Source organism: Campylobacter sp. RM16189 (genome assembly GCF_012978815.1).
In the GTDB taxonomy this organism is placed as follows: domain Bacteria; phylum Campylobacterota; class Campylobacteria; order Campylobacterales; family Campylobacteraceae; genus Campylobacter_A.
In genome coordinates this window covers 172814-230484 of the sequence record NZ_LIWR01000002.1, presented here as the reverse complement: position 1 = coordinate 230484, position 57671 = coordinate 172814, and the positions used below count along the sequence as shown (strand labels likewise).

At 36.9% G+C, this 57671-nt stretch carries 60 protein-coding genes, 1 other RNA gene and 1 pseudogene (2 of these 62 running past the window's edge); 17 read left to right on the top strand and 45 right to left on the bottom strand.

Translation table 11 applies throughout. The annotated features are described in order from the left end of the window. The 3 genes from CDOM16189_RS02065 to CDOM16189_RS02055 all read left to right on the top strand — a co-directional run. Positions 1-482, top strand: partial view of a hypothetical protein gene (locus tag CDOM16189_RS02065; protein ID WP_169973978.1) — the 3' portion only. 34 nt of this gene lie to the left of the window's left edge; only the last 482 of its 516 coding nucleotides appear in the window; the start codon falls outside the window, past its left edge; its stop codon occupies positions 480-482. A gap of 145 nt (positions 483-627) precedes the next feature. Beyond that, complete coding sequence (locus tag CDOM16189_RS02060; protein WP_169973976.1) at positions 628-1557, top strand: aspartate carbamoyltransferase catalytic subunit; 930 nt, start codon at positions 628-630, stop codon at positions 1555-1557. Positions 1558-1559: 2 nt separating this feature from the next. Continuing rightward, positions 1560-2840, top strand: a complete 1281-nt coding sequence (locus CDOM16189_RS02055) for a dihydroorotase (protein WP_169973974.1) — start codon at positions 1560-1562, stop codon at positions 2838-2840. A gap of 284 nt (positions 2841-3124) precedes the next feature. On the opposite strand, the gene CDOM16189_RS02050 is transcribed toward CDOM16189_RS02055, so the two are convergent. From CDOM16189_RS02050 to CDOM16189_RS01980, 15 genes and pseudogenes are all read right to left on the bottom strand, one after another. Further along, a complete protein-coding gene (locus tag CDOM16189_RS02050) occupies positions 3125-4438 on the bottom strand; it encodes an amidohydrolase (RefSeq protein ID WP_169973972.1) in 1314 nt (437 codons plus the stop codon). Between the two features lie 137 nt (positions 4439-4575). After that, positions 4576-5637 (bottom strand): glycoside hydrolase family 3 N-terminal domain-containing protein, encoded by a 1062-nt coding sequence (locus CDOM16189_RS02045; protein ID WP_249321466.1) that lies wholly within the window; start codon positions 5635-5637, stop codon positions 4576-4578. A 39-nt stretch (positions 5638-5676) separates the two neighbouring features. Next, positions 5677-6585 carry an NAD(P)H-dependent glycerol-3-phosphate dehydrogenase gene (locus CDOM16189_RS02040; RefSeq protein ID WP_169973969.1) on the bottom strand — a complete coding sequence of 303 codons (909 nt, stop codon included), beginning with the start codon at positions 6583-6585 and terminating at the stop codon, positions 5677-5679. Between the two features lies 1 nt (position 6586). Continuing rightward, a complete protein-coding gene (gene gatB, locus CDOM16189_RS02035) occupies positions 6587-8005 on the bottom strand; it encodes an Asp-tRNA(Asn)/Glu-tRNA(Gln) amidotransferase subunit GatB (protein ID WP_169973967.1) in 1419 nt (472 codons plus the stop codon). A 164-nt stretch (positions 8006-8169) separates the two neighbouring features. Next, positions 8170-8874 carry a F0F1 ATP synthase subunit A gene (locus CDOM16189_RS02030; RefSeq protein WP_169973965.1) on the bottom strand — a complete coding sequence of 235 codons (705 nt, stop codon included), beginning with the start codon at positions 8872-8874 and terminating at the stop codon, positions 8170-8172. 116 nt (positions 8875-8990) lie between these two features. After that, a complete protein-coding gene (locus CDOM16189_RS02025) occupies positions 8991-9752 on the bottom strand; it encodes a TSUP family transporter (RefSeq protein ID WP_169973963.1) in 762 nt (253 codons plus the stop codon). Between the two features lie 149 nt (positions 9753-9901). Continuing rightward, positions 9902-10438: a superoxide dismutase family protein gene (locus tag CDOM16189_RS02020; protein WP_169973961.1), complete on the bottom strand. Its 537-nt coding sequence runs from the start codon at positions 10436-10438 to the stop codon at positions 9902-9904. Between the two features lie 105 nt (positions 10439-10543). Beyond that, positions 10544-11302 carry a TIGR02757 family protein gene (locus CDOM16189_RS02015; protein ID WP_169973959.1) on the bottom strand — a complete coding sequence of 253 codons (759 nt, stop codon included), beginning with the start codon at positions 11300-11302 and terminating at the stop codon, positions 10544-10546. Continuing rightward, the gene (gene flgK / locus CDOM16189_RS02010; RefSeq protein ID WP_169973957.1) at positions 11302-13161 is read right to left on the bottom strand and encodes a flagellar hook-associated protein FlgK; all 1860 of its coding nucleotides are present in this window, start codon (positions 13159-13161) and stop codon (positions 11302-11304) included. Before flgK ends, CDOM16189_RS02015 begins: the two co-directional genes overlap by 1 nt. Positions 13162-13164: 3 nt before the next feature. Beyond that, positions 13165-13599, bottom strand: a complete 435-nt coding sequence (gene flgN, locus CDOM16189_RS02005; RefSeq protein WP_169973954.1) for a flagellar export chaperone FlgN — start codon at positions 13597-13599, stop codon at positions 13165-13167. A 34-nt stretch (positions 13600-13633) separates the two neighbouring features. Beyond that, positions 13634-13837 carry a flagellar biosynthesis anti-sigma factor FlgM gene (locus CDOM16189_RS02000; protein ID WP_169973952.1) on the bottom strand — a complete coding sequence of 68 codons (204 nt, stop codon included), beginning with the start codon at positions 13835-13837 and terminating at the stop codon, positions 13634-13636. Between the two features lie 51 nt (positions 13838-13888). Beyond that, positions 13889-14107 (bottom strand): annotated as a pseudogene (locus CDOM16189_RS01995) (rod-binding protein); the annotation flags it as partial. Positions 14108-14184: 77 nt separating this feature from the next. Then, on the bottom strand, positions 14185-15237 hold the full coding sequence (locus tag CDOM16189_RS01990) for a flagellar basal body P-ring protein FlgI (protein WP_169973947.1): 1053 nt from the start codon (positions 15235-15237) through the stop codon (positions 14185-14187). A gap of 51 nt (positions 15238-15288) precedes the next feature. Then, the gene (gene rsmD / locus CDOM16189_RS01985) at positions 15289-15861 is read right to left on the bottom strand and encodes a 16S rRNA (guanine(966)-N(2))-methyltransferase RsmD (RefSeq protein ID WP_169973945.1); all 573 of its coding nucleotides are present in this window, start codon (positions 15859-15861) and stop codon (positions 15289-15291) included. Then, a complete protein-coding gene (locus tag CDOM16189_RS01980) occupies positions 15858-16202 on the bottom strand; it encodes an ornithine carbamoyltransferase (protein WP_169973943.1) in 345 nt (114 codons plus the stop codon). Before CDOM16189_RS01980 ends, rsmD begins: the two co-directional genes overlap by 4 nt. A gap of 125 nt (positions 16203-16327) precedes the next feature. Between CDOM16189_RS01980 and flaG the strand changes: the two genes are divergently transcribed. The 4 genes from flaG to CDOM16189_RS01960 are packed head-to-tail and all read left to right on the top strand — an operon-like array spanning position 16328 to position 19093. Then, on the top strand, positions 16328-16699 hold the full coding sequence (flaG, locus tag CDOM16189_RS01975) for a flagella length regulator FlaG (RefSeq protein WP_169973941.1): 372 nt from the start codon (positions 16328-16330) through the stop codon (positions 16697-16699). 1 nt (position 16700) lies between these two features. Continuing rightward, entirely contained in the window at positions 16701-18488 is a 1788-nt protein-coding gene (gene fliD / locus CDOM16189_RS01970; protein WP_169973939.1) for a flagellar filament capping protein FliD, read from the top strand. A 13-nt stretch (positions 18489-18501) separates the two neighbouring features. Continuing rightward, positions 18502-18870: a flagellar export chaperone FliS gene (gene fliS, locus CDOM16189_RS01965; RefSeq protein WP_169973937.1), complete on the top strand. Its 369-nt coding sequence runs from the start codon at positions 18502-18504 to the stop codon at positions 18868-18870. Continuing rightward, positions 18863-19093, top strand: a complete 231-nt coding sequence (locus CDOM16189_RS01960) for a hypothetical protein (protein WP_169973935.1) — start codon at positions 18863-18865, stop codon at positions 19091-19093. The genes fliS and CDOM16189_RS01960 overlap by 8 nt, the downstream gene beginning before the upstream one ends. 38 nt (positions 19094-19131) lie before the next feature. On the opposite strand, the gene CDOM16189_RS01955 is transcribed toward CDOM16189_RS01960, so the two are convergent. From CDOM16189_RS01955 to CDOM16189_RS01930, 6 genes are all read right to left on the bottom strand, one after another. Beyond that, positions 19132-19647, bottom strand: a complete 516-nt coding sequence (locus tag CDOM16189_RS01955; RefSeq protein ID WP_169973933.1) for an HXXEE domain-containing protein — start codon at positions 19645-19647, stop codon at positions 19132-19134. 65 nt (positions 19648-19712) lie between these two features. Beyond that, an RNA gene (gene rnpB, locus CDOM16189_RS01950) (RNase P RNA component class A) lies at positions 19713-20041 on the bottom strand. A gap of 5 nt (positions 20042-20046) precedes the next feature. After that, a complete protein-coding gene (locus CDOM16189_RS01945; RefSeq protein WP_169973931.1) occupies positions 20047-20661 on the bottom strand; it encodes a Type 1 glutamine amidotransferase-like domain-containing protein in 615 nt (204 codons plus the stop codon). Further along, positions 20658-21008: a hypothetical protein gene (locus CDOM16189_RS01940; protein WP_169973928.1), complete on the bottom strand. Its 351-nt coding sequence runs from the start codon at positions 21006-21008 to the stop codon at positions 20658-20660. Before CDOM16189_RS01940 ends, CDOM16189_RS01945 begins: the two co-directional genes overlap by 4 nt. Positions 21009-21017: 9 nt before the next feature. Next, the gene (gene truD / locus CDOM16189_RS01935; RefSeq protein WP_169973927.1) at positions 21018-22142 is read right to left on the bottom strand and encodes a tRNA pseudouridine(13) synthase TruD; all 1125 of its coding nucleotides are present in this window, start codon (positions 22140-22142) and stop codon (positions 21018-21020) included. After that, positions 22120-22941: a thiamine-phosphate kinase gene (locus CDOM16189_RS01930; protein WP_169973925.1), complete on the bottom strand. Its 822-nt coding sequence runs from the start codon at positions 22939-22941 to the stop codon at positions 22120-22122. The genes truD and CDOM16189_RS01930 overlap by 23 nt, the downstream gene beginning before the upstream one ends. Before the next feature lie 93 nt (positions 22942-23034). Here CDOM16189_RS01930 and CDOM16189_RS01925 point away from each other — a divergent pair, with 93 nt between their 5' ends. The 3 genes from CDOM16189_RS01925 to CDOM16189_RS01915 all read left to right on the top strand — a co-directional run bounded on the left by CDOM16189_RS01925 (position 23035) and on the right by CDOM16189_RS01915 (position 25762). Beyond that, positions 23035-24075 (top strand): HdrB C-terminal domain-containing protein, encoded by a 1041-nt coding sequence (locus CDOM16189_RS01925; RefSeq protein WP_169973923.1) that lies wholly within the window; start codon positions 23035-23037, stop codon positions 24073-24075. A gap of 71 nt (positions 24076-24146) precedes the next feature. Further along, positions 24147-25088 carry a 4Fe-4S dicluster domain-containing protein gene (locus CDOM16189_RS01920; RefSeq protein WP_169973921.1) on the top strand — a complete coding sequence of 314 codons (942 nt, stop codon included), beginning with the start codon at positions 24147-24149 and terminating at the stop codon, positions 25086-25088. Then, a complete protein-coding gene (locus CDOM16189_RS01915; protein ID WP_169973919.1) occupies positions 25085-25762 on the top strand; it encodes a cytochrome b/b6 domain-containing protein in 678 nt (225 codons plus the stop codon). Before CDOM16189_RS01920 ends, CDOM16189_RS01915 begins: the two co-directional genes overlap by 4 nt. On the opposite strand, the gene CDOM16189_RS01910 is transcribed toward CDOM16189_RS01915, so the two are convergent. The 17 genes from CDOM16189_RS01910 to CDOM16189_RS01830 form a co-directional block, all read right to left on the bottom strand. Then, positions 25759-26214, bottom strand: coding sequence for a helicase IV (locus tag CDOM16189_RS01910; protein WP_249321461.1), 456 nt, complete (start codon positions 26212-26214; stop codon positions 25759-25761). The two genes, CDOM16189_RS01915 and CDOM16189_RS01910, sit on opposite strands and share 4 nt — an antisense overlap. A gap of 27 nt (positions 26215-26241) precedes the next feature. Then, on the bottom strand, positions 26242-26937 hold the full coding sequence (locus tag CDOM16189_RS01905; protein ID WP_169941504.1) for an ABC transporter ATP-binding protein: 696 nt from the start codon (positions 26935-26937) through the stop codon (positions 26242-26244). Next, on the bottom strand, positions 26934-27698 hold the full coding sequence (locus CDOM16189_RS01900; protein WP_169973917.1) for an ABC transporter ATP-binding protein: 765 nt from the start codon (positions 27696-27698) through the stop codon (positions 26934-26936). The genes CDOM16189_RS01905 and CDOM16189_RS01900 overlap by 4 nt, the downstream gene beginning before the upstream one ends. Further along, positions 27698-28726, bottom strand: a complete 1029-nt coding sequence (locus CDOM16189_RS01895) for a branched-chain amino acid ABC transporter permease (RefSeq protein ID WP_169973915.1) — start codon at positions 28724-28726, stop codon at positions 27698-27700. The genes CDOM16189_RS01900 and CDOM16189_RS01895 overlap by 1 nt, the downstream gene beginning before the upstream one ends. Continuing rightward, entirely contained in the window at positions 28727-29623 is an 897-nt protein-coding gene (locus tag CDOM16189_RS01890; protein ID WP_169973913.1) for a branched-chain amino acid ABC transporter permease, read from the bottom strand. A gap of 29 nt (positions 29624-29652) precedes the next feature. Further along, complete coding sequence (locus CDOM16189_RS01885; protein ID WP_170000707.1) at positions 29653-30771, bottom strand: ABC transporter substrate-binding protein; 1119 nt, start codon at positions 30769-30771, stop codon at positions 29653-29655. A gap of 253 nt (positions 30772-31024) precedes the next feature. Then, positions 31025-32836 (bottom strand): menaquinone biosynthesis decarboxylase, encoded by a 1812-nt coding sequence (locus CDOM16189_RS01880; protein WP_170000706.1) that lies wholly within the window; start codon positions 32834-32836, stop codon positions 31025-31027. A 19-nt stretch (positions 32837-32855) separates the two neighbouring features. Beyond that, positions 32856-33536 (bottom strand): hypothetical protein, encoded by a 681-nt coding sequence (locus CDOM16189_RS01875; RefSeq protein WP_170000705.1) that lies wholly within the window; start codon positions 33534-33536, stop codon positions 32856-32858. Between the two features lie 15 nt (positions 33537-33551). Beyond that, positions 33552-34490, bottom strand: a complete 939-nt coding sequence (gene hemC, locus CDOM16189_RS01870; RefSeq protein ID WP_169973905.1) for a hydroxymethylbilane synthase — start codon at positions 34488-34490, stop codon at positions 33552-33554. A 9-nt stretch (positions 34491-34499) separates the two neighbouring features. Further along, entirely contained in the window at positions 34500-34922 is a 423-nt protein-coding gene (locus tag CDOM16189_RS01865) for an FxsA family protein (protein WP_169973902.1), read from the bottom strand. Then, positions 34916-36619: a proline--tRNA ligase gene (locus tag CDOM16189_RS01860; RefSeq protein ID WP_169973900.1), complete on the bottom strand. Its 1704-nt coding sequence runs from the start codon at positions 36617-36619 to the stop codon at positions 34916-34918. The genes CDOM16189_RS01865 and CDOM16189_RS01860 overlap by 7 nt, the downstream gene beginning before the upstream one ends. Next, complete coding sequence (gene hemA / locus CDOM16189_RS01855; protein ID WP_169973898.1) at positions 36619-37911, bottom strand: glutamyl-tRNA reductase; 1293 nt, start codon at positions 37909-37911, stop codon at positions 36619-36621. The genes CDOM16189_RS01860 and hemA overlap by 1 nt, the downstream gene beginning before the upstream one ends. After that, on the bottom strand, positions 37911-38804 hold the full coding sequence (locus CDOM16189_RS01850) for a polyprenyl synthetase family protein (protein WP_169973896.1): 894 nt from the start codon (positions 38802-38804) through the stop codon (positions 37911-37913). Before CDOM16189_RS01850 ends, hemA begins: the two co-directional genes overlap by 1 nt. A gap of 5 nt (positions 38805-38809) precedes the next feature. Further along, entirely contained in the window at positions 38810-39235 is a 426-nt protein-coding gene (locus CDOM16189_RS01845) for a hypothetical protein (protein ID WP_169973894.1), read from the bottom strand. Further along, entirely contained in the window at positions 39228-39485 is a 258-nt protein-coding gene (locus CDOM16189_RS01840; RefSeq protein ID WP_169973892.1) for a DUF2018 family protein, read from the bottom strand. The genes CDOM16189_RS01845 and CDOM16189_RS01840 overlap by 8 nt, the downstream gene beginning before the upstream one ends. 387 nt (positions 39486-39872) lie before the next feature. Further along, positions 39873-40496 carry an HAD family hydrolase gene (locus CDOM16189_RS01835; protein ID WP_169973891.1) on the bottom strand — a complete coding sequence of 208 codons (624 nt, stop codon included), beginning with the start codon at positions 40494-40496 and terminating at the stop codon, positions 39873-39875. After that, complete coding sequence (locus CDOM16189_RS01830) at positions 40493-40828, bottom strand: hypothetical protein (protein ID WP_169974049.1); 336 nt, start codon at positions 40826-40828, stop codon at positions 40493-40495. Before CDOM16189_RS01830 ends, CDOM16189_RS01835 begins: the two co-directional genes overlap by 4 nt. Before the next feature lie 148 nt (positions 40829-40976). On the opposite strand from CDOM16189_RS01830, the gene CDOM16189_RS01825 reads away from it, so the two are divergent. Together CDOM16189_RS01825 and CDOM16189_RS01820 are read left to right on the top strand one after the other, a co-directional pair. Beyond that, positions 40977-42251, top strand: coding sequence for an O-acetylhomoserine aminocarboxypropyltransferase/cysteine synthase family protein (locus CDOM16189_RS01825; protein ID WP_169973889.1), 1275 nt, complete (start codon positions 40977-40979; stop codon positions 42249-42251). Between the two features lie 171 nt (positions 42252-42422). Further along, positions 42423-43016, top strand: coding sequence for a hypothetical protein (locus tag CDOM16189_RS01820; protein ID WP_169973887.1), 594 nt, complete (start codon positions 42423-42425; stop codon positions 43014-43016). Between the two features lie 85 nt (positions 43017-43101). Here CDOM16189_RS01820 and CDOM16189_RS01815 read toward each other — a convergent pair whose 3' ends face one another. From CDOM16189_RS01815 to CDOM16189_RS01805, 3 genes are all read right to left on the bottom strand, one after another. After that, the gene (locus CDOM16189_RS01815; protein ID WP_249321458.1) at positions 43102-44553 is read right to left on the bottom strand and encodes a potassium/proton antiporter; all 1452 of its coding nucleotides are present in this window, start codon (positions 44551-44553) and stop codon (positions 43102-43104) included. 91 nt (positions 44554-44644) lie between these two features. Beyond that, positions 44645-45031, bottom strand: a complete 387-nt coding sequence (locus tag CDOM16189_RS01810) for a heat shock protein transcriptional repressor HspR (protein WP_169973883.1) — start codon at positions 45029-45031, stop codon at positions 44645-44647. A gap of 1 nt (position 45032) precedes the next feature. After that, on the bottom strand, positions 45033-45917 hold the full coding sequence (locus CDOM16189_RS01805) for a DnaJ C-terminal domain-containing protein (protein ID WP_169973881.1): 885 nt from the start codon (positions 45915-45917) through the stop codon (positions 45033-45035). A gap of 175 nt (positions 45918-46092) precedes the next feature. Between CDOM16189_RS01805 and CDOM16189_RS01800 the strand changes: the two genes are divergently transcribed. From CDOM16189_RS01800 to CDOM16189_RS01790, 3 genes are all read left to right on the top strand, one after another. After that, entirely contained in the window at positions 46093-47499 is a 1407-nt protein-coding gene (locus tag CDOM16189_RS01800; RefSeq protein WP_169973879.1) for a Do family serine endopeptidase, read from the top strand. Positions 47500-47600: 101 nt separating this feature from the next. After that, positions 47601-48278: a response regulator transcription factor gene (locus CDOM16189_RS01795; RefSeq protein ID WP_169973877.1), complete on the top strand. Its 678-nt coding sequence runs from the start codon at positions 47601-47603 to the stop codon at positions 48276-48278. A gap of 12 nt (positions 48279-48290) precedes the next feature. Continuing rightward, positions 48291-49535, top strand: coding sequence for an ArsS family sensor histidine kinase (locus CDOM16189_RS01790; RefSeq protein WP_169973875.1), 1245 nt, complete (start codon positions 48291-48293; stop codon positions 49533-49535). 9 nt (positions 49536-49544) lie between these two features. Here CDOM16189_RS01790 and CDOM16189_RS01785 read toward each other — a convergent pair whose 3' ends face one another. Then, complete coding sequence (locus CDOM16189_RS01785) at positions 49545-50741, bottom strand: ABC transporter permease (RefSeq protein ID WP_169973873.1); 1197 nt, start codon at positions 50739-50741, stop codon at positions 49545-49547. Continuing rightward, entirely contained in the window at positions 50742-53342 is a 2601-nt protein-coding gene (secA, locus tag CDOM16189_RS01780; RefSeq protein WP_169973871.1) for a preprotein translocase subunit SecA, read from the bottom strand. Between the two features lie 92 nt (positions 53343-53434). Between secA and lolA the strand changes: the two genes are divergently transcribed. Next, complete coding sequence (lolA, locus tag CDOM16189_RS01775; protein ID WP_169973869.1) at positions 53435-53947, top strand: LolA-like outer membrane lipoprotein chaperone; 513 nt, start codon at positions 53435-53437, stop codon at positions 53945-53947. Between the two features lie 2 nt (positions 53948-53949). Here the strand turns inward: lolA and CDOM16189_RS01770 are convergent, their stop codons facing one another. Both CDOM16189_RS01770 and CDOM16189_RS01765 read right to left on the bottom strand, forming a co-directional pair. Next, positions 53950-54462, bottom strand: a complete 513-nt coding sequence (locus CDOM16189_RS01770) for a hypothetical protein (protein ID WP_169973867.1) — start codon at positions 54460-54462, stop codon at positions 53950-53952. After that, the gene (locus tag CDOM16189_RS01765) at positions 54459-55781 is read right to left on the bottom strand and encodes an ATP-dependent DNA helicase (RefSeq protein WP_169973865.1); all 1323 of its coding nucleotides are present in this window, start codon (positions 55779-55781) and stop codon (positions 54459-54461) included. Before CDOM16189_RS01765 ends, CDOM16189_RS01770 begins: the two co-directional genes overlap by 4 nt. A 51-nt stretch (positions 55782-55832) precedes the next feature. On the opposite strand from CDOM16189_RS01765, the gene CDOM16189_RS01760 reads away from it, so the two are divergent. Next, positions 55833-57671: the 5' portion of a bifunctional C40 family peptidase/M15 family metallopeptidase gene (locus tag CDOM16189_RS01760; RefSeq protein WP_211436547.1), read on the top strand. It continues 162 nt past the right edge of the window; the window shows 1839 of its 2001 coding nt (coding positions 1-1839); its start codon is at positions 55833-55835; its stop codon lies beyond the right edge, outside the window.

Genomic DNA, 57671 nt, shown 5'->3' with positions numbered 1-57671 from the left:
TAACTTCTAAAATGTACACCAAAGATCAGATGGGTCTAATATATACCGAGGTTTATGGAGGATGGATAGATATGCTTCATAGCCTTTGGGTATTTAGACTATTTTACAGACTTAAAGATCATAGTGAAATTACAGATGATGAGTTTAGAGAGATATATCTAACTGCCCTTCAAAGAATTCTCGAGGATGAAAAAGCCATACTAGAACCTCCTTCTTATTTGTGGGACAATAAAAAGAAAAAACACAATACTCCTACAAGAGTAGTAAAGATGAAATTCGGAGATGAGATAGCTTGGGATATTCCTATGGAAGAGATGATAGATTATCTTAGACAAGAGATGATGAAAGAAGACTTTGATAAGGATAACTTGTTTTGGTACGATAAATACGCTCCTAGCTTGATCTGGGATCCTGAGTATGATGAAGAATACGCAAAATACGACGAAGCAAAAATTCTTGTTGTGGAAGGGCAAGGGTTTTAATACATAAGCACGAACTAGGATTTTAAAATAATAAACTTTCCTGCACTCAAGGCTAGTGTTGAAAAATATATAAGAAGTTAAGTAAAAAAATAATATTATAGCGTTTTTGGATTGACTCCTATCCTAATAAACTCAAGGAAATTTGATGAGCTACACCAAAAAAGACCTCATAACAACTTCAAATTTAACCAAAGATGAGATTTACCACTTCTTAAATTTAGCCAAAGAGTTTAAAGCTGTAAACAATTCAGACGTGAAAAAAGCAAAATCTCTTTACGGCAAAACGACGGTAAATGCGTTTTTTGAAAACTCCACTCGCACAAGAACGAGCTTTGAAATCGCAGCCAAACGCCTTGGAGCGGACGCCATAAATTTTAGCTCTTCGCAAAGCAGCACGAAAAAAGGCGAAACGCTAATTGACACCATAAACAACATAGTCGCGATGAAAACCGATATCGTGGTAGTTAGGCACTATAGCTCAGGCGCTGCGAAATTTGTCGCGGCAAACACAGACGCTCACGTGGTAAACGCAGGCGACGGACTAAACGAACATCCAAGCCAAGCATTGCTTGATCTTTTTACCATACTTGAACACAGAGGAAATTTAGAAAATTTAACCGTAGCCATAATAGGCGATATATTTCACAGCCGCGTAGCTCGCTCAAACATCTACGCCATGCAAACTCTTGGTATCAAGGTTAAGCTATTTGGACCGCCTATGATGCTAACAGGCATGGAGGCTTTTGGCTGCAGGATTTGTAAAACCATGCAAGAAGCCCTTGAAGATACCGACGTAATCATCATGCTTAGGATACAGCTTGAGCGCCAAGATGACGAGATCGCCTTCCCGTCCGTGCGCGAATACTCAAATTTCTTTGGTCTTACTAGGGCTAAGATGAAATTTGCCAAAGATGACGTGATGATACTTCACCCAGGTCCCATAAACCGCGGAGTAGAGATAAACTCCGACGTAGCCGATGATCCGCGCTACACTCACATACTAAATCAAGTCGAAAACGGAGTTGCCGTAAGAATGGCGATCCTTCACACTCTAATCTCAAACAAACAAGGCTAAAGATGACAACGCTTATAAAAAACGCAACCATAGTAAATTTTAACGAAACAAAAAAAGCAAATATCCTAATAGATGGCGAAACGATCGCTGATATCACCACCGATGAGCCAAAGGCAGACACCGTAATAGACGCAAACGGCAAGCTTGTGATGCCTGGACTCATCGACATGCACGTGCATTTTCGCGACCCGGGTCTTGAGTATAAAGACGATATAAACTCAGGCAGCGAAAGCGCGGTCGCCGGAGGCGTCACAACCTGCCTTCCTATGGCAAACACAAACCCTATCAACGATAACGCCGTAATCACTCGCGATATGATCGCCAAAGCAAAGGCAAGAGGGCTTATCGACCTGCTTCCCATAGGCGCCATCACAAAGAGCATGGGCGGAAACAAAGTCGTAGAAATGGGCGATATGATAAACGCAGGTGCAGTTGCCTTTAGCGATGACGGCTTACCCGTAGCAAGCAGCGACGTGATGAGATATGCGCTTGAATACTCCAAGCACTTTGGCTCGTTTGTGATAAACCACTCGCAAGACTGCTCGCTGTGCCGCGGCGGACATATGAACGAGGGGCGAGTCTCGGCGATTTTAGGTATAAAAGGCATGCCAAGAGAGCAAGAGGAGATCATGGTATCGCGCGACCTGCTTCTTGCAAAGCTAACAGGCGGACATATCCACATAGCCCACGTCAGCTCAGAGTGGTCGCTAAAGCTCATTAAACAAGCTCGCGATGAGGGCATAAACGTCACTTGCGAGGTTACGCCGCACCACTTTACATACACCGAAGATGAGCTTATGAACTACGATACAAATTTCAAGATGTCACCACCGCTTCGAACCAAAAGCGACGTAAAAGCCGTAAGAGAGGCTATCGCAGACGGGCTAGTTGATGTCATAGTAACCGACCACGCACCGCACCATGACGATGAGAAATTTATAGAATTTGATAAGGCTCCGTTTGGGATTCTAGGGCTTCAGACTTTGATACCGCTAACATTAAATTTGGTAAGAGATGGGCTCATAAGCTATGAAAAAATGGTCGAGCTAACCTCTACAAACGCAGCTAAAATGCTAAATTTAAAAGATAAAGGCGTGATAGCCAAAGGAATGCTTGCTGATCTTGTCATAGTAGATCCTGATATAGAGTATATCTACGATAAAAATTTAAACAAATCCAAATCAAGCAACTCTCCACTCATAGGCAAAACCCTCAAAGGTGCTGCCGTAAAAACGATAAAAAGCGGAAAAGTAGTGTTTGATTTCCCTAATGTAGTCGCGTGAAACTAAAAACTAGACTAAATTTACAAGCTAGGCAAATTTGATACTTGGCTTGTAAATTCTGTTCCACTACTATAAAATTTCACGCAATAAAACAAAATTTTCTCAGTCAAAGTTGCAGATTAGATAGTTAGTATTTTGAGCTATAAAGTAATATTAAAAAAATAAAACTCAAATTTTTATATTAGGCTCGCAAGACAATCTAACTACTAATATACTCAAAAATTTAAACCAAAATTTCAGTAAAAATTTGCAAGTCCAAATTCATCAGGCTTGCAAATCAAATTTCATTTGCCGTTAAGCATATAAACCGAGCGTAAAAATACATCCACGCCGGCTAATAAGGCATTTTCATCAAAGTCAAAGCAGCAGTTATGATGACCTGCAGCCAAGTTTGTACCTATCATCAGATAGCCGCTCTTGCCGCCTGCTTTTTGCACTGCTTGCATGAAGTGCGCGAAGTCCTCACAAGCTCCAAAGTCAAATTCTTTCACGATAAGCTCATTTTTGATATACGGCGACTCTAGCGCAGCCTTTTCATAAAGTTCGGTTACCTCTTTGCTACTATCTCCGCCGCTGGTACCGCCCGTAAGCTTTACCTCGTAATCCACGCCGTGAATCATGCTTACACCCTTAATAATATCCATACATTTGTTAAACATAAATTCATTAAGCTCTGTAGTCTCTCCGCGAGTTTCGCAGGCGATAAATCCGTTTGGCGCGATCACGTTTCTACCCTCTCCCGCCTTTAAAACTCCCACGTTTATACGAGTTACTCCATCGGCGTGACGCGTGATAGCATGCATATTTATAGCAGCCTCGGCAGCTGCAAGTAGTGCATTAGCTCCTTCTTGCGGAGCTCCTGCGGCGTGGGCTGAGCGACCCGTGAAAATAACATCAAATTTAGATGTCGCCAGAAGCTTGTTGGTGCCGCAAATTATGCCTGCATTTACTTTAGCTTGAAACCCGATATGTCCACCAAGCAGATAATCCACATCATCAACCACGCCCATAGGCTCCATGCCTACTGCACCGCGTGTGCCCTCTTCTGCTGTTTGGAATATAAATCTGAATTTGCCGTTAAAATCATCTAAATTTTCAGCTATGATCTTTGCGAGTGCAAGTCCTATCGTGATGTGTCCATCATGTCCGCAGGAGTGCGTAATACCGTCTATATCGGCTCTAAAGCCCTCTTTTACAGGTCTATGGCTCTCATCTTTGCTCTCGGTAACATCCACGCCGTCGATATCAAATCTAAACGCCGTCATCTTGCCTGCCCTACCCGTATCGATATCCGCAACTACGCCTGTAAGCCCGTCCTCCATAAGAGGCAAGAATTCCTGCTCCTCTTTGCTTAGCAAGCTTTTGGCTCTTTCTATAGCCCTTTGCGCGGCCTCAGGAGTGCCAAGCCCTTGTCTGGCATCTGGCTTTACTATCTCGCGCCCCATTTTTAGGCTATATCCGTAACCTTTCATTATCGAAGCGATCTTTGCGGTAGTAAAAAACGTAAACCAACCGGTCTCCGGATGAGAGTGGAAAAATCGCCTATTTGCGATCATCTCTTCTTTTAAATTTTCGACTTTAGTTTGAATATGATCCATATTTTTGCTCCTTATATTAAATTAGAAATCTTAATTGAATATTATAACTCAAATTTAATTCTAAAAACTTAAAAATTAAATTAAATTTAATAAATCGTATTTAAAAATAACTATTTTTTAATCAAATATTTAAAAGTTTATTTAAGTTCAGATTTTAGCTTAATTATGCGATCATAAGACTCTTCTATGCGCTCTTTTTTGATCTTTTTGGAATTTACGGCATCGACGATCACTTGAGTAATATACTCGCTAGTTCTGCGCTCTCCTATCATAAATTCGCTAAATAGCAGTATGTCTCCACCGGCATTTATGAAATTTACAACTTTTTGCGTCATGCTAAATCCCTTGAGTCCGCCCATCAACATATCATCGCTTATGACTACACCATCAAATTTCAAATCTTTTCTAAGTAAACTACCTATGATATCATTCGACATAGAGGCAGGAAACTGCGTATCTCTATCTAACAAATAGATATGAGATATCATTATTAGCTTGGACTTATCCCTTTTAATCGCATCATAATAAGGTTTAAGCTCGCTATAATCAAAATTTTCTATCACTGTCTTTTCTATATGTGAATCTGTTTTTGCCGAACCATGACCAGGAAAATGCTTAAGAGTCGTTAAAACCCCAACCTCACTAAAGGCATCTAAAAATTCATTAGCGTATAAAGAAACCTCATCTATATTTTTACTAAAAGCTCTATTTTTTGAGGCAATTATCGGAGAATTTGTATTTAGCAGATCAACAACGGGAGCAAAATTTAAATTTACACCAAGATCTTTTAGCTGCTTTGCCATCTTTTTATATAGCTCGTTGGCACCGTTTAAATCAAGAGTCTTGGCAACCTCGCTGGCAGAGATAAAGGTATTAAATCCTTTTTTATCATTAAATCTAGTGACATTCCCACCCTCTTCATCAATTGCAATAAAAATTCCACTTTGAGCTGATTTTAATGCAGAAGTTATCTTTTTTAAATTGTCTTTTGTGCTTATATTTTTTCCGAATACAATAACTCCGCCAAAACGTTGATATTTTGCATCTGATACTACGGACATGGTATCATTCAAGCTTGAGCCGTTAAAACCAACCATTATCATCTGGGCTATCATTTTGCGAAGTGTAGGTCTCTCTTCTGCAAAGGAAATACAACTAAAAAATGTAAAACAAAGAAATAAATTTAAAATTTTTTTCAAATTTTATCCTTTCATAGGAGGCTTTAAGCCAAATTTGAATTAGAAGTTAGTGAAATTATGCCTTCTATTTAGAAGATCGTTTAAGCTTTTTTGAATCTCTTTTCCATTTAGCATTGCAGCTACTTCATTTACAATAGGAGTATAAATTCCCTCTTTTTTAGCAATTTTTTCTATGGCGTAAGATGTATCTATACCTTCAGCCACTTCTCCTAAATCGTTTAGTATCTTATTTAGGCTCTCATTTTTGGCAAGTCCTAAACCCACTCTATAATTGCGAGAAAGAACGCTTGAAGCTGTTAAAAACAGATCTCCCGCTCCACTCAGCCCTAAAAATGTCTCATCTTTGGCTCCAAAATGCTTGCCAAATCTAGCCATTTCCACAAGCCCTCTTGATATAAGGCTGGCTCTGGCATTATTTCCAAGCCCAAGCCCATCACAAACTCCACCGGCTATAGCTATGACATTTTTATAAGCTCCGCAAATTTCAGCTCCTATAACGTCATCTGAAACATAAGCTTTCATATATTTTGGAAATAGTTTTGAAATCTCACTTGCAAGCTCTAAATTTGTAGAATTTACAACAAGAGCGCAAGGCATTTCATTTTGAACCTCTTTTGAGAAAGTTGGTCCTGAAAGAAAAGCTAAGTTTTCTTTTTTTGTATGTTCTTCATAGATTTCGTTTAGAAATTTTGAACTTTTAGTCTCTATTCCCTTAGATGCTACTAAAATTTTTTGATTGTAATTTTTAAAATTTGCTTTTAGCCAATCACTTGTAGCTTGAGTGGGGATAGTTATAACCAATAATTCGGCTTTCATAGCCTCATCAACACTCACAAAATGTGAAATTTCACGAGCAGTACGAGAGCTTATTACGCACTCATTATTTCTAGAAAGCGCATGAAATAGTGCGCTTCCCCATTTCCCAGCTCCAATGACAGCTATTTTCATCTTAAAGCTTTGTTTTTAAGAGCTCGTTTACTTTTGCCGGATTAAATGCACCCTTGCCCTCTTTCATAATCTGTCCTACGAAGAAGCCAAAGAGCTTATCCTTGCCACTTTTATACTCGGCAACCTTATCAGCATTTGCATTTAAAACAGAGTCTATTATAGCTAATATAGCTCCGTCATCACTTACTTGTTTAAGCCCTAATTTTTCTATAGTATCATCTACGCTTATATCGTTTTCCATAAGAAAATCAAGAACATCTTTAGCGGCCTTTCCGCTTATGGTGCCGTCCTCTATTCTATTTAAAAGAGTTGCCATCTTAGCGCTATTAACCGGGGAATTTTCAATAGTAACTCCGTTTTTAAGTCTACCAAGAAGTTCAACTAATACCCATGTGACACATAATTTAGGAGAGATTTTAGTATCTATTAGATCCTCAAAATATCTAGCGGTCTCAACGGTGCTTACAAGATTATTGGCATCATCTTCTTTGATTCCATAATCCTTAATATATCTAGCTACTTTTTGCTCGGCAAGCTCAGGAATCTTAATCGCTTCATCATACATATCATCAGGAATTTCTACAGGAAGCAGGTCAGGATCCGGAAAATATCTGTATTCGGCACTATCTTCTTTACCTCTCATAGATTTGGTTACTAAATTTACAGTATCAAAAAGGCGTGTTTCTTGACAAACTTCCTTGCTGTAAGTGCCGTCTTCCCACGCTATACTTTGACGCTCCACCTCATAATCAATGGCTTTTTGAATAAATCTAAAAGAATTTAAGTTTTTAATCTCGACTCTTGTATAAAGCTTAGTATCGCCTTTTGGTCTAATACTTACGTTAGCATCGCAACGAAAGCTTCCTTCTTGCATGTTTGCATCACTGATATTTAAAAATCTTAAAATAGAGTGAAGCTTTTTAAGGTATGCTACGGCTTCGTCACTGCTTCTCATATCAGGCTCACTTACTATCTCAAGCAAAGGAGTTCCAGCGCGGTTTAAATCCACAAAGCTCACACTTCCTTCGTGAACGTTTTTACCAGCATCTTCTTCAAGATGTGCGCGGTTTATGCCTATTCTTTTTTTCTTTCCATCTACATCTATATATAGTTCGCCTTTTTCTACGATAGGAACTTCAAATTGAGAAATTTGATAAGCCTTTGGAAGATCCGGATAAAAATAGTTCTTTCTATTAAAAATAGATCTTTTATTAATAGTTGCATTTATAGCGGTTCCGAAACTAATGGCCTTTTTTACAACCTCTTTATTTAGTACTGGTAAAGCTCCAGGAAGAGCTAAGCATATAGGACAAACATGAGTATTTGGCTCATCTCCAAAACTTGTAGAGCAAGAACAGAAAATTTTAGTCTTCGTATTGAGCTGGGTATGAACCTCAAGACCAATTACAACTTCAAACATAATTAACCTTTGTATTTCTTAAATTTTGGAAAATATTTTATCAATTATTTCTTTTAACTTATCTAAAATTCGTTATTTTGAGTTGATTTTATAAGTTGCAATAGAGATAGTAGTGTTTAAAAAAGAAAAAATACCGCCTAAATTTAGGCGGTATAAGTTTAAAATCAGTGTTCTTCTGTTGCCAATGCGCCAGCAAGATACACAAAGGTAAGCATCATAAAAATAAATGTTTGAAGAATTGCCATAAGTGTCAAAAGTGCGTATGCAGGAAGTGGCGCTATAAAAGGTGCCAAAGCAAGCATAACAAGCAAGAATAAATCGTCTCCTTTAATATTTCCAAAAAGACGGAAAGATAAAGATACTATACGTGATAGATGCGATATGATCTCAACAAAGAACATAAGAGGAGCAAGTGCTTTACTAGGTCCCATAAAATGAGCAAAATACTTAATAACTCCGTTTTTCTTAATACCCTCAAAATGATAAAACACAAATACAATCAAAGCCAAAGTAAGAGTCATATTTAAACTAGCAGTTGGCGACTCAAAACCAGGAATTATACCCATTACGTTGCTTGTAAAGATTATTAATCCTATAGTAGCAACAAGAGGAAGATATTTTCTAGCTAAACTCTCGCTTCCTAATACATCCTTGCCCATAGATATAACGGCCTCTAAATATGCCTCGAAAACATTTTGAGTACCGCGCGGAACAAGTTGCATGTTTTTAACCGCAAGTTTAGAAAAAGCTATAACTATAACAGCAGCCAACAAAAAGTGCATTGCATAAGTAAACATGTGCATAACGTGCTTATCGCTTGTAAATTGAGAAGCGATTACATTAGAGAATAAAAATAAATTTTCTTCCATGTGCTAACCTTAAATTTATAAATTTTCAGGTGATTTTAGCAAAATTATTGTTAAAAGTTTTTTAAGATTTTTAAGTTTTGTCTCTATGTTTAGGCGATTTCGTTAAATTATAAATTTCACTCTAAAAAGTAAGAGTAAAAAAGCTTCAAAATAGTAGCCCCTACCACAATCAAAAACATGGTTTTAATAAATTTAACTTCTTTTTTAATAACTAAATTTGATCCTATAAATGCTCCAAAAATTTGCCCTACTCCCATTAAGATTCCAACCATCCAGAGCATATTTCCAGAAATGATAAATACGCCCAAAGAAACTACGTTGCTAATAAAATTTAAAAGCTTAGTATGGGCAACAGCCTTTTTCATATTAAGACCTATTAAAGCAACCATTGCAAATGTCCAAAACGATCCTGCTCCTGGTCCGAAAAAGCCATCATAAAATCCCAAAATAAGTCCAAAGGCAACATAAAAAACCTTATAGTTCATTCTAGAAGCCTTATCGCTCTCTCCTATTTTGGGCATAAAAATAGTATATATAAAGATCGCTATCAATAAAAATGGTATCACGATTTGTAAAAATTTTGGATTCAAAAACAATATCAAAGTAGCACCAGTAGCCGCTCCAATAAAAGTAAAAATAATACCCAAAAAGGCTTCTTTATAATTAATCATTCCCTTTCTAGTAAAATTTAAAGTCGCAGTAAAGCTTCCAAATGTGCCTTGAAGCTTATTTGTGGCAAGCGCCATATGAGGAGGAACTCCCATAGCCATAATAGCAGGAAGAGTGATAAGCCCACCACCTCCTGCAATAGCATCTATAAAACCACCTAAAAATGCCGCTCCGAAAAAAATGCAGTAAGCCAAGAAATCAAATTCCATAAATTTCCTATTAAAAATTAATGGCAAATAGTATTACAAATTTTTAAAATTTTTAATTAAATTTGTTTTTAAGAAAGAAAAAATAAGAGCTACAGATAAAAACAGAAGATATCGATCAAAACGATCGATATCTTTAAAATTTATAAAAATTAGTTAATAACACCGCAAACTAATCTAGGACCGCCACCGCCTAATGGCTTTGGATGATCGTGGTGATTGTCTCCACCAACGTGAATCATTAAAGAGTGTCCCTTAAGCTCGTCAAGTTTTTTTATCTTAGGAGCTAACACAGGATAAACCGCATTGCCGTCGTGGTCAGCAAAAAGTGCAGGCAAATCACCCTTGTGTCCTTTGTCATCCCATGGGAATGAATGTTTTTTAGCGTCTGTTGGATCCCAGTGTCCGCCAGCTTTCATGCCTAGACCTTTTTCTGTGGCTCCACAATCAGGATTAACGTGGATATGGAATCCGTGCATTCCAGCCTCAATACCTTTTAGGTTTGGAAAAAAAGCTACACCATAATTTGTCTCTATAGCAACCACCTCTCCTACTTTCATATTACCCTTTTCGCTTAGTTGTTCCATAGGGATAACTAGGTGTTGTTGAGACTTTGGATCGAACTGATGACCCTCATGTGCAAAAAGCATACCGCTTAAAACGGCGCTTACCAATAAAATTTTTTTCATTTACTCTCCTTTTAAAAAGTTAACGTAACTATATCACAACATTGTAAACAAATCTTAAGAAAAATCATCAAATTTGAATTTTTTTATATATTTTTTGATTTATATTCATTTTTTTAGAAATATTTTATCTATCTCTCCGCTCTGTCCGATTCTATACAGAGCAAAATCATATTTAATAGGGTCAAGATAGTCAAATTCTCGAAGTTTGTTTGTCAGCTCTAAAACGGCATTAAAATCGTAACTCTTTCTATCTATAAGTCCAAGTCTTAAAGATACTCTGTGAGTATGAACATCAAGCGGTATCAAAAGCTCGCTCTTAGGTAAATTTTTAAAAATTCCAAGATCAATATCGGTATCTCTTACCATCCAGCGCATGAACATATTGTAACGTTTATAAGGAGAAATCGGCTTACTGTCAAAGGCTCTGCCAAAGAAAAATTCATATCCGTCCGAACGGTAAGAATTTAAAGAATATATAAATTTTATAAGTTCATTTATCCCATCTATCATGAGTCCGCTCTTACCAAAGCCGCTTTTAACGATAGCCTCTATATCACCATCTTTTTTAAGCCTGCAAAAAGTTATAAAAATTTGCCTCACATCCTCTGTGTTTTGGAAGCGATATTTAAAATTTTGCAAATTTTCACAGATGTTTTTTTCACTCTCATCAAGAAGGCTAAAATTTAAAGACTTTAAAAATTTAACTATCTGTTTAGCACTGCCGTATCCAAACAATGCACAAATCAATGCAATATTCGGCTCTTTGTAAATAGTTGCCACCTGAAGCGGATCATCCGCATTATAAAGCCCGTCCTTGGTGTTTTTACTAAGAACGTGGCTATCAAGAAGCTCTTTTAAATCCATTATTGTTTAAGAGTAAGTAGAGTATCCAGCATCTTCTCTACCGTAGTTATTATTTTGGCTGCAGCACCATAGCTTGACTGAAATCGGATCAAATTCGTAAGCTCTTCATTTAAATTTACTCCGCTAATAGACTGATGTTCGCTCATGGCAATCTTATTTATAGCCGTATTTGCATCATTTAGTTCATTTGTGGCTTGAGTTTCACTTGCAATATCTGTTGTAACAAATCTATAAAATCCTTCTATAGTTTCGATTTTATCGGCATGCTTGTTAGAATAGAAATGTATCCTATTATACTGGAGCTGAACCATCTCATTTGCTATATCATTATTACCAGGAGTTGGGTTTGAATAGGCTTTAAGCTTATGAGGGTTACTGGCAAGCTCACTTTTTACGCTCATATCCCTTGCGTCTGTGCCCTCAAAAAATCTATTTATGCCTATAATTCCAGGGAAATTCGTTCCCTTATCAATAAACGCGATACTATACTCACCCGAATGTCTAATAGGAGAAACTCCAAACATTCCTTTATTAGACACTGGATCATATTGATAATAAGCTTTAAAATAATCATTAACGTCGTTTAATATGTTATTGTCGTTGTTATCGTCGGTATCCGCATTAAACTCTTTTACTATAGAAGTTCCTCTCGTAGGATCGTTCATAGTAGTAGAAGCATCTATTTTTATACTCTTTCTAGCAACCTCTTGCCCTTGATTGTTATAAACCACTACATCAAAGCTTCCGTGTTTTATATCGTCATTAAAGTTCATTAGAGTTCTGGATGGATCTAAAAACGATAATTCATCGGTATTGATGCCCTCTATAGCAGATTTTGAATAGATATTATTGGTTTCGTTTATTATGCCTTTGGCAAGAGTATTTAGATTATCGATATACTTTTGTATAATTCCATCCTGAAATTCGCCACTATCATCGATATATCTTCCTCTTAGATCCAAGGCTGCACCAAGTTTACCTCCGGTTAGCTTACCGGCCATATCAACGCGCTTGCCATCTTCTCTTTCGTAATAGATATTGTTAAAGTCAAATTTATTAGCCGAGCTATCTAGAGCAAGAGGATGAAATGTCACACCATCTACTATAGTAAATCCAGAAATATTTAGATTATATTTTGCGCCTGTATCGGTAACAGTAGGATCTATATCTGCTCTGCCTTGAAGCTCGCCTTTAAATGCAGTCGCGTTTACAAGCCTTGAGATTGCAAGCTCTAACTGATCCCTTTTATCTCTAAGGTCATTGGCTCTAGTTGTGCCTATCGATTCCACGCGCATTATCTGCTTATTTATCTCAGATATCTCTTTTGCGTATTTATTTATCTCATTTACAGTAACTTCTATTTGAGAATTCACGTCTTGTTGTATTTTATATAGCATCTTTACGCTATCTTGAATACTCTTTGATAGAGTTGAGGCTGAATTTAATAGATGTATCTTTTGAGAAGCTTCAGTAGGATTTGAAGCAAATTTATTCCATGCATCAAAATAATTTTGTATATCGCGACCTATTCCTACGCTTTGCAAATCGGGAAATCTCTTTGAAATTTCCTCAAGCATTCTCTTTTTGTATTCGGAAAATTCAAGATTACTTCCGGCACTTCTTAGCCTAGTAAATGTAAATTCGTCATGAACTCTTATTATAGTATCTACCTGAGTTCCTCTACCGACATCTCCTGGTATGCTATGTTCTGGCTCTCTAGCTGACTGAACCACACGCTGTCTTGTATAGTGCTCGTTATCTGCATTTGTTATATTGTGACCTGTTGTTGTTATCTGCATTTGAGCAGCATCAAGCCCACTTATACCTATATGTAAAGATGAAAAAATACTACCGGCCATCTTTTAAACCCTTGCTTTAAATAGACTTTCAGGAGTCGGCTGACTCTTAAAATATCCATTGCTATCGTTTTTATTTTGAAACATATTAGAAACCAAGCTATCAAAAAACTCTTTAACAACCACAACATATTTTGCGTATTCTTTGTTTTTTTCGTGAAGCTCTTCAAGCTTGCCACGCATTTTTACCAAATTTGACTTTATGTCATCATCTAAAATACTTGCCAAATCGGTGCTATTATGCTCTTTTGAAACTCTAACAAGCTCCTTATCAAGCATTGATTTTGTAGCTTCAAATTTCTTTACGAGTTGATTTTTTTTATTTACACTCTCTTCGACTGTCGAGTGCTTAGCTTCTTTTATGTTATTTATATCTTGCGTAGTTACGGCTATAAGCTCATCAAGCACGCTTATAGCCTCTTGTAAATATTTTTTAAGCATTTTTGTCCTTTTTTACATCAAGGACAAAAGCTTATTAGATAATCTCATCTGCAATAGCGCGTGCGGTCTTTGACAGATCTATCTTATAAGTTCCATTAGCGATAGACTCAGCTATTTTAGCTACCTTGTTCTCGCTTTTATCCTGGATGTTCTCTTTATTTTCATTCTTTTTAACTTCACTGTTAGGTGAAAGTTGGCTCGGGCTAACCCCAGCTTTTACGCCGATTGAACCTAGCATTTTCATACCTTTAAATATATTTATTGCTAAATCGGCATATTTTTTAAATACTTAAGCCCTCTCCTTTAAAAAATTAAATAGCAATTCACTAAATCCTAAATTTCCGCTCAAAGCCTTACTCATAGTATCGTTATACATAGACGAGTAAATTTTATCTCCGGCATCTTTTGGAAATAGAGGATTTTCGTCCTTTAAGGCAATATCTAACACGCTTTTAACTAAAAACGCTTCAAAGGCATCGGTTTGCTCTTTTAAAAGCTTATCGTTTTCGCTTTTACTTCTATTTGTGATCGAATTTGTAGCTATATTATTATATGCGCTTATAGCCAATTGGTTGTCTATATTCATTATATTATCTCCAAATCAACGTGTATTGCGCCAACTCTTTTTAAATTTTCTATTATTGCTATTATGTCGCTCGGACTAGCTCCTAGCTTGCTTAGAGCCCTTGCTATGCTTGCTATAGTTGTGCGTTCGCCACTAACCTTTAGCATATTTGCATTTGCATCCAACGCCATTCCGTCTTGCAGGTCAATCGCTGCATTTCCGGCATCATAATAAGAATTTGGCTCAATTTTTATAGTAATTTCTTTATGTGTTATCACAACAGGATCAACTGTAACATTTACTCCGCTTACTATAGTGCCTGTTTTTTCGTCTATTATGACTTTATCAAGCGCCTTATATTCGACGTCAATATTTAAAACTTGAGCCAAAAATTCAACCATGCTAACGCCATTTGGTCTATTTATCTTAACAGTTCTTGGATCAATTGCTATTGCAGTTTCACCGCCTACTTTTAAATTTATAGCGTTTTGTATATTTGAAGCGGTACTAAAATTTGACTCTTTAAGGCTTAAAAATATAGCCTCTTGATTATATATATCATAGGTTATCTCACGCTCCACAAAAGCTCCACCAAAGATAGTTCCAGCCGTTGCGTGATTTCCTGAATTTCTACCCTGACTTTTGCCACCTATGGTAAGAGAGCCTTGAGCCAAAGCATATATATCTCCATCAACGCCCTTTAGCGGGGTCATAAGAAGTGTTCCGCCTTGCAAACTTTTAGCATCGCCAATGGATGATATGGTTACATCAAGCTTATCACCCTGTCTTGCAAAAGCCGGAAGCTTTGCCGTAACTATAACGGCAGCCGTATTTTTGGATTTGATATCATCCGGACTTATCTTTACGTTTACTGTTTGAAGCATATTTGAAAGCGATTGAATCGTAAATTCCGAGCTTGAACCATCCCCTGAACCATTAAGCCCTACTACTAATCCATAGCCTATGAGTTGGTTCTCTCTTACTCCTACGACATTTGCTATGTCTTTAATCTGTGCGGCATTTGCAAAAGCACCGAGAGATAAAGCAAGCAACATCGATGAAATTAGCTTCATTGCAATCCTTTTTTATTTTAAAAGGATAAAAGCAATAAATATTCCAAAAATTTATGAATAATATGTAAGAGTTGTATTTCCGAATTTCTTTGATTTTTGAAGAGTAAATTTTCCAATGTCTTCAGGAAATTGATAGCTGCTAATATGCTCTATTACGACCATATAAATTCGTTTTTTGTCTAAATTTCTTATCAAATTTATACACTTTTCATAAATTTGACCAAATCCCTCCCTAATATCAAATGGTGGGTCAAGATATAAGATAACATCTTTTAAATCTCGTCTATTTAAAATTTCAAGAGTAAGCTCAAAGGTGTCTCCATTAAGAATCTCCAAATTTGACTCATCTATATTTTTTGCATTTTCTCGCGCTATCTTAAAAGCATTTTTATCAAGTTCTATTGCGATTGCGCTTTTGGCATCATTACTAAGCGCTTCAGCCGCCATAAGAGCGCTTCCACCAAATGCCTCTATGAAAATTTTATTCCTTAAATCATACCTAATGCTATCAAAAAATGAGCCCTTGACTATACTTTTAGTGCTTCTTGTAGTATCAAGAGATGGCAAAAGAAGCTTTTTGCCTTTAAATTTACCGCTTGAAATTGTACTAAAAAGTTTTTTCATCTATAAAGCTTTATAAGATTCATAAGATCTTTTTTAAATTTATCTATAAGGATGCTAATTTCATGCTCAATATCTAAATTTTGAGCCATTTGCTTAGTGCCGACATTTGGGATTTGAATGGCTGAGTAAAATTCCTCAAGTGTATTTAAAAGCATCTCTTTAGTAAATGGGATTTTTAAATGAGCAGAATTCGAAGATATAATAAATACGGGTTTTTTGCTCTCGATCTTTCTATCAGATATTATAAAATCACAATCTTTTTTATGCACTACATAATCTTTCAAAAATAATTTAAGCGAATTTTCAAGCAAAATACAATCACAGTCAAATGAAATTTTCATATACATTCCTTATAAATTAAGCAAAATCTTAACAAATTTAAGCGTAAATTTTAATTAACTATATAGTATAAAGAAATTTTAGATATAGCCGATATAACAAAGTAGTATATTTATAAGGAGAAAATATGGAAATTTTCAAAGTTGCAAGTCAGCCGATAAATACGGCTCTATCAACAGGCAACACACATTCACAGCCTCAAACAAGGGAAGTTGAGCAAACACAAATTCAACCAAATATTGTCGAAAATCAAACAGAGCAAAACAATGAAGATCTAGTCAAAAAGCTAAACGAAGCCACGGAAAAACTAAATAGACAGATGGAAGCGCTGGATACAAATATACGTTTTGCTTACAATGACAAGATAAATTTTCTTTACGTTAACGTAATGGAGATGAAAACAGGCGAAATAATAAGAAAAATTCCAAGCGAGCAAGTAATGAAACTTAGTGAATATTTTAGAGAGGCAGTCGGAGTACTATTCGATAAGGAGAGCTAAGATGGGGTTTGGAAAAATTTCTTCTCTTGGACTTGGAAGTAACGTTTTAACTCAAGATGTTATAGACAAATTAAAATCGGCGGATAAAGCCGGTATAATCAATCCTATAACACACAAGATGGAAAAAAACGTAACAAAGCAAAAAGATCTATCCGCTATTAAAACACTAATAAGTTCGTTTAAATCATCTGTTTCTGCACTTAGCGATGAGGCTATGTTCTTAAAAAGAAGCGTAAATACAAATGGTAAAAGTGCGGATCTAAGCGTAAGCGCAGGTGTTGGCTTGCAAGATATGGATATAGATGTGAAACAACTTGCGGCAAGAGATATATATCAAAGTAAAAAATTTATAAGCCCTGAATCGTTTGCGGCTAGAGAGGGCTCTTTTGTAATCAAATTTAACAATGTAGATTATAAAATAGATCTTAAGCAATCTACATCCTACGAAGAGTTGGCAGCAAAAATAACAGATGCCACTGGTGGCTATGTTCAAGCTAAAATTCTAAAAGTCGGAGGAGATAAGCCGTATCAGCTAATTTTGCAATCAAAAGATACCGGAGCTAGCAATAAGATAGAATTTTCTACCCAAGATTCAAGCGGAAACGAGCTAGATAATGCAAATTATATATTAGAAGCTCTGGGTTGGGATAGTGCAAATGTAAATAGCAACAAAATATCTACAGCGCAAGACTCCGAATTTACATATAATGGTATAACGGTAAAAAGAGATTCTAACAACATTAAAGATCTATCAATAGGCTTGCATTTGACACTAAAAGAAGTGGGAAAAACAACTTTTAGTGTCAAAGAAGATACTTCTGACATAAAAAAAGAGATAGAAAATTTAGTAAAAACATATAATAGTCTAGTGAACAATCTTGATATAGCAACTGACTACAACAGCGATACAAATAATGCAGGAACTTTTCAGGGAATTAACGAGATAACAAGCATAAAATCTACTATAAATAGGCTTTTATTCACTACAAAAACGATAGGAGAGCAAGACAATATATCTATGCGTTCTATGCATGATTCAGGATCTTTTTCTGTAGCTATAAAATCAAAAAGCAGCAACCTCAATATAACTGATTTTGGCATAACATTAACCAAAGATGGACTGCTGGAACTTAATAGCCTAAAATTAAGCTCAAAGCTATCCGAAAATTTAGACGATGCCAAAAAGTTATTCGCAAAATCTAGTATGTATAGCACCATACAAACAGCGAGCAGTAAAGCCATAAATAGCGGCGCAATAAGTGTATCAAACGATGATTTTATAATTAACGGAAACAAAATAACCTTAACCACTCCTAGTACAAATACATCAAAAGAAAACGCCTTAGCACTTTTGAAGGCTATAAACGAAGCTAGTATTGTAGGTGTCCAAGCCACTTTGAATAAAGCTGAAGACAGAATCGTTTTAAAAAGCACAGACGGAACAGCTATAAATATTCAAGGCAAAGCTGATGTGCTTGAGGGCTTTGGTTTAAGCGCTATGAATTTAACATCAAAAGAGACAAGGACTGATGGGGTATTCTCATCTTTGAATTCAAAACTAGATAATATAGTGGGTAAAAATGGAACATTGACTATATATAATCAAAATTTAATAGAAGAAAAAAAGAAGCTTGAAAAAGATAGGTTAAAAGCGACACAAGATCTTGATACTAAATACGACATGATGGCTCAAAGATTTTTAGCCTATGACAATATGATCAATAAGCTTCAAAATCAGTTTTCTACATTGCAATCAATGATAGATGCCGAGCTAAAATCTAAAAAATAAGAATGGAAAAATAATGATGAATAGCGCAGCTTACGCAGCATACTCTCAAAACGCAGTCGGAGGCATAGAGTCTCCACAAAAACTGATAGAGATGCTATATGAAGGAATTTTAAGATTTATTTTTAGAGCTAGACAATCTATGCAAAATAAAGATGTCGAGAAAAAAGTATACTTTATAAACAGAGCAAATGCGATTTTTGTCGAGCTTTTAAATTCGCTTGACTACTCTCAAGGAAACGTTGCTCATTATCTTAGCGGAATTTACACTAGACAAATTCAGCTACTTTCACAGGCAAATATAACAAACGATGAAAAAAATCTGGATGAGGTAGTAAGTGTAGTAAAGCAACTTCTTGAGGCTTGGAAAGAAAGCAATGCCTGAGACTATATGGCTAAACGAGTTTAAAATAGCGGTCTTAAACGAAGATGAGGAGTCTATAGAAAGACTTATCCAAAACGCTCCATTGATTTTTGATAGCATAGAAGAGCTAGAAGAAGTTGCGACACTAACTAAAGACGCAGAAGAAATCATACAAAAAAGATTGGAAAAACTGAGTCTGGAACTAAAAAAATTAAAAGACGCTAGAAACTACATATGGCAGTAAATCGATTTCAATCAATTTATGGCTTATTTGCTTTTTGTCTATTTGGTGTCAAGAAATTTTTGAAATTTACTTATCAAAAATAGCGCAAATTTCAAGTTTATAAAAACTATAATAACCCCAATAATAGTAAAAGTAGCAAATTCCTTCGGTGTTACCGCAATCTCGTTATAAGATTTAGCAATAATCCAGATGCTGACAGGAAGGGTTATTACACTAGTTACTATGGCAGGAATATATCTTTTAATAATAACCGCTTGAAATATATGCACGATAAAATGAATAGCGCAAGCGCTGAAGCAACCAAGCCATATCAGCCAAACAAATTTATTATCCGCCCATACAGCCAATATGCAAATTATTATGCACAAAACAAACTCTTCAAACACTCCAAAAGCAAAGGCTTCGGAGCTAATGCTCTCATATCTTTTTAATACAAACGGATAATTTTTCTCTAAAAAATCCTTATTTTTATCAAGCCAAAATCTAAGAAAAATAATCTCTTCAAAATCATGAAATACAAAAATGATCGGAAACAACCAGACATATTCTTGCATAACCTATCCTTTGTATAATCTGCTTTATAAACACAAGAAGGCTTAAATTCGTAAGATTAAACACATAAAAAGGCACGGCGATAAGCCGAGTTCTGTCGTGAGTGATTATTTATCTAATCCAAATTTCGCAATTTGGCTCTAGCGAAGGGTTTAACATAAGACTAAAACCATCCCTTCTTGCTGCAAGTCGGGTTTATATAGCCGCCATGCTTTCGCGTGGCGCTGGTGGGCTCTTACCCCGCCGTTTCACCATCACCGCCGAAGCGGCAGTCTGCTTTCTGTTACACTATCCCTTAGGTTTCCCTAGCCATCCGTTAGATGGGACTTTGTCTTATAGCAGCTCGGACTTTCCTCTTTTAAACCGAAATTTAAAAGCAATCACTTGCCGTGCCGATGAGATTATAGCGACTTTGCGCTTAAAATAACCGTTTCTTCATCCCGAATTAAAATCGCCTCAAAGTTATTTATCGCTTTTAGATCTATTTTCTCGCCAAATTTTGCGATTATATTCTTGCATGCTTCTTCAAAAGGAAATTCGCCCAAATGAGGCAAGGTATAAAAACTCACTAAATTTAAGCCGCTAAGATCCTTTAACTCCACTAAATTTTCATCCATTAGCCCTATATACTCGATATCAGGCGATGTTATTATGCCGCCTGCCGATTCGCCGATATAAATTTTGCCGCTGTTTACGAGACTCTTTAGCTCGCTTATAACTCCTGATTTTTTAAGCTCGCTTAAGAGATAAAAGGTATTTCCGCCACATACGTAGATGAAGTCGTTTTGGCTAAATTTCTTCAAAATTTCCGTCTTGTCGCTTACCGAGATATCAAGCTCATCAATTCTCACGCCCGCATTTTTAAAGCACTCTTTTGCCTCATCTACGTAGAAATTCACCTCTTCAAATTTGCCAGCCGTTGATATGAAGCAAACACTCTTTCCCTCGCAGTCAAATTTATCCGCAAAGAGCTCAAAGACTCCTGCAAAATAAGAGCACAAAAAGATATTTTTCACGATTTTCCTTTTTGGTTGCTTTTTGATTTTTTAAAGTTTTCTTGCTCTTCCTTGATCTCGCAAGGATCTTTTATGTATTCGATATTGCCCTCAAGCTCGCTTTCCCACTCAAGCTTACCGTCTTTGTTTTTATCAAATTTTTTAAACTCCGCTTTGCTAAAATCTCCAAATTTAACTCTAAAATTCTCCATACTCTTTACATTTTTCCACTCGCTCATATCAAGTACGCCGTCTAAATCCATATCATTTTCATAGACGAAAGCTTCCGCAGCAGGAGGCGACTCACAAGCCTTTGCAAATCCCAAAAAACAGGCTAGGCACCCTAAAACAATCACAAAATATCGCATATTCTCTCCTTATTCGAAAATATCCTTATGCAAAATTTCTTCCAAAACCACAGTCGCATATGAGCCCTTTTGCAAAGTAAAATTTATGCCAAAATGCGCTTTTTCAGGATTGTATTTATATTGAACATTTTCAAGATAGCTCCAAGCAAAACGCCTGCTTCCGCTCATTTTTGCTTCAAATTCACTTGCCTCGCTAAAGATATCATCCTCTATCTTTTTAGCAAGCCCCTCGCTTTTATACGCCCTACTTCCTACGATAAGCCCGCAGCTGGTTCTATCTTTGAGATTAAATTTCTCAACCTCGCTTTGCAAATCCTCACACAAAAAGTACTTGCCAAAAGGATAATGACCCAAAACTTCGCCACGAATTAGCTTAAAAAACTGCTTTTGACTCTTTAACTCTCTTATCTCGTCCGCACTCATAAATTTATAAATTGCACCCAACTCTTTTGCGCTAAATTCATCTGCAAATCGCGAAATTTCGATACGCTTACTAAGCCAGCGGTTAAAAAGATCGCTTTGATAAGCGGAGATTAAAAACTCGCTCATTTTTGGATTTTTAAGCTTTTTGCCATTTAGAGTTCCGTGCTTTAAAATTTCAAATCCACTAGCTGCATTATCGCCAAATTTGCCAAACCTCTGATAGCCAAAATAGTTCGGATATCCGATCTCATCTAGCTTCCTAATAGCCTGCTCAAGCTTAAGAGCATCGGTTGCAAGGACCTTTTTAAGACGGATAAAAAAACTATTGCCCTTTAAATGACCTATTCTTAGCTTATTGTTATGAGCGTTCATGTTTAGAATTTTCATTTTATCGTGGCTAAAATTTGCCAAATTCGCCTCAAATTTACGCGGCATAGAGATAAATTGAGTAGTCATTCCCTGCTTATCCTTAAGCCCCGCATAGCCAAATTCTCTTATCTTAACGCCCGTAAAGTCGCTTAAAGCCTTTAAGGCTTCTTGTGTCGTCATATCTTTTTTAGAAATTTCAACGATAAGATGCTCGCCGTCTCCGCTAAATTCGTAAAGCGGTATTTCACGCACTACAAAATCATCCGAATTCTTGCTGAAATAAGCATTTATAGGAGTGTGAGCGAGTGCGTATAAGGGCTTAAAAGTGGTGTTGTTTTGCATGGGTTTTGTGTCTTCCTTTTGTGATTTTTCCAAAAATATTTATTTTTACGCGAGCTTTTTTGGCTTCATTTTCTATCCTGCTCAGGTTTTTTGCGCTAAAGGTAAATAGCATTTCATACTCTTCCCCGCTTTTTAGCTCGTTTTTAGTGGGCTTTTTGCTAAATTTTACCCCTTTTTTGCTGGCTTTTGCGAGCCTTGCAAGATCGGTTTCAAGACCGTCGGAGATATCCATGGCTGAGCTTATAAATTTAGATGCCGAATAGAAAAATTTAGCCCTTAACTTAGGCTTTTTAAAGCGCGAATTTTTACCTATCTGAGCTCCTCTCATCAAGCTTTTTAGCCCCTTTAAACTCTCTCCAAGCTTACCGGTATAAGCTATAAGATCGCCTGTTTTTGCGCTGTTTCGATAAACCGCCTTACCTGATAAATGCGAGATAATCGTAACGCTTATAAAAATTTTATCCGAGCTTATCGTATCGCCGCCTATTATCGTTATGCCAAACTCATCGCAGGCGCGCTTAAAGCCTTTGTGCAAAAGCGAAATTTCAGCCTCGCTCATCTTTTTTGGCAAGCCAAGTCCTAAAAGAGCGTATTTAGGCACGGCATTCATCGCGATAGCATCGGATATATTTACGATCATCGCCTTATAAGCGATCTCATCGAGGCTAAGCCAACCAAGCTTGAAGTGGCTGTCCTGTGCAAACAGATCCTTGCTATAGACCCATTTGCCAACAACCGCGCCGTCATCTCCTATAAAAGAATTGCTAAATTTATCGATTATTCGCTGCTCTTTATCCATGCCACATTTTATAAAATTTGACGTTAAAATCTACTTCAAACGTTAGTTAAGCTAGAATTTTATAAACTACAAAAAAGCATTTTAAGGACTAGCATGCTTGAGGTTAAAATTTTTAGATTTAACGCCAAAAACGATGTTTTAAGATACTATAAGCCATATTTTTTCGATAGCTGCCACTTTATGGGTGTCGCCGAGCTACTTTACGAGATCAAAAAAAATGATCCTTATTTTGACTACGAGGGATGTGAATTTGTAAAGATAAACGGCGTAGTAACGCCACTTACTGCAAGGATGGATAGAGTTTTGGCTCGCTTTGGAGCAAATTTAGCCATAGAGCCGCTTAGCACAAAAAGAGCGACGAAAGATCTGCTTATAGATGATAGCGATTTTTGGGCGAAATTTGAGCCGTTTAGCAAATTTGCCTCAAAGGATGATAAAGCTTACTACGCGAGTTTAAAGCCATATTTTTATGCGGGATTTATGAGTGAATTTGAGCCAAATTTCATAGGTTCAAGTGCCATTATCTTTGCTAAATTTTTATGCGAAAAGTATCCAGATAAAAAAGATCAAATTTTAGCCCTTGTAGATAACTCGAAATTTGGAGTTTGGATCGCTTGCGGCTTAGAAAATTTTATCTTTGAAGGAGCTGACGAGCTTGCAGATGCCATTAGCTACGTAAAATCAAATTTAAAAGAGCCATTGCAAAAACTGCCCGAGATAAAAGACAAAAGCGAGCTAACTAAACTAAATGCCAAACATGATTTTAAAGAGTTTGCTATCGCCACCTACGGAGAAATTTTGCCTGAAATAAAATCCTTAAAAGCGAAATTTATCACGCTTGAAAGCGCAAATTTGCCTTGCGGGTTTGATCTGCTTAGACTAAATGACGAGCTTGCCTTTAAACTTGCTAGCGAAATTTTATTTGAAGCCTTTGATGGCGGAGCTGATTTTTTACTGGTTGGTCACGAAAAAGCTTTTTATATGTTTGATACATTATCAAAAGAAATTGAAAAGTTTAAAGGTAGAAAATTAAATAATTTTTATATATTAAGAGAGAGCGAGCTAATCGCTATTGCAAACAAAGAGACCACGAATAGTCTAAAAGATCACAAGCTAAAAGTTCATCTAATTTAGCCTTTGTTTGTAATATTGTTACTGAAAAATCGTAGCGATGATAGTAGCATAAACAGAAAAAAGGATAAGCGATGGATAGACGAAATTTCTTTAAATTTAGCGCTGTTTCTGCGCTTGGAGCAACCGCTGTAGAGGCTAAAGCCTTACCTGATAAACAAATAGCCAGCATAATAGACGTAGATCTTTGCGACGGTTGTGCAAACGAGACTATGCCTCTATGCGTAAAAGCCTGTAAAATCAAAAATGAGCCTATATTTCCGGTTCCAAAAGAGCCAATCATGGACTATTGGCCTCAAACTAAGCATGAGGACTACTCAAAACAAAAGAATAATATCTCAAGGCTTACTCCATATAACTTCACATATATAGAAAAGCTCGAAGTGGACGGCAAAACGCTTCATATCCCTAGACGCTGCATGCACTGCGATCATCCTCCCTGTCAAAAAATCTGCCCTTTTGGCGTTATAAGCAAAAGTGAAGAGGGTGCAGTAGATATAAATAAAGATTTTTGCGTGGGCGGCGCGAAATGTAGAGATGCTTGTCCGTGGGGAGTGCCTCAAAGACAAGCGGGAGTGGGAATATATCTAAAGGTAATGCCAAAACTTGCAGGTGGCGGTGTGATGTTTAAATGCGATATGTGTAAGGATCTGCTAGAACAGAACAAAAAACCGGCATGCGAGGTCGCCTGTCCTAAAAACGCTATAAAATTTGGAAAGCGAGATGAAATTTTCGCCATTGCAAATGAGATGAAGAAAACTCGCTTTATATACGGCATGGACGAAAATGGTGGTACATCAACCATCTATGTAAGCTCTATTGATTTTAATAAAATTGATAGGGCAATATCCAAAAAATATGAGAACAAGCCAAAAATGGGAATAATGGATATGAAAAATCATCCAAATCCTATGGAAAAATCCGAATTTTTAGCTACTGCGACTCTAGTAACTCCTCTTGCCGCAATAGGTGCCGCAAGTATAGCTGTCATCAAGAGTATAAAGGATAAAAAATGATATCAAATACCAATGAAACAAAACAAAAAATAAAAAGACAAAGCCTGCAAAACCGCGTTATCCATTGGGGCATAGCTATAAGTATATTTGGACTGATAGTGACTGGAATTTTGCAAATGCCGGTTGCAAAAAGATACAATATAACCAAAATTTTTGAGTGGAGCGGGGAGTATTATTTCACACTAAGCCTACACTATATATTCTCAATGGCGCTTATATTTTTTGCTTTTTATCACGTTATATATCATGCGATGAAGCGCGAATTTGATATATTTCCGAGAAGAGGAGATATCAAAAACAGCTTTCTTGTGATTAAAGCGATGATTATGGGTTCAGATGAGCCTGCAAGCGATAAGTATCTACCTGAACAGCGCATAGCATATCTTGGCGGAGTGCTTATAATAGCGCTTTTAATAGTTACGGGTATGATAAAATCGTATAAAAATATACTTGGATTTGATATCTCAAACAATCTTTACCTATGGGCAGCACTGCTTCACAATTTAGGGCTAATTTTAATAATTCTATTTATAATAGCTCATCTATTGGCTTTCGTTCCAAAAGCAAATCGCCCACTTTTAAGCGGTATGTTTAGCGGTAAAATAGATGCAAAATACGCCAAACACAGACATAGCTTGTGGAAAGACATCAAAGACGAGTCTAAATTTTCTTAGATGCCCGACTTTTGCTTTGCCAAATTCGCATACCTAATGCCAATTTTAGCAAATTCCTTTGCAAAAAATTGATTAAGATCCCTTAGGCTATCGTCGTTCATCTCGATTAGCTTAAGGCGGTTTTTCCTGTAAATTTTAATCTTCTTTTTCTTACGCTTAAGATAAGCGGGCGTTTCAAGCCCCCAAAATTCGATATAAACATCATAATCAACCAGATAAAAATCGCTAATCACTCGCTGATTTGCGTTGGCCTTTTTCTCGTAGATAAATTTTACTCCGCGACAAAAGAGCCAGTTTGCGATAACCAGCTCCGCGCGACTCTTTACCATATCGCCGCTATCGCTTTTATAGCGAGTTTGCTTGATCTTGGTTTTCTTTGAAAGCTTTATCAAAAGAGCTATCAGCACCAAAACAAGCAGCGAGATAACCGCTAAATCAAGGTCTATTTGCAAGAAATTTCTTTAAATTTACAGATGTTTTTAAGCGCCAAGATACTTTCGCCTGATCTCGTCGTTGCCTATCATATCTTTTGCAACGCCTTGCATAGCGATTTTTCCGTTTTCAAGCACGTATGCATAGTCGCTTATCTTAAGTGCTGCAAAGGCGTTTTGCTCGACTAAAAGTATGGTTATACCCTCCTCTTTTAGCCTAACTATGGTATTAAAGACCTCTCCTACTATCTTTGGCGCTAGCCCCAGGCTAGGTTCATCAAGCATAAGTAGTTTAGGCTCGCTCATTAGCGCACGTGAGATGGCTAGCATCTGCGCCTCTCCGCCACTTAAAGTGCCTGCAAGTTGCTGCTTTTTATCCGCCAAGCGAGGAAATAGTCTATACATTTGAGAGCGTAAGTGCTCGTAGTTTTCGTCGTTATTAAAAGCGCCCATACGTAAATTTTCATCAACCGTCAAATTTATAAACACTCTCCTACCTTCAGGAACCAGTGCTATGCCGTGCCTAACAAGAGTATGAGTCTTGTGCCTTCTTGTATCATAGCCCAAGAAATTTATCTCGCCTGTCTTTTTAACGCTGTTTAAAAGAGCGTTTAAGGTCGAGGTTTTACCGGCACCGTTTGAACCGATAAGAGAGACGATATCGCCTGTTTTAACTTCAAAGTCTATCCCCTTAACAGCTTCTATAAGTCCGTAATAAACGTGCAAATCTTTAACGCTAATCATTGAATAAAATCTCCCAAATAAGCAGATACGACCTTTTCGTTACGCACGGCATCACTTGGCTTACCCTCAAAAATTACCTTACCGTAATCAAGCACCAAAACGCGCTCGCAAAGGCGGTTTACAAATTTCATATCATGCTCTATAAGCAAAATACTAAGCTTGTATTTTTCCCTAAGCATAAAGATAAGCTCAGCAAGATCTTCGGTCTCTATAGGATTCATGCCTGCCGCAGGCTCATCTAGCAGCAAGAGCTTTGGATTTGTCGCCATAGCTCTTGCTATCTCGACCTTCCTTTGAACGCCGTAGCTTAGGCTGGTAGCAGGCTCGTTTGCATACCGGCTTAAATTTAGCTCATCAAGTATGCGCATAGCTTTTTCGCGTGCAATTCGCTCCTCTTTATGAAAGCGTCCCATGTGCAAAACGCTCTCGATAAAGCTATATTTTATATGTCCGTCAAGTCCGATTAAGACGTTTTCAAGCACGCTCATAGAGCTAAAAAGGCGGATATTTTGAAATGTCCTTGCGATGCCGTGCTTGACGATGACGTTTGGCTTTTTGCCGTTTAGCGTAACACCTCTAAATTTTATCTCGCCGCCGCTTGGCTCGTAGTTGCCCGTGATAATGTTAAAGATAGTCGTCTTTCCGGCACCGTTTGGTCCGATAAGTCCAAAAATTTCACTCTCGTTTACATGAAAACTAGTATCGTTTATCGCGGTTACGCCACCAAATTTCTTGCTGATATTTCTTAGCTCTAAAATCATCACTTAAGCCTTTTGATAGCCGATCTAGCCACATCGGTTAGCTCTCTTTTGCCAAAAATTCCTTCTCTTGCAAAGAGCATGACAAGTATTAAAATAACCGAAAATACTATCATTCTAAGCCCTGGCATCGCATCAAATGTATGCCCAAACAGGCTTAGCGGCTCATCTAAAAATCTTAGCCACTCTCCGCCTCCTATCACCAAGATAGTGCCTAAAATAGCTCCCGTCATAGAGCCAAGTCCGCCAAGAACGATGATAATAAGCAGCTGGAAAGTTAGATAAAAGTCAAACTCATTAGGCACGATAGAGGCAAATGAGCACGCCCAAAGCCCTCCGCCGACACCTTCTAAAAACGCCGACGTGCTAAAAGCTGTAGTCTTAACGGCAAATGTATTTACACCCATAGCAAGTGCCGCATCCTCGTCATCTCTTACGGCTTTCATCGCGCGACCGAATTTCGAATAAACTATATTTAGCACCATAATAACGCTAATAATAGCAATCCCGCCCGTATAATAAAGCGTAGCGTGCTGAGGTATGGAGCTAAGTCCAAGTGATCCGTTTGTGATGGACGGATAGTTGATGGCTAAAATTTTAATAATAAAACCAAAGCCAAGCGTAACGATAGCAAGATAATCGCCCCTTACGCGAAACACAGGAAAGGAAAGAACCAAAGCAAGTATAGTAGCGCAAACTCCTGCGGCAAGAAGAGCTAGCAAGAAATTTGACGAGTGAAGCCAAAGCACAAATACTGCAGGACTTTCAAGATCAAACTGATAGTTTTTAGCGTCCGCATCAAGCAAGATAAGAGCAGCCACATAAGCCCCAACAGCCACAAAGCCGTTTGGCTCAAGCGAAAACTGCCCCGTAACGCCGTTTATAAGGTTATAGCTAACCGCCAAGATAATAAAAATGGCGATATTGTTTAAAACCCTCAAAGAATAATCATCAAAAATATAATGAGATATAACCAAAAAACCGACAGCCAAAGCAAAAAATATGATATGCGTAATCTTAGGAACTCTCATCTAAAACCTACTCTTTTCAAAGTCATAGCCTAAAATTCCCGTAGGCTTAAATATAAGTATAAGAATCAAAAATATAAAAGCAAAAGCATCTTTAAAGCCTGAAAATTCAGGACTTAAAGATACTACGACAACTTCCGTAAATCCTATGATAAATCCTCCAAGCACGGCTCCTCCAACCGATCCTATGCCTCCAAGAACGGCTGCGGCAAAGGCTTTAAGACCTATCAAAACTCCCATCATAGGCTCGATGGACGGGTAGTTTAGCGACCAAAACACACCGCCGATAGCTGCAAGCATAGAACCAAGCGCAAATACTATAGCAATAATCAAATTTGCGTCTATTCCCATTAAATTTACGGTATGGATATCAAAGGCAAGGGCTCTTATCGCCATGCCGTATTTAGTGCGGTAAAGTATAAAAAGCGTAATAGCAAGCAAAATAAGAGTGATGATAGGAACAAAAACCGCACTCATAGCCAAAGTAATATCTCCAAACGTTAATACCTTTTGCAGATATTGCGGTATGACAAAGGCTTTAGCCTCGCTACCAAAAATCACGTTAAATAGATTTTCAAGAAAAAAGCTAATGCCAATCGCGGTAATCAGTAGCGAAATTCTAGGCGCTTTACGAAGCGGCTTATAAGCTATCGTATCTGTTATGATACCAAGGGCTGCACATATGGTTACAGCAAAGACAACCGCCGCGATAAATGGCAAATTTAAAGAAACCATACCAAAGAAGCAGACATACGCACCAACCATCATGATATCGCCATGAGCGAAATTTATAAGCCTCAAAACCCCATAAACCATAGTATAGCCTATGGCAATAAGCGCATACATACTGCCAAGGCTAAACCCGTTCACCATATTTTGTAAAAATAGTGAAAATTCCATCATCACTCCGAGTTTAAAGTATTTAAATTTTAAGGATTAACGTTTGCTTTAAACGTCGGTTTGCCGCCAACTATCTCTTTCATAACGACAGAGCGGATGGCATTTCCCTTAGAGTCTATACTGATTACACCCGAAACGCCTGAAAATTCTTTAGTTTGGTGAATTTGATCGTTTACACAAACCGAATCGCCAGGATCTGCGCACTTATCCATAGCCTCAACCATTACAAAATAAGCGTCCGCTCCAAGAGCCGTAAAGCCCGCTATATCTCTTGTGCCTTTATCTTTTTCATACTCGTCTAAAAATTTCTTTGAAAGCTCCGTAGGAGGATTTGAAGCGTCAAACGAATCGCTAAAGATAAATCCGTCTACAGAATCTCCGCCAAGCTCGATAAAGGTCGGATTTGCCACGCCGTCTGATCCAAGCATAGGTTTATTTAAATTTATCTGCTTGGCTTGGCGCGCTAGCAAAGCCGCTTCCGGATGATATGTAGGGACATAGACGAAGTCCGGATTTTGGCTTTTTATCTGTGAAACTATCGCCTTAAAGTCCTTATCTCCGGAGCTTATTCTAAGCTTTGTTAAAACCTTGCCGCCGTTTTTGGTAAATTCAGCCTCAAACGTCTTAGCAAGACCAAGAGAATACACCTGCGCTTGATCCACGACGATAACTGCAGTTTTATATCCTAGATCCTTTGCCGCAAATTCAGCCGCAGCCTTTCCTTGAAACGAATCCATAAAGCAAACTCTGCTACCAAATTTCACATTATCAAGAAGCTTGTCCGATGTCGCAGCAGGTGCTATTACGGGAATTTTGTTTTTATCAGCTATCGCCATTACTTGCATGGTGTTAGCGGTAATTAGCTCGCCGATGATACCTACGGCTTTATTTTGCGAGATAGCCCTTGTAGTGGCGTTTGAAGTCTCAACCTTCTCGCCTCTAGTATCAAGCAACACAACCTTAATAGTATCGCCGTTTTTTAACGTCGGACGCATTTTATTTGCCAAAGTTACACCCTCATAAGCCGTCTGTCCGTAAGCCGCAACAGCGCCTGTTACCGGCATAACCGCAGCTATGGTTATCTCTTTTGCAAAGCCAAACGAACTGATAGCCGCCAAAGATAGCGCTAAAGTAGTTATCTTTTTCATTTTTACTCCTTAATAATTTATGTGTTACATTATATTACAAATTTAAGAGCAAATGAGTATTTTTAATCCCATTATGATAATTTTAAATGCTCATTAGTTAAGAATTTACTCAATTTATATAAAAGTTATTGCTGATTGGTAACATTTTAGTAGAATATCTTATAGTAAAAAAGAATTGTAAAAAAGAAAAATATAAAATTTTACGCCCGAATTTAATAAAATTTACTCAATCAAATTCGGGCAAGGGCGTAATCTATCCAAATATCTCAAATTTTTTAAACAGCTTCTCATCGTTTTCAACGATACCACGCTCAATGAGGCTTCTTACGACTTCAGGAGTACAATCGGTCTGCTTTGGCCACCCTCTTTCATAGCCGTCCTCAATCCCTTTTTGCGTAGCATCCACAAAAACCACGCTTTGTTTTATGTATATATCGCGCATGGCGTCTATGTTATTAGTAACTCTCCAAACGAGCATATATGGATTTTCAAGATAGTTTTCAGCCCCTACGAAAACAACTATTTTAAAGTACTCTTTAAGCTGCATAAATTTATCAAGAGTCTCTTTTAAAGGGCGTTTTTTGTCATATTTGATGACGCAGATAGGAGATTTGGTGCCGGTTTTAAACTGCTTAACCTCAAGAACATCATTATCGATCTCTTTAAATTTCTCAAACAAAGTATCATCGGCTAAAATTTCTACCTCGCCTTCGCTAAAATCCGCAGTCGCATCTATACCAAGCTTGCCTCCATAGCAAGAATTTGGACTGGCATGGTCAAGCTGATCGCAAACTCCTTCTGTTATCAAAAGCCCTTTTACTCCAAATCTATTTAAAACATAGTCGGTAAATTTATCATACTCGCTAGGATTTGGTGCACTCCCATCGACAAACACCGCATGCTTGACAAAGCTCATCTGCCCAACACCCCAAAATGCATGCATAGCCTGCTTGGCATGCCCCGGATATAGAGTCTCAAGCTTTGCTAGGATAAGGTTGTGAAACACTCCATTTTCAGGCATATCATAATCAATCAGCTCAGGCACCGTAGTCTGAAGAAGTGGCAAGAAAATTCGCCCCGTAGCCCAACCCATATACTTATCCTCAAGTGGTGGCTTGCCCACAACGGTTGCATGAAAAATCGCCTCGCGCTTATGCGTAATCGCCGTAACATCCATCACGGGAAAAGGTTCAATTGGTGTATAAAAGCCCGTATGATCGCCAAAAGGTCCTTCAAGCTCGGTTTTAGAAGTATCAACAAATCCTTCGATGACAAAATCCGCATCATGCGGGATATAAATTTCATTTGTAAGCGATTTTACAAGCTTTGCAGAGCTTTTTCTGATAAAGCCGTAAAGAAGCAGTTCAAAAATTCCTTTTGGAAGAGGAGCCTGACCGCACCAGATATAAAGCGGATCGCCACCGATCGCTACGGATACGGGCATCTTCTTGCCAGCACGCTTATACTCGTTGAAGAAATTTGCGCCGTCTTTATGTATCTGCCAATGCATTCCAAGGCGATTTTTATCATAAATTTGCAAGCGATACATACCCAAATTCGCAAGCTCTCCATCAAGGCTTTGAGTATAAACTTGCCCCATCGTGATAAACGCGCCTCCGTCAAGCTCCCAAGTCTTAAGCACAGGCAAACTAAAGAGATCAACCTCATCGCCTTTGAATTTCACCTGCTGGCACTCACCTTCGCCTTTTATGCGCTTTGTAAATACATTTCTTAAGCCAAAAAGATAGCTCATGAAATTTAGCTTTTGTGCAAAACCTTTTGGCTTTTTTGGTTTTAAAAGATTTGAAATTTCCTTAGCCACTTCATCAGGATCTACTCCCATTATAAGCTTGGTCGCTTCAAAACTACCAAATATATTTGTAAGTACGGGAGCAAATTTACGACCCGATTTTTTACAAACGGGATTTGTAAAAAGCAATGCCTTGCTATCAGGCTTTTTAACTTCGATATAGCTTGCATGTGCTATCTCAAGGTCTATATCTACGGGCTTATCAATGATTTTTAAGAGATCATGCTGCTTTAATAAATCAATATACTTTTGCATAAATTTTCCTTGTTTCGTTTTATGTCGTCTTAAAAAGATACCATTTAGGAGCAATCTTTTTTATCATTATATAGAGATTTTCATGCATAAGCGGAGTGTCCTCTTCTTTTTCTACTCTAAAAAATCCGACTATATTATCAACCATACCGCCGACTACTATCCTAAAAACATTGTCGTCGCTTTCTATATGCGATAGATGCAAGGCTTTCAAAATTCGCTCTATTTGATCGTTTTTGTCTAAAAAATTTGAGCCGTAAATTTCAAAAATTCGCTCAAATTTATGCAAATTTTCTTTGCCGAATTTGATAAGCTCACTGTCTTTTGCCACCGTAAGTTTTAAATTTTCAAGATCAAGATCTTTCCTCTGCTTATCACTAATCTTTTCATAGTGATAAATCAGATCTTTTATAACGCCTGTCATCGCCAGCGATCTAACTGCATAAATTCCGTCTTCAATCATATAAACATAAAGATCAAAATGCTCGCTGTCGTCATTTGAGCTTAAACTAACTCTAAAGACATCAAATTCATCACCCTTTCCAAGAGGGGCGATATCCTTTATATGAAAGCGCGTTAGATAAAAATCGCTGTTACGCGCAGCCATTTCGCCTTTAAAATGCTTGGCTTTATCAAAATTCGGATTTGTAAAAAGCTCTTTTATGATATCTACATTTGAACTTCCAAAAGCAATAGCAAACAAGAGCCGTAAGCGCTCTCATGCCTCGTTTGCCATCTCTTCGGCTCGCCTTAAAAGCTCCTTGGCACCCTTAGAGATAAATTCGCGCGCAAGCTCTTTGCCGGCAGTTGCAAATTCGCTCTTTGCCACGGTTAAGCTCTTTTGTAAAACTTCACTTCCGTCAGGAAGTCCCACGATCGCATTTATATAAATTTGTTCTTTATCAAGCTTTGCATTTATGCCGATAGGCACTTGACAACCGCCCTCAAGCAGCGTCACGAAGTCGCGCTCCACGGTTGTTTCTACAACGGCTCTTTCATCGCGCAAGAACTCTATCGATTTTAAAATTTCCTCATTTTCTACAGCCTCTATCCCAAGCGCACCCTGACCCATCGCAGGTATCATTTGATCTAGCTCAAAAGGATAGATAAATTTAACCTCATCTTTTAAATTTAGACGGTTTATGCCTGCCATAGCTAGGATGATCGCGTCAAATTCGCCCTCTCTTAGCTTTCTTAGCCTAGTTTGGACGTTTCCTCTAAGCGAGATGATCTCAAGATCCGGTCTCATCCTTAAAAGCTGCATCTTACGTCTAAGGCTCGTGGTTCCTACTTTGGCACCCTTAGGCAGATCTTCAAATTTAGCAAATTCTTCGCTTATCATAGCGTCGCGCACATCTTCACGGGAGCAGATTGCAGCAAGCACAAGCCCATCGGGAAAAGCCACAGGCACATCTTTTAGGCTATGAACCGCGATATGAGTTTCGCCTTTTAGCATGCTATCTTCAAGCTCTTTGGTAAAAAGCCCCTTGCCACCAATCTTAGCAAGCGGAGTATCAAGTATCACGTCGCCTTTTGTCTTCATGCCGACAAGTTCTACCTCTATATCTTTATGAAAATCCAAAATTTTAGCCTTGATATGCTCGCTTTGCCACATGGCTAGGATACTTTTTCTTGTTGCTATTTTTAAATTTTTCATTTTTTACCTTTATTTATATTTACGCTCTTCTTCGACAACTTCAACATCTATGATTTCGCCATCTTCCTCCTTATGCTCTCGTCTGTAACTATAATATTCGCCTTCACGCTCTTTTTTAAGCGGTTGGTTTTTTAAATTTGAAAACAGAGCAAAGATAATGACGACCACGCCAAGCACGTCGGTAGCAACGCCCGGGATAAATAGAAAAAATCCTCCGATAGGCATACCCAGCACTCCAAAAATATCACTTGGCTTAAGAAATACGATCCTTGAAATAAGCTGAAAAAATCCAACCTGAAACATAAAAAACATGCCCAAAACAGCCGTCGCGATAACCTCTAGAACAAGAGGTAAAAATCCATATTCGCTAATAAAAAAATAAGCGCATATAACCTCGATCGCGACATAGGGCATAAAAAGAAGTCTTAGCATAGCGCCTCTTTGACCTTGGCTAAAATTTGATCTTTATGAACCGAAGTTTTTTCTAAACTTGCACGCCTTACAAACTCAACTTCGCCTTTTTCAAGCCCCTTGCCAACGACTACTCCGTAAGGAATTCCGATAAGCTCAAATTCGCTCATCTTAACGCCAAATCTCTCATTTCTATCATCAAGCAAAGCTGAAATGCCAAAGCTTCTAAGCTCGCCGTAAAGCTCGTTTGCAAATTTTACTCCGACCTCATCTTTTAAATTTGAGATGATTATATGCACGTCAAACGGTGCGCACTCCTTTTTCCAGATGCAGCCCTTATCATCGTGACTAGCTTCGCACATCACGGCAACCAGCCTACTAACGCCTATGCCGTAGCAACCCATATAAAACGGCTTTGCTTTGCCGTTTTCATCAAGGAAGGTTGCATTCATCGCGGCTGAATACTTCTGTCCAAGCTGAAAGATGTGCCCAACTTCAATGCCTTTGCTAACGCTGAGTTTCCCGCCACAGTGCAGACATCTATCGCCCTCTTTTACGGCTAAAAGGTCTTTAAAGCGGTCACTATTAAAGTTAGTAACGCTAACTCCTACGAAGTGGTAGTCTTTCTCGTTTGCACCGCATATCATCTGAGTTTCGCCCTCAAGCTCTCTATCTATAAAAAACTCCACGCCATGAAGCCCAACCGGTCCGCAAAATCCTGCTACAAGACCGGCTTTGCTTATCTCTTCTTCACTAGCGTCCGTTATCTCAAGCGCACCGCATGCGTTGGTCGCCTTAACCTCTTGAAGCTCGTCATCGCCGCGGATGAAAAAGACCACAACCTTTTCTTCATCTTTATAAATAGCCTTTTTTATCACCGCTTTTATCGTGTAAAACTCGCTAACTCTAAAAAATTCCGCTATATCTTTGATACTCTTTGCGTTAGGAGTGTAAAATTTACTCGCATCAGCCTCTGGTCGCTCGGCGTCACAGCTACGCTTTTTTCTCTTTGCAGCTTCTATATTTGCCGCATATTTACAGCAAGAGCACACCAATATATCATCCTCTCCGTTATCTGCTAGAACCATAAATTCCTTGCTTCCGCTTCCTCCGATAGCTCCGCTATCTGCCTCAACCGCACGGAAATTTAGCCCCAAGCGAGTAAAAATTCTCGAGTAAGTCTCTTCCATGAGATCAAATTCGCGCTTTAAATCCTCTTCGTTAGCGTGGAAGCTATAAGCATCTTTCATCAAAAATTCTCGCCCTCTAAGCAGTCCAAAGCGCGGTCTGGCCTCATCTCTAAATTTAGTATTAATCTGATACAAATTTAGCGGCAGCTGCTTGTAGCTAGTAATTTTGCCACGCACAAGAGCCACTACAGCCTCTTCGTTGGTAGGACTTATTACAAAATCATTGTCTTTACGATCTTTAAATCTCAAAAGCTCCTTACCAAACACATCAAATCGTCCGCTCTCTTTCCATAGTTCACCAGCAGTAACAACACTCATCGTTACCTCTTGAGCTCCGGCGTTATCCATCTCATCTTTTACTACGTTTCTTATCTTATCAAGCACGATTTTACCAAGTGGCAAAAAGTTATAAAGCCCACTTCCGGTTTGCTCTATAAATCCCGCTCTTAACAAAAATTTATGACTCGGCAAGCTAGCATCCTTTGGAGCCTCTTTCAAAGTCGGTACATAAAGTCTAGAAAATCTCACTACTCACTCTCCCATTCAAATTCGCCATCCTCAATATGTGTGTGGTTCTTTATATCAAAGACATTTTTTGTAAATTTTATTATATTTTCAGAGTTGCTATCATCAGCCAAAGATTTTAATTTCATAGTTGGCGCATGTAAAAATGCCTTAAAAACTTGATGAATCAGCTTATATGCTTCATCATGATCGCTATGCTTTAAATACCCCTTTTTGATAGCCTTTTCAAGCTCTTTTTGAGCGCACTCCTTAGCCTGCTCTCTAATTCCCTTTATCACAGGAGTTATAGCAAGCTCTCTAAGGTGTCTAAAGAAGTGTGTCGTATTTCTTCCTACGATAGTATAAGCTATCTGCGCCTGTTCCTCTCTGAGAGCTAAATTTCTACTCACGATCTCCTTTAGATCATCGACTGCATAAATTTTAATATTTTCACTAGGAGTTACAGCTATATCTCTAGGTACGGCGATATCAAAAAAATATCTATCAAACTCTCTTTTTTCTATCATCGAATCAAGTATTACAGGATATGGCGAAGCCGTAGCTGAGAATATAAGCTGATATTTATTGATATAATCTTTTAAATTTTCAATAGAATCATATTCGTTATTATCACCTAAAGACATGGCTAAAGCCTTTGCCTTATCGATATTTCTGCCGATCACTATTACTCTGGCACCGCTACTTATGATATGCTTTGCGGCAAGCTCAGCCATCTCTCCAGCACCTACTATTACAGCAACCATTCCATTGATATTTCCGTCAAACATCTCTTTTGCTTTTTGAGCCGCCACGCTTGAAACAGATACTGGATTTTTAGAAATTTCAGTCTTATTTCTAACCTCTGCAGCACACTTAAAAGCGGCTTCTATGGCTCTACCAAGCTTCATTCCGCAATTTCCGTTTGCGTAAGCGAATCTAAAAGCCTCTTTTAATTGTCCTGCTATCTGAGTCTCGCCTATAACTAAGCTATCAAGAGAGCTTGCTACGGCGAATAAATGGTGAATAGCCCCGTTATCTTCATATATATCGGCTCTAGTGTAAAGCTCCTCATAATCTATACCGCAAAGCAGAGATATACAGGATATTATATGCTTACTAGCTCCCTCTATCTCCTTTACGCTAGCGATAATTTCGACTCTATTGCAGGTATTTAAAACCATACATTCATTAATATTTTGGCTTGAATTTAAGAGCCTTAAAATTTCTGTCTTTCTCTCTATATTAGAAAACGAAAGCCTCTCTCTAACTGAAATATCAGTATTTTTATGTGTAAAACTTACGCTTGTATAATGCATTAAAATTCCCTATCGATCATACTATTAACTATATGATCAAGCTCGCTTATATTGTATTGAGCTATGCTTTCTAAAGCCTTTTTACCAAGCTCTTTGGCCTCTTTTATCGAGCGTTCTATAGAGCTGGTTCTAGACATTTTAGATTTCACCCAATCAATTTGAGCACTGTTTAGCTCCGCTTTAAAAAGATTCATAAGCCTTCCTCTATCCTCATCACCTAAATTTTCATAAAGATAGATATATGGAAGAGTTACTTTGCCCTCTTTTAAATCACTTAGATTAGGCTTACCCAAAGTTTGGGCATCTTGAGTAATATCTAAAATATCATCGACTAGCTGAAAAGCTAATCCCAAATTTTTACCATAATTTCTAAATTTTTCCTCATCAAGCCCAGTCAAATTTGCACCTACCGCAGCAGTAGCCTCTATAAGCACTGCGGTTTTATAGTAAATCATGGTGCGATAAGCCTCTTTATCGGTATTAAAATCTCTAGATAGCTCCACATCCATCATCTCGCCTATACTTAGTTTGCAGACTGCATCTGAGATATTTTGAGCTATTTTTGGGTCAAATTTGGATAGTTCGTAAAAACCTTTAGAATATAGTATATCGCCTAGCATTATGGCTCTTTTTGTACCAAAAGTAGCATTTATACTAGGCTTGCCTCGCCTTGTATCAGAATTGTCTATCACATCATCATGAAGCAAGCTTGCAAGGTGTATAAGCTCTATTATAGCGCACAACCTCAGGCTCTCCTCACTCTCTCCGACAATTTTTAAAAGCAACTTTGATCTAAGCTTTTTACCTGAGCTAACATTCCTAAAAATTTCACTAGCTCGGTCGTATCCAAGCTCATCTATAAATTGATACATTATTTCATCAATTTTATCCATACTAACTACCTCTTTACAGGATCTAAAAATTCTACGTCAAGACGTTTTTGATCATCTTTTATATAAACTTTAAAAAAACCTTTGCCATCTTTAAAATTTTCAAATTCAAGATATAGCCATGCAATATCCATCGGAGGCTGTCTAAAATCTGGTATTAAGCTCTGTTTATACAGACTCAAACCACGCCTAAGAGACATAACAAGCTGTCTTGGATAGTTTCTGTATCTAGTATGAACGATGATATTTGTGTTATCAAACAGCGTCCATCTAAAGTCAAAGCTATCGCGATCGCTAGTGCCTTTTTCCGTCACAAAAACTCTCGCCCACTCATCCTTTTTAAGCTCAAACAAATGTTGTTCGCTAAAGCCTAAATCAACGGCATTTGCAAAGGCTAAAAAAAACATAAAAAAAACAGAGAGTATTTTACTCATTTTGACTTAAAATATCCCCACTAAGTCCGATGTAAATATCATTTAAGCCTTCATGAATTTCAGTTTGATTTTGCGCTATGAATGCGTTTTGCTGAATTTCATCAAATCCGTTACGCTCGCAATATATGCTCATAGCCACAAATCTTTCAAGTAGTTTTTCAGTCTCGTTCTCTACTAAATTTCTGTTTGCGTTAAATAAAATATCAAAAAATTTATCTCTTGGATTTTGAGCAAAGATATCATAATCCATAAATTTCCTTTAAATAAATTTTAAATTTATTATAGCCAAACAAACTTTCATTTTGATTATAAAACAGGCTTTTGATTTATGAGTATATTAAAATAAAATAATATTAAATAATATTAATGTCTAAAAATAAGCTGTAAAATTTAAAACTAAATTTTGATATTTTTTACAAGGTGCCAGAGTAAATTTTAAATCCAGATAAGCATTTTTAAGTACAGTGCCAAAGTAAAATTTGAAATTAAAAAAGGATTTTTAGCCAAGAAATTTAGATTTAAATTTTTTAAATTTTAAAGATACAAATATTTAAATTCAGCTTAATTTTACTATATTTTAAGCTGAATTTATATGTAAAATAATTTGTATTTTTATATGTATTATTTTATGTAGTTATTACAAAGATTCGATATATTGCCAAGCTTTTTCTATATCGTATATATTGACTGCGCTCTTACTTTCGCTACCAAATCCCCAGCATACATTTATATACTCTACTTTGGCACCATTGGCTGCAAGCTCATCTTTATGACTATCTCCGACAAACAAAACCTTATCAAATCCAGCCATCTCTTTAACTAAATTTATCATAGTCGGATCAGGCTTTTGCGGTACATCTTTACTGGCTCCAATGATATGATTAAAATATTTATAAATATTATTTTTTACTAAAATATCGTTTAGGGTTTCTTGCGGTGCATTACTGGCAAGTGCTACAAAATAGTTTGCCTCCACGCACTTTTTAAGCAGCTCTTCTACGCCCTCATAAGCCCTTGCGTATCTGTCGTAATTTATCTTAAATTTAGTCTCAAAACCATCTCTTAGCTTTGAATTTATGACGTTTAGTCCGTAAAATTCTTTGCCGAGATCTCGCCCAATTTCATTTATCGCTTTAACTATAAAATCCTCAGCCAAATCGCTATCAAACCCAAGCTCTCTGCGAACCTCATTAACCGTCACGCAAATCGCTTTTGAGCTATCTATGAGAGTGCCGTCCATATCAAAAATTATCGTTTTCAATCTTCATCCTTGTATCTATTTTTATGCTTATCTTTTTTATATGTTTTAGAGTTTTTTAGCTTCTCAAGCGAATTTGCAGCGTCTAAAAGCTCGTTTCTGTCATTATTTGCTATGATTAAATTTACAAATTTTTCAAGCGCTTTTGAATATGCCGAGTCAAGATATACAGGCTCGATTTTAGCTAAAATTTCAGCATTATTAGCCACTCTTACTCTAAACTGCTCCTCGTCATAATCCTCTCTTTTAAGCCCATTTATGGCTGATTTTGCAAATTTTTCAAGCCCGCGCAGATATTTTACACGCTTAAATTTATCATATCCTACAGTGTTCATCTTACTCTCCAAATCAAAGTGCAATTATACCCTACTTTTATCTTGCAAATTTCAAGCTAAAATTTAGCGTTTAAAGCCGCCGCATTAATAAAATGTAACCTTTTTATCTGTATAATACCGAAATTTAAATCTATCATAAAGGCAAACAATGAAACAAGAAACCATTGCCACGCACTTTGGCTACGACACCAAAATCGGCACAGGCTCGATGGCGGTACCTCTTTACCAAACTACGGCTTATGATTTTGGCACTGCCGAGACTGCGGCAAATCGTTTTGCACTAGCCGAACTTGGACCGATTTACACAAGACTAAACAACCCTACGACAGATATTTTTGAAGCTAGACTTGCAGCTCTTGAAAACGGCGCGGCTGCTATAGCTACGGCAAGCGGACAGGCTGCTATATTTTACGCGGTTGCAAACATCGCAGCAGCAGGCGAAAACATCATCGTAGCTAAGAAAATTTACGGCGGCTCAAACACTTTGTTTCACCACACGCTAAAAAGATTTGGCATAGAAGCAAGAGCCTTTGATAGCGACAGCGCGGACGATCTTGAAAAGTTGATAGATGGCAAAACTAGGGCGATATTTTTTGAAACGCTCTCAAATCCGCAAATCGCCATCCCAAATATCGAAAAAATAGTCGCTATCGCAAATAAACACGGCATCATAACCATAGCCGATAACACCGTGCCTACACCGATCCTACTTCGCCCTATAGAACAAGGCGTGGATGTCGTAGTGCATAGCGCAAGCAAATACATGAGCGGTCAAGGGCTAAGCATAGCAGGTGCCGTGATAGCCAGCAAAGAGCTAAACTCAAAGATAGTTTCAAGCGCCAGATACGCGCACTTTAACGGACCTGACGAGAGCTATCACGGACTCATATATGCAGAACTTGCCGAGAGTTTTGACATCTATACGCTTAGGATGAGGCTTTCGCTTATACGCGATATAGGCGCTACGATTTCACCATTTAACTCTTGGCAGCTCATACAAGGGCTTGAGACGCTTGCTCTTCGTATGAAAAAACACTCTGATAATACATTAAAAATCGCTGAGTTTTTAAATTCTCACGAAGCGGTTAAGAGTGTCACATATCCAGGGCTCAAAAACGACGTAGGATATGAAAGAGCTCAAAAATATTTTGACGGCGGCATGGCAAGCGGACTACTTTGCTTTGAGGTTGATAGCTTTGAGCGAGCTAAAACAGTGCTTGATAGGGTTAAAATTTTTAGCATTGTTGTTAATATCGGTGATTCTAAATCTATCATCACTCACCCCGCATCAACTACGCACCAGCAAATTCCGCCTAGCGAACTAGCTAAGATCGGAGTGCCTGCAGGACTTATCCGCCTAAGCATAGGCATAGAAGACGCTGATGATCTAATCGAAGATCTAAAACAAGCTTTAGAAGCTTAATCTTAAAAATTTACGAGAGAGTTTATGCTCTCTCACTTTTAGCTAATCTTTCATTTTAATCTTAAAAACAAGCTATAATTACAAATATAAATTTTATAATCTTAAAACTATTTGTTAGTTTTTATAAAATAATGTCCAACAATATACATCACTAAAAATGGAAGAGCGTAAATGCTAGCTATTATTTTAATACTTATAATTTCTTTTGCTTGGGCTGTAGTGATAAATCAAATTTATTTGTCAAATTTAAATAAAATACTAAAATTTGTATCAATACTAACATGTGTAATTATTTCAACAACATTGCTAATATTTCCAATATTTATTATGCCAATATTTTTATCAATATTTCATAGAAAAAATATCAAATTTAATAAGGAAATTATATTATGGGTAGTTCTGTTTCTTGCTGTTATAAATTTTGACGATGCTAGATTTTTTATAACATACCAATACAAATGTAATATTCAAAAAGATTATGGGGTTGTTGTTTTGGATAACGATTATACTAAAGATGATGTAGAAAAATTTCGTATTTTATCAAGCAATGAGAAATTTTCGAACAAAATTTCAAAGCATCATAAATATAATATTTTAGACAATAAAGATAATTTAGTTGCAAAAGCCTATGAAATTTATATTCCTTATGGAATGGTATTTAATGAAATACATAAAGCTACTATAGGGAAAAATGGTGGCAAAAGTTGTGGTTTTGTTGGAGAGAAAGGTGATATTGAAATAAAACAATTTTTAAAAAACAAATGATGTAAAATTTGCTCCAATAAAATTTAACTTTAGACAATAATATTCCATTGAGAAATTTAACCAGAATTGAAATGTATCTAAAATTCTAATTCTGCGGAACAAAATAAGTTTTTAAAATTTCGTTGTATTTGTTTTCATCTTCGCATTGAATGAGCAATAAATCACCCTCTTCAAATACCGATGAGCCTGTAGGCTTGATGTATTCGCCCTTGCGTTTTATAAGCAGGATAAGAAAATCACTTGGCAACTCAAGTTCCGCTAGGTTTTTCTCGATGATTTCCGAGCCAAAATGTATAGTGTATTGTCTTAATGTATGATAAAAAATTGGTAAGTTCGATGCCTCAGCTTCTTCAACCTCATCATCGTCTTTAACTCCACATTTTACCGCTGAAAATTCAAGAGTAGCACCTTGAACAGCCAAAGATATCAGGACCACGAAAAAGATAGTATTAAATATTAAATTTGAATTTGGCAAATTACTTCCATAAGGATATGTAGCAAGCACTATGGGTACAACTCCTCTAAGACCAACCCATGAGATGAAAATTTTCTCTTTGATATTATATTTTGAAAACAGAAGGGATATAAATACGCCCACAGGTCTAGCAACAAACATCAACCATAAAGCTATTATAAAACCCATAAATGCTACAGACGGAAGCTCTGAGGGAAATACAAGTAAACCTAGCGTCAAAAACACAACAATCTGCATAGTCCAAGCAATACCATCGTGAAATCCGACAAGACTCTTTTTATGAGCGAATTCCTTTTTATTTATAAAAATTCCAGCTATATACACAGCCAAAAATCCGTTTCCACCAACCTTTGTAACAATAGTGTAAATAAGCAAAGCCCAAGCTATCGAAAATACCGAATAAAGTCCAGAATACTCGAGTCTTAATCTATTAAATATAGATGGCAATAAAAATCCAAATATATAGCCTAATATGCCACCTATTAAAAACTGCTCCGCAAGTATAAGTGCTATATTTGCAGGTGTCGGAGTGGTGGATAAAGATATCATTTGAATCATAGTCATAGTAAGAAAGATCGCCATAGGGTCGTTTGAGCCTGACTCTAGCTCAAGAAGCGGTCCTAGATTGTTTTTAAGCGAAATTCCTTTGGCTCTTAAGATGGCAAATACCGCCGCTGCATCAGTAGATGAGATAATAGAACCTAATAAAAATGCTTCCATCCAGCTAAAATTTAAAAGATATCTTGCCAAAACGGCAACAGTGCCTGCAGTTAGTATGACTCCGATAGTCGCTAAAACTATACCACTTACCATTATAGGTCTAACTGATTTAAAATTTGTATCAAGACCACCGGCATACAATATGAATATAAGAGCTATGGTGCCAATCTCTTGAGCCACTCTATGATTTGTGAAGTCAATTCCTAAAAGTCCGTCAGATCCGGCCAGCATACCGACAGCTAAAAAGACAATAAGAGATGGAATACCAAATTTATCAGAAACCTTACTAAAAACAATGCTTGCTATCAATAAAATAGCAAAAAAAAGTAAAAAATTTTCCAAATTCCACCTCATACATAAGCCGATAATTAAAGCTAAATTTTAATTATCTGTATTTGAAATTATATCAAAAGCAACCTTATTTTAATAAATATTAGCCCTTATCTTTATGTTCATAAAAAATAAGATCAAAACTATTCTTGCGTTTAACAAGGGCTTTTTTAGATGGAATAGTGCCTGTATTGTTAAGCCTATCCACTTCACTTCTTAACTCATCTATAGTTTGCTCAAACTGATCAAGTTGCTCTTTTAGCTGCAATATCACATCAACTCCAGCCAAATTTACACCCAAATCACGAGTCAGACGAAGTATCATCTTGATACGATCCAGATCTTTCTCAGAATATAGCCTCATACGACCATCGGTTCTTGACGGCTCAACAAGACCTTCTCGCTCATATTGACGCAAGGTTTGAGGGTGTATGCTAAGCACTTTAGCAACGACACTTATAAGATAAACAGGCTCATCATATCCACGCATTTTATCTCTCCGGAAGTTTTTCTTTCATAATTTTTATCAAATCATCATCAAGCGAATTTGTATCCGGCAATGCAACTTTGATCTTAAGATACAAATCTCCATAAAGTCCACTTTTTCTATTTTTTACACCATAGCCTTTAATTCTTATCTTTTGTCCTGATTTTGAATTCTCGGCAATCTTTATGGTAACATCTTTTTGCAAGGTAGATATAGTTACCTTTCCACCAAAAAGCATTGTTCTAAGCGGAATTTCAGCCTCCTTATACAAATCATCGCCATCTCTTTCATACTCACTGCTCGGTTCTATATTTACAGTCAGTATCAAATCGCCCGCCTCGCCACTTCTAGCGCTCTTACCTTTGCCTTTTATACGAAGCTTCTCCTCATTGTTTATACCGTTTGGAATTTTTATCTTTAGACTATCTCCATTAAAATTTATCCTATGCTCACCACCCAAAATAGCAACCTCAAAAGGTATATTTACTCTGGCTCTAATGTCTAGATCTTGCGAAAATCCACTAAAGCCATCATCAAATCCTGAGCTTGAAAATCCACTAAAGCCGCTTCTAGAAAATCCTCCAAAGCCTCCGCCGAAAATATTTTTTAATATCTCGTCAAGATCGCCCATATTGGCTGAACTGCTTGCAAAGTCATGGAAATTTTGTCCTCCAAACATAGTATCGCCGTATTGATCATATTGAGCCTTTTTCTTCTCATCGCTTAAAATTTCATAAGCTGCATTTATCTCTTTAAATTTATCTTCTGCACCAGGCTCTTTATTTATATCCGGATGATATTTTCTTGCCAATCTGCGGTATGCTTTTTTTATCTCGTCGCTAGTTGCGCCTTTTGAAATGCCCAAAGTATCATAAAGACTATTACTCATTTCATATCCTTAAAGCAATTTTTTTTATAATTATTGTAGCATAAAACTTTAGTCTATGTCAATCAAGTATACTAATTTTATATATTTACAATAGGCTAAAAAACATTAACTTTGCGTTAAGTGGGATACTTTATAATCCTTTTTTAAAATACTAATTATAAAAGGATTAATAATAATGAAAAAAATAGTTGTGATATCGCTTGTTGCAGCTTGTTCTATATTTGCAGCAACAATAAATTTTAATGAAGCCAAAGATAAATTTACAAGATTAAATCCGGAGAACTCTGATGGAGTTATACTCTCTTATAATAGCTCTATTTCTGAAGCTAAAAAATCAGTAGTAAATATATCCACTACAAAAACTACTACTGCAGGCAGTGGATTCGACCAGATGTTTAACGATCCTTTTTTTAGAGACTTTTTTGGATTTAACTTTAAAATCCCCCAAGATAAGCAAAAGAGTGCATCTTTAGGCTCAGGAGTAATAATATCAAGCGATGGGTATATAGTAACAAACAACCACGTAATAGAAGATAGCGATGAAATTTTAGTAACTTTACTGGAGAGTGAAAAAGAGTATAAGGCGAAGATTATAGGCACAGATCCAAAGACTGATCTTGCGATAATCAAAATAGAAGCAACGGATTTAAAGGCAATCAAGATCGCGGACTCATCTAAGATAATGGAAGGTGATATTGTATTTGCCATAGGAAATCCGTTTGGAGTAGGCGGAAGTATAACACAAGGCATAATCTCAGGTCTAAATAAAGATAATATCGGATTAAATCAATATGAAAATTTTATCCAAACCGATGCCTCTATCAATCCTGGAAACTCAGGTGGCGCGCTTGTAGATAGCAGAGGTGCTCTTGTAGGTATAAATTCAGCTATTCTATCAAGAAGCGGTGGTAATAACGGAATAGGCTTTGCGATCCCTTCAAATATGACTAAAGAGATAGCCAAAAAGCTTATCGAGGATGGCAAGATCGAACGTGGATATATAGGCGTTATGATATCAAATTTAACAACGGAACAAAAAGAAATTTATAAAAACAAAGAAGGAGCGCTAATAAGCAGTGTAGAAAAGGGGCTTCCTGCCGATACAGCAGGACTTAAAAGAGGGGACCTTATAATACAAATAGACGATAAGCAGATAAAAAACGCAAACGATCTTAAAAATACGATAGGCTCTCTTACTCCTAATAAAGAGATCACTCTAGTATATGAGCGTTCAGGTAAAATAGAAACGACAAAAATAAAACTAGCCAATATGCAACAACCCAATACAGGAATGAGAGATAACTCCTCTATAAGCGGACTGAGCGTAGCTCCCATAAACGATGAAATAAGATATAGATATAAAATTCCTCAAGATATAGTAGGCGTACTAGTAACAGATGTCAAGACAAACTCAAACGCCGATAAATTTGGCTTCCAAAAAGGCGATATCATAATACAAATCGGTGAAGAAAATATAATAAATCTCAATGATTTTAACAAGGCTCTTTTAAATTCTAAGAACAAAAAAACTCTTGTATGGGTAAATAGAGGCGGAGTTATTCAAGGACTTGTTATTAAATAAATTTAAGGGCGTAAGATTACGCCCAACTTTTTTCTTTATATAGTTTTATAAATTTTCTGTTATAATCGATATCAACTTAAAATAAATTTTGGAAATATGGCATGATAAACATTTTGATGATAGAAGATGATTTTGAACTGGCTGAAATTTTAAGTGAGTACCTTGAAAACTATGATTTTAGGGTTACCATCGCGGAAGAACCTTATATAGGTCTTTCTACTTTAAATACTGGCAAATTTGATCTTGTAATACTTGATCTGACTCTGCCTGGTATTGATGGGCTTGAAGTATGCAAAGAGATAAGAAAAAGACATAACATTCCTATCATAATCTCAAGCGCAAGACATGACATTACCGATAAAGTTAATGCTCTTGACAATGGAGCGGACGATTATCTACCCAAACCTTACGATCCTCAAGAACTACTGGCGCGTATTAAAAGTCATTTAAGACGCCAAAATGTAACTATAGCGGAAGAAAAAAAGCAGAAAAACAAGGATCTGGTTTTAAATGAATTTGAGCATATTATCACCCTCAAAAACGAGCCTTTAAACTTAACCGCTGCAGAATTTGACATCTTAAAATACTTGATCAAAAAAGAAGGTGGGGCTATCACGAGAGAAGAGCTTATATATAATTGCAAAAGTATTAATGAAGACTCATCAAATAAAAGCATAGATGTAATAATAGGCAGAATCAGAGCCAAACTTGGTGAAAATCCAAAAGAGCCTACATATATACATGCGATTAGAGGTATAGGCTATAAGCTTATTCAATAAATTTACCCCAAAATGAAACGTTCATCAGTTTTTTATACTATTACTTTTATATTTATACTTGCGTCTACAAGCATATTTCTGGCCTTTTTATGGCTAATGGAGTATGATAAGCAAAACTACACAAGAGAGTTGAATGCAAAATACTCTACAATAGCCAGAAATACGCTATTTTATATGAGTGGAATTATAAACGACAAAGAGTATGAACGCCAAATCGAAGGCATCAGAATGCCTGAGATTATAGATCAAGAAGAAAAAGAAAAAATTTTAAAAGATGCTACGATTTTAGAGGAAATTTCAGCAGATATTGGTTCGAGTGCTATTATGCTATATGAAAAACATCACTATTTAAAAATTAAACATATAGATAGAACCCTACTTTTAAAAGACAACGAATACCAACCCTATAGATATGATATTATCAAAATTATTTTTTCCATAGTTGCACTTATCTTACTTGCAGCTTACATCTTTGTTATTAGAAAGTTAAAGCCACTAAGAAAACTAAAAAGACAGATAGATATATTTGCCAGAGGAGATATTGACAAGATTAAAGATGTAAGTAGCGGTAATGATGAAATTTCAGAAGTTTCAGAGGCTTTTTATAATGCGGTTTGTCAAATTAGGCACCTCAATAACTCAAGAAAATTATTCTTAAGAAATATTATGCACGAGCTTAAAACTCCTATCACAAAAGGAAGAATAACCGCTGAAATGATACAAAAAGATAAAAATCAAGAAAGACTCGTGTCGGTATTTGTAAAGCTTGAAAGTCTTATAAACGAATTTGCCGCTGTCGAACAAGTAACATCAAGCACCGCTCTAAGCAACACCAAAATTTGCCTGATAGACGATGTGATAGATGAAGCTCTTGATATAGCGATGGTGGAAAAAGATAGTGTAGTCATAGAGAAAATAGAAAATATTAGCATAAATATTGATTTTAAACTCTTTGCGATAGCTATTAAAAACATGATAGATAATGGACTAAAATACTCCAGCGATAGACATGTAAAAATAGCCATAGGCGATAAAGATATCAAGTTCATAAGCAGAGGCGAAAAACTATCAAAAGATCTAAAGCACTATATAGAGCCGTTTACTAAAGGTGAAGATGCCAAAAAAAGCTTTGGCTTGGGGCTTTATATAGTAGATAATATACTTGAGGCACATAAGCTAAATTTGACATATAGGCATGAAAATGGATTTAATATATTTAGCTTTGAAAATTTAGAGAGTGTAGTAGTTAAAAAATAAAAAACTATTTTATTCGTTTCTTAATGTTTCAAGCACATTTATCTGGGCTGCTTTTTTAGCAGGATAATATGACGAAAACGCCACTATCACAATGGCTCCAACAAGTATAAGCGACAAGTCAATTAAAGATAGCTCCATTGGTAGTTTAGCACTTCCATACACATCTGCAGGCAAATTTATAATATCAAAACTTCCAAGCAGCCAAACTCCAAATAGTCCCAATATAAGGCCAAATACTATTCCGCTTCCACCTATTGTGGCACCTAAGGCAAAAAAGCTCTTTTTTATCTCACTCTTACTTGCACCAAGAGAGAGCAAAAGCGCTATCTCGTGACGGCGGTTCATAACAGTCATCAGAAGCGAGCTTACTATATTTAAAGATGCGACCAAAATAATTAGCATTAAAACTATAAAAAGAGCGCGCTTTTCAAGCGCAAGAGCTGAAAAGAAATTTCCATTTTGTTGCCACCAACCAATAGCTCTTAAAGAGAGTGGAAGCTGGGCTGAAATTTTGCTTATATCATCAAATGGTTTATCAGAATAGACATGGATTCCGTCATACCTGCCCTCTTCATAGTCTAAAATTTTACGCAGAGCCTCTACTGAGGTATAAAGATAGCTCTTGTCATACGCCACGAGTCCGGAGTCAAAACTAGATATCACATCAAAGCGCTTCATCTTTGGTATCAGAGCAAATCCTCCCGGATCACCCTTAGTAAATATCAAGGTTAGTTTATCCTCTCCGCTAAGCACGAAATCATTTTTAATAGCGCTTCCTACAAGTAGCTCGTACCCTCTTATCTCTCTATTTTTAAGCCCCTCTTTGACAACGGAATTTATACTCTTTTCGTCAGTTGAATTTACTCCAAAGAGCATCCCGCCCTCTAGGCCGCTCGTACTCTTAATAATAACCTGAGTCATAATATAAGGGCTAAATTTTAGATGTGGAAATTTGGCTTTTAAATCGTTTACATCGGCATCTTCTATACTTGCACGTATGCTTGAAAGGATGGTTATAGGATAGTTCATCGTAAATAGCTTACGCTCAAATTCCTTATCAAATCCATTCATTATAGCCATTGCCACTATAAGCACCATAAGCCCTATGCTAACTCCCAAAAAAGCCAAAATAGCAGAGAGAGTGATAAAAGGCTGGCTTTTATCAAAGCGTAAATATTTAAAAAGAAGATACTTAACTAAACTCATCTAAGCAAAAATTCCTTTTTTAGGACCGCTTTTACCACAACACTCTTTATATTTTTTGCCACTTCCACAAGGGCATGGTTCATTGCGAGGTATCTTTTTGCCTCTTACCTCATTTGTCGTAGCACTACTTTCTTCATTTGAATATTTAAGCCCTTTATTTTGCTCCTCTTGCATCTTTTGCAAAACTCTTTGTTCGGCATCGACCTCTTCCTGACTCTTAAACCTAACAGCCTGAAGTATCTTGATACCCTCAAATTTAATGCGTGATACAAGCTCCATAAATAAGTTAAAACTCTCTTTTTTGTATTCTGTTAGCGGATCTTTTTGATTATATCCTCTAAGTCCAATTCCGGTTTTTAGTATATCCATCTGATAGAGATGCTCTCTCCACGCATTATCCACCACTTGAAGGCAAAGCACTTTCTCTAAATACCTTCTTTGATCATCAGCCATAACACTCATCTTTTCTTCATATTCAGACTCTAAAATTCCCTCTATCTTTTGAGCTAAATCGTTAAAATCAAGCTCTTTTAGTTCGTCTGCATTTATTGCCAATCCGTTTTCGGAAAGTATTGAGACAAGTTTATCTATGTCAAATTCACTTCTAACACCGCCTGCAAAAATTTCAGCCTGCTCAAGCAAATTTATTACATATTCGCCTCTATTTTGTTTGATTTTTTCACCAATATCAAATTCAGGATCAAGTAGCTCGTTTCTAAATTTATATACGGTCTTTCTCTGTTCATTTGCGACATCATCATACTCTAGGATATGTTTTCTGGCCTCAAAGTGCAGACTTTCAACCTTCTTTTGAGCATTCTCTACTGCTCTTGTAACCATTTTAGAATCGATACTCTCGCCCTCATCTATTCCAAGCCTATCCATTATACTTTTTATGCGGTCGCTTCCAAAAATTCTTAAAAGATTATCCTCTAAGCTTAAGTAAAATCTACTCATCCCAGGATCTCCCTGACGACCAGAACGCCCTCTTAGCTGATTATCGATTCTTCTGCTCTCGTGTCTTTCCGTGCCTATTATATATAACCCGCCAAGATCTCTTACTTCGTCGTTTATCTTGATATCTACACCGCGTCCAGCCATATTAGTAGCTATGGTAACAGCTCCTTTAGCACCTGCTTCGGCTATGATTTGGGCCTCTTTTTCGTGATTTTTGGCATTTAACACCGAGTGAGGGATCTTTTCTTTTACAAGCAGCTCATGTAAAAGCTCACTTCTCTCAATAGAAGCCGTTCCTACAAGCACAGGTTGACCCTTGTCGTGGGCTCTTTTTATCTCGTCTATTACGGCTTTAAATTTCTCTTTTTGAGTCTTGTATATAAGGTCATTATGATCAATTCTTATCGTAGGCACGTTTGTAGGTATCGAGATAACGTCCAGCTTGTAAATTTGAGAAAATTCTGTAGCTTCAGTCTGAGCCGTTCCTGTCATACCAGAAAGCTTATTGTATAGCCTAAAATAGTTTTGAAATGTTATATCGGCTAGGGTTTGGCTCTCCTCTTTTATTTGCACGCCCTCTTTGGCCTCAAGTGCCTGGTGAAGCCCCTCGCTAAAGCGCCTTCCCTCGCTCAATCTACCCGTAAATTCATCTACTATCACTACCTCGTTATCTCTTACGACATAGTGCACATCTCTTTCAAATAAATTTCTAGCCTTTAGGGCCTGATCTAAATGGTGGCTTAAGATCGCATTTTCAAGGTTATATAAATTTTCCACACCAAATAGTCTTTCAGCCTTACTTATACCCTCTTCGGTTATGGCTATTGTTCTATTTTTCTCATCTACCACAAAATCGCCAGTAGCCTTATCCTGAGGAGTTGCAGGCGCTTCTCCTTTTATCATCTGTCCAGCTACCTCGTTTGCCTTGATATAGCCATCAAGAGTGCGGTTAGTAGGACCTGAGATAATAAGCGGGGTTCTAGCCTCATCTATAAGGATACTATCTACCTCATCCACTATTACGAAGTTATGCTCTCTTTGAACCTTGTCTTTAAACTCCATCTTCATATTGTCACGCAGATAATCAAACCCAAATTCGTTATTTGTGCCATAAGTTATATCGCTGGCATAGGCAGCCTTTCTAACCTCATCATCATACTCGCCGCCCAAAACTACTCCTACGCTAAGTCCAAGAAAGTTATAAATTTCACCCATTTGGGTTGCGTCACGCTTGGCTAGGTAGTCGTTTACCGTAACAACATGCACGCCCTTACCGGCCATTGCGTTTAATACGACAGGAAGGCTTGCTACAAGAGTCTTTCCCTCGCCCGTCTTCATCTCGGCTATTCTTCCGTCATTTAGCACCATGCCACCTATTAACTGAACATCAAAATGACGCATATTTAAAGTTCTTTTGCTCGTCTCTCTAACAATGGCAAAGACATCGTTTAATACTTCATCAAGAGTTTTTGCTCCGTCTTGAATAGCTGATTTAAGCTCATTAAAGCTAGCCTTTAGCTCCTCATCGCTCATAGCTTGATATTTTGGCTCAAGCGCATTGATATCTTTGACTCGTTTTGCGTATCTTTTTACCTCTCGATCATTTTTCGTCCCGAAAATTTTCTGCATAATGCCAACTATCATCTATCCGCCTTATTTTAGTTATTTTATAAAGCTTAGATTTTACCATTTATTTAATTAAACTTAGCTACAATTCGCACTTAAAAGGAAAATTAATGAAAAAATTTATACTATTTTTATCCATTTATATAGCCTCTTTTGCATCCAATCTTGACTTCAATACAATTCAAGGTGATTTCACACAAACAGTTACAAGCAATAAGACCTCAATAGACTATAGCGGTAAATTTTATCTTAGAAAAGACAACAACGCACTTTGGATATACACTAGACCTACGGCAAAAAAAATATATTTTGACAATAAAAAAGTAGTAGTTTTAGAAGAAACTTTGGAGCAAGCCATAATTTCAAGAGTAAAAAATATGCCAAATTTGGGAGATATTTTAAAAGAGGCGAAGAAAATCAAAGAAGGTCTATACAAGGCCGATTTTGACGATACCGAGTATTTTTTGACTATGAAAGGTAACTATCCATCAAGGATCGATTATGAAGACAGACTTGGAAACAAAATAAAAATAATATTTCAAAACGTAGTCAAAAACTACGAAATAACTAATGAGTTTTTAACTCCGGTTATCCCGTCGCACTACGATGTAATAAATCACTAAATCTATTCGCCAAAATCTTTGCCGAAATTTTTAATTGAATTTAGATCAAGAGGCTTTAATTCTATCTTGCCATCTTTTTTTATGATTATATCATCCTCATCATTTTTGCCTTTATCCTTATTTTTCGTTAGATAATTTCCCTGCTCTCTTATGATCTGTAAAATTTCTTCAAGTTTTGGCTCTCGAACTATCTTAAGCGAGATTATTAGCACTTCATCTATATCTACAGAGTGTTTTTTGGCAGTATATTTGGCAAAGGTCTCCTTAAATTTTTCCTTGCCCATAGAAGTAAGAAGATCTTCTACATAAAAGCTTCCTATAACCACATTAAGCCCGTCAAACACATAAGCCTCATTATCGTTAATGTCTCTACCAGAAACACGAAGACTAACTGTTATTTTTTTTATTGAATTTTGACTATCCTTTGAGTATAGATCGGCTTCAAAATTTTCTATATTAAGCACATCCGAATATGCAAAAACTATTAAAAATAGTGATAAAAAGAGCCTTTTCATATCTCCTCCTTAATATTCTCAAAGATATTTTCTCTATAAAATTTATCAACCTCTTCATCAATTTTAACAACACTTCTTAAATAATCCCTAAAATTTTGCCCTCTTTGGTATATCAGCTTTAGCTTTTTAGGATCTGTAGCCCTAGATAGTGCGACATAAAGCTGTCCGTTTGCAAAAATATGATTTAGATCGCAAACTAAGCTATCTATACTCATTCCTTGCGATTTATGAATAGTAAGAGCATAGGCTAGTTTAAACGGAAACTGCAAAAAAGAAGCCCTGACTCTTTGCTCTATATTATCATCAACTAGCTCAAATTCTGTAAGCTCAAACCTACTTGGCATCACCTCGATTATCTCACCATTTGTCTTTTGCACTATGACGCTTTCTATATTATTGCCATCTTTTAAAATTTGCATTATAACTCCGCGCTCACCATTATAATATTCACCCCATTTGTTAGTGATAAAAATTACTCTGGCACCAACTTTGATGTGCAAAATTTCAGGCACGCTAAGACTATTTATCCAGTTTTCAAGACTCTTTTCGTGCAATTTTTCATCGTGAATTTCAACCAAGGCATTTGATATTTCAAGTTTACTGTCAAGCTTTTCAAGCATTGCAGAATTTAGTCTATCAGCCTCATAGTTTCTACCAAAAAGCACACTAGTGTTATCATCTATATCAAATTTATCTACGCATAAATTTTCAATATATTTTATAACTTTCTCATCTAATCTACCCACTCTTAAATTAGATAAAATTTCATAAAACTCTAGATCTTTTGTCCGTTTTGATTTTACTAACTCTATGTTTTTAAGACCGAATTCACTCCACGCATAGGAGCTAAATGCATAAACAAATTCAAATAAAGAATTTTGATTAGTCTCTTTTTTCTGCACCGGAGGAAGCTGATAAAAATCCCCGACAAGCATTATTCTGCCTACAAATTTAGAGTTTATAAGTCTATAGTAAATCATCTCCATAAGCCCGGCGCTAACCATAGATATCTCATCTATCACAAGCAGATCACAGCTATCAAGAACCGCCTTTACTTTGCTTAGTTGCGACTTTTGTTTTTTATCAAGTCCTCTTAACTCCTCCAAATTCGAGCAAATTCCGAATTTAAAAAAACTATGCACACTAACCCCGCCTACACTAACGGCGCTTATCCCAGTACTTCCCAATACTACTACATTTTTAAGCTCATTTTTATAGTGTTTTATAACAGAAGTCGTTATGTAGCTCTTACCTACCCCGCCTCTACCGGTTAAGAATAAATTTGATCTCTCCAAAATCTTTAAAATCTGATTTAACAATGATTTTCCTATTTTTTTGTAAAATTATAGCCTAAAACACAGGAGATAAATTTGAAACAGATAGCTTTTTTAATTTTTATAGCTATATTTTTTACTTCATGTTCAAAAAATGCTTTGACACCCAAAAACGATGCTGAAAAATCACTTAGCAAAGAGAGTCTTGGCAGAATTTCTTATCTAAATTTAGATATAGATCAAAGCGAATCCTCACTTCCTAAAAATCAAAAAAACATTAAATTTAACGGAGAGGCTCTACTTAAAAAACGCTTCGGAGTACTTTACTTAAAAAAACCGCCTGTTAGTGAGAAAGAGGCGTTTTGGGCTATAAATTTATACAAAAACTCAAAAAATAGGCAATATTACGGACTAAATTTCAAGCCTATTAAAGATGAGTGGTTTTACAATCTTCAAACTAACGCAAACACTTCAGCCTTTGGCACGCTTTCTCTTCCGGCAATTACGACAGCTAACACTAGCCTTAGAAATCTTCCGACGGATGAGCCTATCTTTATAAATCCGGCACGCGCAGGAGAGGGCTATCCATTTGATTATTTGCAGCTTTCAACTATATCCATAGGAACTCCGGTTTTGCTCTCACACTACTCGCTGGATAGGGCTTGGGCGTTTGTGGGAAGCGATAACGCCTGGGCATGGATTAAGGCTAACGACATTCAAATTTTAAGCCATCAAGAGGTAAAAGAGCTAACAAACTCAAATTTTATAACTATAACAAAAGACAAATCTCCAGTTTATGATGCAAATGGAAATTTCTTATTTTTTGGACGAATTGGCGCAATTTTGCCATTTACAAAGCAGGATGAATATAAATTTTACGGAGAAATTCATACTAGAAGCGGTATAAAAAAATATGAAATTTCAAAGCAAATTTCAGCCACATATCCGCTTATTTTTAACGATCAAAATATTAAAAAACTAGCTTCTGGTATGCTAGAGCAACCTTACGGTTGGGGAGGTTTTGGAGATAACCGCGACTGCTCTTTATTTACACAAGATTTCCTAGGAGGGTTTGGAATCTGGCTTCCTAGAAATTCACGGGCTCAAAGTAAAATAGGCAGACAAATTTCACTAGAAAACTTATCAAATGAAGAAAAAATAAGAAAAATAAAAGATGAAGCCTTGCCATATATGACCTTGCTTCACTTGCCGGGACACATAATGCTATATGCCGGCACAAAAGACGATAAGCCAATAGCCATTCATGACATGTGGGGGTTAAAGACCAAAAATGACGGAAGAGCCTTAGTAGGAGGAGTGGCGATAACCTCACTTGAAATCGGGCGAGATAGAGAAGATATTGACAGTAAAAATTTGTTAATTTCCAAGATAGACTCTATGAATATCTTGGTGCCAAAACCGACACTTCAAGATATCATAGCCAAAGCCTACGATGTAAATATAAATGAAAATTCGGTGATTTTTAGAGACGGCACTACTGAAATTTTTGATGACAAAAAATCAAAAAACAAAGAAGAATTACTAAATAGTGCGGATATAGAAGATATTTTTGCAGAAGAATATCCATTATTTAAGCCGCTAACCTTACCCGCAAACGATGCAGGCAGATATAGAAACTACGCACTTTTAGATAAAATTTACGGAGCCGATGAAAGAAGCATAAGGGCAAATTTAGTAGATGTAATATGGCTTAAAAATCATATAAATAAAAAGTTTAAATTTAACTCCAAAAACGGTGCGGCAAAGGCTCTTGAGGCAGTTTCAAAAGAGCTTGATGAGCTTATTAGCAAAGAGCCTGAGATGCTTAATTTTTTAGACAATCCTTCCGGCACATTTAACTACCGATTGATTGCTAAAACAAATCGTAAAAGCGCGCACGCTTACGGCATCGCAATAGATATAAATACCGACAAG

Coding starts and splice junctions, on each gene's coding strand:
- CDOM16189_RS01885 (WP_170000707.1), bottom strand. CDS start 30,771: ATGAAAAAGATAACTACTTTAGCGCTATCTTTGGCGGCTATCAGTTCG.
- CDOM16189_RS02030 (WP_169973965.1), bottom strand. CDS start 8,874: ATGGAAGAAAATTTATTTTTATTCTCTAATGTAATCGCTTCTCAATTT.
- gatB (WP_169973967.1), bottom strand. CDS start 8,005: ATGTTTGAAGTTGTAATTGGTCTTGAGGTTCATACCCAGCTCAATACG.
- fliD (WP_169973939.1), top strand. CDS start 16,701: ATGGGGTTTGGAAAAATTTCTTCTCTTGGACTTGGAAGTAACGTTTTA.
- hemC (WP_169973905.1), bottom strand. CDS start 34,490: ATGAAAAATTTAAAAATAGCAACAAGAAAAAGTATCCTAGCCATGTGG.
- CDOM16189_RS02040 (WP_169973969.1), bottom strand. CDS start 6,585: ATGAAAATAGCTGTCATTGGAGCTGGGAAATGGGGAAGCGCACTATTT.
- CDOM16189_RS02050 (WP_169973972.1), bottom strand. CDS start 4,438: ATGGATCATATTCAAACTAAAGTCGAAAATTTAAAAGAAGAGATGATC.
- CDOM16189_RS01850 (WP_169973896.1), bottom strand. CDS start 38,804: ATGGATAAAATTGATGAAATAATGTATCAATTTATAGATGAGCTTGGA.
- flgN (WP_169973954.1), bottom strand. CDS start 13,599: ATGCTTAAAAAATATTTACAAGAGGCTATAAGCGTGCTTGATGAGCTT.
- CDOM16189_RS01800 (WP_169973879.1), top strand. CDS start 46,093: ATGAAAAAAATAGTTGTGATATCGCTTGTTGCAGCTTGTTCTATATTT.
- CDOM16189_RS01820 (WP_169973887.1), top strand. CDS start 42,423: ATGCTAGCTATTATTTTAATACTTATAATTTCTTTTGCTTGGGCTGTA.
- CDOM16189_RS01925 (WP_169973923.1), top strand. CDS start 23,035: ATGCTTGAGGTTAAAATTTTTAGATTTAACGCCAAAAACGATGTTTTA.
- CDOM16189_RS01895 (WP_169973915.1), bottom strand. CDS start 28,726: ATGAGAGTTCCTAAGATTACGCATATCATATTTTTTGCTTTGGCTGTC.
- CDOM16189_RS01900 (WP_169973917.1), bottom strand. CDS start 27,698: ATGATTTTAGAGCTAAGAAATATCAGCAAGAAATTTGGTGGCGTAACC.
- hemA (WP_169973898.1), bottom strand. CDS start 37,911: ATGCATTATACAAGCGTAAGTTTTACACATAAAAATACTGATATTTCA.
- CDOM16189_RS01940 (WP_169973928.1), bottom strand. CDS start 21,008: ATGCGATATTTTGTGATTGTTTTAGGGTGCCTAGCCTGTTTTTTGGGA.
- CDOM16189_RS01880 (WP_170000706.1), bottom strand. CDS start 32,836: ATGCAAAAGTATATTGATTTATTAAAGCAGCATGATCTCTTAAAAATC.
- CDOM16189_RS01960 (WP_169973935.1), top strand. CDS start 18,863: ATGCCTGAGACTATATGGCTAAACGAGTTTAAAATAGCGGTCTTAAAC.
- CDOM16189_RS01825 (WP_169973889.1), top strand. CDS start 40,977: ATGAAACAAGAAACCATTGCCACGCACTTTGGCTACGACACCAAAATC.
- CDOM16189_RS02015 (WP_169973959.1), bottom strand. CDS start 11,302: ATGGATTTAAAAGAGCTTCTTGATAGCCACGTTCTTAGTAAAAACACC.
- CDOM16189_RS01920 (WP_169973921.1), top strand. CDS start 24,147: ATGGATAGACGAAATTTCTTTAAATTTAGCGCTGTTTCTGCGCTTGGA.
- CDOM16189_RS01810 (WP_169973883.1), bottom strand. CDS start 45,031: ATGCGTGGATATGATGAGCCTGTTTATCTTATAAGTGTCGTTGCTAAA.
- lolA (WP_169973869.1), top strand. CDS start 53,435: ATGAAAAAATTTATACTATTTTTATCCATTTATATAGCCTCTTTTGCA.
- CDOM16189_RS01770 (WP_169973867.1), bottom strand. CDS start 54,462: ATGAAAAGGCTCTTTTTATCACTATTTTTAATAGTTTTTGCATATTCG.
- flgK (WP_169973957.1), bottom strand. CDS start 13,161: ATGGCCGGTAGTATTTTTTCATCTTTACATATAGGTATAAGTGGGCTT.
- CDOM16189_RS01840 (WP_169973892.1), bottom strand. CDS start 39,485: ATGGATTATGATATCTTTGCTCAAAATCCAAGAGATAAATTTTTTGAT.
- CDOM16189_RS02025 (WP_169973963.1), bottom strand. CDS start 9,752: ATGGAATTTGATTTCTTGGCTTACTGCATTTTTTTCGGAGCGGCATTT.
- CDOM16189_RS01905 (WP_169941504.1), bottom strand. CDS start 26,937: ATGATTAGCGTTAAAGATTTGCACGTTTATTACGGACTTATAGAAGCT.
- CDOM16189_RS01795 (WP_169973877.1), top strand. CDS start 47,601: ATGATAAACATTTTGATGATAGAAGATGATTTTGAACTGGCTGAAATT.
- CDOM16189_RS01890 (WP_169973913.1), bottom strand. CDS start 29,623: ATGGAATTTTCACTATTTTTACAAAATATGGTGAACGGGTTTAGCCTT.
- CDOM16189_RS01790 (WP_169973875.1), top strand. CDS start 48,291: ATGAAACGTTCATCAGTTTTTTATACTATTACTTTTATATTTATACTT.
- CDOM16189_RS01980 (WP_169973943.1), bottom strand. CDS start 16,202: ATGAAAATTTCATTTGACTGTGATTGTATTTTGCTTGAAAATTCGCTT.
- CDOM16189_RS01990 (WP_169973947.1), bottom strand. CDS start 15,237: ATGAAGCTAATTTCATCGATGTTGCTTGCTTTATCTCTCGGTGCTTTT.
- CDOM16189_RS01915 (WP_169973919.1), top strand. CDS start 25,085: ATGATATCAAATACCAATGAAACAAAACAAAAAATAAAAAGACAAAGC.
- CDOM16189_RS01865 (WP_169973902.1), bottom strand. CDS start 34,922: ATGCTAAGACTTCTTTTTATGCCCTATGTCGCGATCGAGGTTATATGC.
- CDOM16189_RS01955 (WP_169973933.1), bottom strand. CDS start 19,647: ATGCAAGAATATGTCTGGTTGTTTCCGATCATTTTTGTATTTCATGAT.
- CDOM16189_RS01805 (WP_169973881.1), bottom strand. CDS start 45,917: ATGAGTAATAGTCTTTATGATACTTTGGGCATTTCAAAAGGCGCAACT.
- CDOM16189_RS01785 (WP_169973873.1), bottom strand. CDS start 50,741: ATGAGTTTAGTTAAGTATCTTCTTTTTAAATATTTACGCTTTGATAAA.
- CDOM16189_RS01830 (WP_169974049.1), bottom strand. CDS start 40,828: ATGAACACTGTAGGATATGATAAATTTAAGCGTGTAAAATATCTGCGC.
- CDOM16189_RS02000 (WP_169973952.1), bottom strand. CDS start 13,837: ATGCTAGGTTCAATCGGCGTAAAAGCTGGGGTTAGCCCGAGCCAACTT.
- CDOM16189_RS01845 (WP_169973894.1), bottom strand. CDS start 39,235: ATGAGTAAAATACTCTCTGTTTTTTTTATGTTTTTTTTAGCCTTTGCA.
- fliS (WP_169973937.1), top strand. CDS start 18,502: ATGATGAATAGCGCAGCTTACGCAGCATACTCTCAAAACGCAGTCGGA.
- CDOM16189_RS02060 (WP_169973976.1), top strand. CDS start 628: ATGAGCTACACCAAAAAAGACCTCATAACAACTTCAAATTTAACCAAA.
- flaG (WP_169973941.1), top strand. CDS start 16,328: ATGGAAATTTTCAAAGTTGCAAGTCAGCCGATAAATACGGCTCTATCA.
- CDOM16189_RS02055 (WP_169973974.1), top strand. CDS start 1,560: ATGACAACGCTTATAAAAAACGCAACCATAGTAAATTTTAACGAAACA.
- rsmD (WP_169973945.1), bottom strand. CDS start 15,861: ATGAAAAAACTTTTTAGTACAATTTCAAGCGGTAAATTTAAAGGCAAA.
- CDOM16189_RS01930 (WP_169973925.1), bottom strand. CDS start 22,941: ATGGATAAAGAGCAGCGAATAATCGATAAATTTAGCAATTCTTTTATA.
- truD (WP_169973927.1), bottom strand. CDS start 22,142: ATGCAAAACAACACCACTTTTAAGCCCTTATACGCACTCGCTCACACT.
- CDOM16189_RS02020 (WP_169973961.1), bottom strand. CDS start 10,438: ATGAAAAAAATTTTATTGGTAAGCGCCGTTTTAAGCGGTATGCTTTTT.
- secA (WP_169973871.1), bottom strand. CDS start 53,342: ATGATAGTTGGCATTATGCAGAAAATTTTCGGGACGAAAAATGATCGA.